Raw genomic sequence first — 56,403 nt, 5'->3', positions numbered from 1 at the left:
TCGCCGTGGCCTGCGCCAGCGCGGGCTGGTCGGCAAGCCGGAGATCGTCGCGAAACCAGACGATGGCGGGCGCTTGATTGGCACTACCGCGGGAAGAAACGGAAGAAGAAAGCAGACCGGACCTCGACCGGGAAACATTCGCGCGGCACTGCGCACGGGCCGTGCCGCAAAGGTCACGGAGCGTACCACGGTGCACGGCGGCGATTAATCCGTATCAATGCCCGTATCGGCGCGTACGTCGACGCGACGAGGCCCCACGCCCTCGGTAATGAGCGCGACCGCATGGCGCGCGATCGCCTCGACACCCACGTGCGGCTGCTGCGCGTCGCCGCGCCACATCTGGCTGGTGGCGAGCGGCAGCAGCGTGAGGCCCATCAGCGACTGGAACAGCAGCGAAGGCTCCAGCGCCGCGTTGAGTCGGCCCTCGCGCTGCCAGCGCGCAATTGCCGTGTGGGCCGTTTCCTGGTGCTCGCGGCCGAGGCGCTCGAGCATGCGCTGGCGCAGCACGCCGCCCTCGCTAATGACGTCGCGCACCCACAGCGGCGGAAACCACGGATTGCGCTGCCCCAACGCCACGAAGCGCTGCGCGAGCGCGGTGAGCGCCGCCACAGGATCGTCGGGATGCTCCGCGAAGATGTCGCCAAGCGCCTCGCGCAGCGGCACGAAACGCTCGTCGATCAGCACGTCGATCAGTTGATCGCGCGTCTTGAAGTAGTAGTGGACCATCGCGGGCGTCACGCCTGCCTCGCGGGCGATGGCGGCAAGCGACGTGTCGAGAATGCCCTGGCGCGCAAACAACGCAAGCGCCGCATCGATCAGGCGCGCGCGCTGCTCCGCCCCGCCCACGCCGCCACTCGGCCGGCCGGGACGGCGCGCGGCGGGCCGGCCTGATGTGCCGCCTGCGCTGTCGAGGGTGGGTTCTGGCACTTTCATGGATGTTTTATCGGGTAACGAATTGAATTTTGACCAACTGGAACAATTGTCCTAATATTAACCTCCGAATTAATTAATTTCAAGGCAGATGGACACGATGGAACCCAGCACGAACCACCCTGTTCCCGCTACGGCGGGGGTTGGCGCTCACGCGAAAGCGGCGGCGCTGGCGTCGGGCCCGGCGGCTGCCGATGCCGGTGGCCACCCGCGGGACGGCCACCCGCCGATCCGGCTGCTGTTTCCGGCGCTCCTGCTCGTCATGCTGCTGGCCGCGCTCGACCAGACCATCGTTTCGACGGCGCTGCCGACCATCGTCGGCGAGCTGGGCGGGCTCGACCGGCTCTCGTGGGTCGTCACGGCCTACCTGCTCACCTCGACGATCGTCGTGCCGCTCTACGGCAAGTTCGGCGACCTGTTCGGGCGCAAGATCGTGCTGCAGGCCGCCATCGTGATCTTCCTGATCGGTTCGGCGCTTTGCGGCGTGGCGCAGAACATGGAACAGCTCATCGTGCTGCGCGCCCTCCAGGGCATCGGCGGCGGGGGCCTGATGGTCGTGACGATGGCCGCCATCGGCGACGTGATCCCGCCCGCGCAGCGCGGCAAGTATCAGGGCATGTTCGGTGGCGTGTTCGGCATCGCCACGGTGATCGGGCCGCTGCTTGGCGGCTTTCTCGTCGAGCATCTGTCGTGGCGCTGGATTTTCTACATCAACCTGCCGCTCGGCGCGATCGCGCTCGTGGTGATCGGCGCGGTGTTCAAACCGCGCGCCGCACACGTGAAGCACGTGATCGACTACATGGGCGCGGGCTGGCTCGCCGCCGCCCTCACCTGCCTGATCCTCTTCACGAGCGAGGGCGGCTCGCTGCTGCCGTGGACTTCGCCCACGCTCTGGCTCACGCTGCTGCTCGGCATCGTCGCCGTGGCGGGCTTCATCCACGAGGAAAAGCACGCTGCCGAGCCCATCATCCCGCTCGAACTCTTTCGCGAGCGCACCTTCGTGCTCGCGAGCCTGATCGGCTTCATCGTGGGCGTATCGCTGTTCGGCTCGGTGACGTTCCTGCCGCTCTATCTGCAGGTGGTGAAGGGCTCGACGCCCTCGCAGGCCGGTATGCAGATGCTGCCGATGATGGGCGGCGTGCTCGTGATGTCGATCATCACAGGCCGCATCATCAGCAAGATCGGCAAGTACCGCATGTTCCCGATTGCGGGCACGGCGCTCGTGGCCGTGGCGATGATGCTGCTCGCGCGCCTGCGGATCGACACCCCCATTCACCTCATGTATCTCTACATGGGCCTGCTCGGCTGCGGCCTCGGCATGGTGATGCAGGTGCTGGTCCTCGCCGTGCAGAACGCTGTGGAGTTTCGCCACATGGGCGTGGCCACGTCGGGCGCGACGCTGTTCCGCTCGATTGGCGGCTCGGTGGGGGTGGCCGCGTTCGGCGCCGTGTTCTCGCATGGGCTGAACGCGCGGCTCGAAAAGGTGCTTACCGCCGGCGTGGAACTGCCGCAGCCGCTTACGCCCGACGTGATCCACCATCTGCCGCCCACGCTGCACGCGCAGTATCTCGCCGCGTTCGCCGGCGCGCTGCACACGGTCTATCTCTCGGCTGCGGTCGTGGTGGTGTTCTCGTTCGCGCTGTCCTGGCTGCTGCGCGATGTGCCGCTGCGCAAGCAGCATTGAGCGCGTTTCCATCGCTTTTTCCCTTCCAGCCAGCGAGTTCCCGCTGGCTTTTTTTTGCCTTGCGAACCGGCATCACGTTGGCCTAATGGGGCCCGTTCGCATCATCATTACATTTTCCACACATTTAATTACAGTTAGCTAAAATCGCGGGCATCGCGCGCCGGACCCGACGGCGCGCGTTCCAACTCTCGCGACGGCTGCATGACGGCCGCTCGCCAAAAAACACACAACTCAGGAGAAGACCCGCCCATGGACGTCCAGACCGACCGAACCACGCTATCCGCGCAAGACACGAGGCGACGCGTATTCGCCATCGTCGGCGCCTCGTCGGGCAATCTCGTCGAGTGGTTCGACTTCTATATTTACTCGTTCTGCGCGCTGTATTTCGCGCCCGCTTTCTTCCCGAGCGGCAACACCACCACGCAGTTGCTCAACACCGCCGGCGTGTTCGCCGCGGGCTTCCTCATGCGCCCCATCGGCGGCTGGCTGTTCGGCCGCATCGCCGACCGCCACGGCCGCCGAACCGCGATGATGATCTCGGTGCTCATGATGTGCGGCGGCTCGCTCGTGATCGCCATGCTGCCCACCTACGCGCAGATCGGCGCGTTCGCCCCGTTCCTGCTCCTGCTCGCGCGGCTCTTCCAGGGGCTGTCGGTGGGCGGCGAGTACGGCACGAGCGCGACCTACATGAGCGAGGTCGCGCTCAAGGGCCGGCGCGGCTTCTTCGCGTCGTTCCAGTACGTCACGCTGATCGGCGGCCAGCTTTGCGCGCTCCTCGTGCTCGTGATCCTGCAGCAAACGCTTTCCACCGAAGAACTGAAGGCCTGGGGCTGGCGCATTCCGTTCGTGGTCGGCGCATTCGCCGCGCTGATCTCGCTCTACCTTCGCAAGTCGCTCAACGAAACCTCGACGAGCGAGTCGCGCCACAAACGCGACGCGGGCACGATCCGCGGCGTGTGGCAGCACAAGGGCGCGTTCTTCACGGTGGTGGGCTTCACGGCAGGCGGCTCGCTGATCTTCTACACGTTCACGACCTACATGCAGAAGTACCTCGTGAACACGGCCGGCATGCACGCGAAAACCGCCAGCAGCGTGATGACCTGCGCGCTCTTCGTCTACATGCTGATGCAGCCGGTGTTCGGCGCGCTGTCCGACAAGATCGGCCGCCGCACGTCGATGATCCTGTTCGGCGCATTCGCGGTGATCGGCACGGTGCCGCTCATGCATGCGCTCAAGGACGTGTCGAGCCCGGTGGCCGCGTTCGCGCTGATCACGGTGGCGCTGGCGATCGTCAGCTTCTACACGTCGATCAGCGGCCTCATCAAGGCCGAGATGTTCCCGCCCGAAGTGCGTGCAATGGGCGTGGGCCTCTCGTACGCGGTGGCCAACGCGCTGTTCGGCGGCTCGGCCGAATACGTCGCGCTGTGGTTCAAGTCGGTCGGCAGCGAGTCGACGTTCTACTGGTACGTGACCGCGCTATGTGCGATTTCGCTGATCGTCTCGTGGCGCATGCGTGATCCGTCGAAGCACGGCTATCTGCGTCACGAACCGTGATGCGCGGGCGCGGCCGCTTCATGCAGGCTGCGCCACCCGCTCCATCGCACGCTGCAATGTTTCGTAGACCTTCGGACGATTGCACTGCGAAACGTTGAAACGCAGAAAATCGCCCGCGCTGCGCGACACGCTGAACACGTTGCCCGGTGCGAGCACCACGCCTTCCACCAGCGCCTCGCGCGCGATCTGCGCGGCGTCGAGTCCGTCCGGCAATTCCGCCCACACGAATAGCCCCGCCTGCGGACGCGTCCATGCGGTCAGGCCCAAAGCCGAAAGCCGCTGCAGCGTGTCGCCCATGGCGTCGGCGAGCTTCGCGCGCAAGCCGTCCAGGTGCCGCCGATACGTGCCGTCCACGAGCAAACGGTGCACCAGCTCGGCCACCATCTCCCCATTGCCGAACGAGACCGCAAGCTTGAGATCCACGAGCGGCTCGATCCAGTCGGTGCGCGCCGCGATGAAACCGCAGCGCGCCGCCGCCGACATCGTCTTCGAGAAGCTGCCGATCGTCACAACGCGCGCGAGCCCGTCGAAGGCCGCGAGGCGCGGCGCGGGCTCGATCTCGAAGTCAGCGAAGATGTCGTCCTCGACGATCAGGAGGTCGTGTTCCTCCGCGAGCTTGAGCAGACGATGCGCGACGGCGGGCGCGAGCGTCGCGCCAGTGGGGTTGTGGACCGCCGAGTTCGTCACGTAGAGGCGCGGGCGCGATTCGGCCAGCGTGCGCTCGAACGCGGCGAGATCCGGGCCCGTCGGCGTGTACGGCACGCCGACCACGCGCACGCGATGCGCGCGCAGCAGCGCCTGGAAATTGAAGTAGCACGGGTCGTCCACGAGCACGGTGTCGCCCGGTTCCAGCAGAAAGCGGCACAGCAGGTCGAGCGCCTGGGTGCCGCCGTCGGTCAGCACGATCTGTCCGGGCGCCGCCTCCACGCCGTGCTGGCCGAGCCGCCATGCCAGCTGCTGGCGCAGCGCCGGCAGGCCGAGCGGTGAAGCGTAATCGGTGAGCGGCGCGCGCGGGTCGCGTGCGAGGGCGCGCAGCGCGCGCCGCACGGCGTCCTGCGGCAGCCACGAGGCGGGCAGCCAGCCGCAGCCGGGCCGCAGCGCGTCGGCCTCGGTCTGCAGCGACTGGCGCGTGAGCCAGAGCGGATCGATCTCGCGGTCGAGCTGCGGCCCGAGCGCGGCGAGCGCGAGCGGCGGCGCATGCCCGGCCACGAAAAATCCGGCGCCGCGCCGCGCGACGAGCACGCCTTCGGCGACGAGGCGCTCGTAGGCCTCCACCACCGTCGAGTTCGACACGCCAAGCTGCTCGCTCATCGCCCGGATGGACGGCACGCGCGCGCCCGCAGCCAGCGAGCGCGCGGCAATGCGCTCGCGCAGCGCCTGCATCACCTGCTCGACGCGCGTCATCGGCAGGGCTTGCGCCCTCGCTCTGTCTTTCATCTGTACTGCTCCGTGTTCAATACAGTTTGAACAAATTGTACTGATCTGTAGCTTACCTTCGCGCGGCGCGGCGCGCATCATCGGGGATCGATCTCCGATCTTTCCTCTTGCCCAAGCCCATGCGCAAAACGCTCGATTCCACCACCGACGGCTGGCTCTGCGGCCTCGCAGGCGTCCTCATCTTCAGCGGCTCGCTGCCCGCCACGCGGCTCGCCGTGCTCGGCTTTGCCCCCGTGTTCCTCACCAGCGTGCGCGCGACCATCGCGGGCATCCTCAGCGTGCTGCTGCTTGTTGCGCTGCGCGCGGCGCGGCCCGCGCGCGCCGAGGTCTGGCCGCTCGTCATCGTCGCGCTCGGCGTCGTGGTGGGCTTCCCGCTCCTCACGGCGCTCGCGCTCCAGCACGTGAGTTCGGCGCACGCCATCGTGTTCGTCGGCTTGCTGCCGCTCGCCACGGCCGGGTTCGGGGTGCTGCGTGGGGGCGAGCGTCCGCAGCCGGCCTTCTGGATCTTTTCCGCGGCGGGCAGCGCCGCAGTGGTGGCGTTCGCGCTGCGCCACGGCATCGACGCCTCGCCGCTCGGCGACGCGCTCATGCTCGGCGCGATCGTCGTGTGCGGGCTCGGCTATGCGGAAGGCGCGCGGCTCTCGCGGCGTCTGGGCGGCTGGCAGGTGATCTGCTGGGCGCTCGTAATCTCGCTGCCCGTGATGGCGCCGCTCGCGTGGTGGCTGCGGCCCGCGTCGCTCGTCGCAGTGAGCGCGGCCTCGTGGTGGGGGCTTGGCTATGTGTCGCTCTTCAGCATGCTGATTGGCTTCGTCTTCTGGTATCGCGGGCTCGCGCTCGGCGGCATTGCGGGTGTTGGGCAGTTGCAGTTGCTGCAGCCGTTCTTCGGCTTCGTGCTCGCGGCGCTGCTGCTGCACGAGTCCGTGCCGCCCGCGATGATCGCCGTCACCGCCGTGGTGATCGCGTGCGTGGCAGGCGCGCGGCGCTTCGGGCGCGCGAGCGGCGCTTCCGCTGTCGCGAATCGCGCGGGCACGCAGCGCGTCTAGGACGGGCTTTTTTGGCGCGCTTCAAAAGCGCGCCCGCGCGAGGCATAGTGAGGAACGCAAACCTCCTTCGCGCCTCGCTCCAACCGATGAACCCACACTCCGACGCGCTCGTGCGCGACGCCACCGCCGACGACTTTCCCGCCATCGCCGCGATCTACGCGCACCACGTGCTGCACGGCACGGCGTCGTTCGAGGAGACGCCACCCTCGCTCGACGAACTCCTGCGCCGCCACGCCGCCGTGCGCGAACAGGGCCTGCCCTGGCTCGTCGCCGAGATCGACGGCCGCGTGGCGGGCTACTGCTACGCCACGCCCTACCGGCCGCGTCCGGCGTATCGCTTCACAGTCGAAGACTCGATCTATATCGACGAGGCGTTTCGCGGCCGCGGACTCGGCCACACGCTGCTTGATGCGCTGATCGAACGCTGCGAGGCAGGCCCGTGGCGGCAGATGATCGCCGTGGTCGCCGACCCGCGCGGCGGCTCGCTCAAGCTGCACGAGCGCCTGGGCTTCGCACTGACTGGCACGCTGCACGGCGTAGGCTTCAAGCACGGCGAGTGGCGTGACACCGCGCTCATGCAGCGCACGCTCGGGCCGGGCGCGGATACGCCGCCCAAGGGCTGACGCGCGACGCTCAACAGCATCGCGGCACGCCATACGCGCGCCGCAAGCGAAACGCCGCTCGTACAATACGTCCTTTCGCAACGGAGCCAGACCCAAGGCTCCGCAGACAAGGACTGATTCGCCATGCAACCCCTCCTCGAACACCTGCACCCGGCCAACTGGAGCTTCCTGTGGGACGCGCTCTCCGCGCTCGCGCTGCGCTTGTGCGCGGCAGCGGCAATCCTCTGGTTCGGCTGGTGGTTCTCCCGGCGCGTAGCCAACTGGATCGCACGGCGCGGCGGCGGCATCGACCCCACGCTGCGCCCCATCGTGCGCGACACCGCCGTATGGGGCGTGCGCCTCGTCGCCGTCATCGGCGCGCTCTCGCAAATCGGCATCCAGACCGCCAGCATCGTCGCGGTGCTCGGCGCGGCCGGTCTCGCGATCGGTCTCGCGCTGCAGGGCACGCTGCAGAACATCGCGGCCGGCATCATGCTGTTGCTGCTGCGGCCGTTCAAGGTGGGCGACTATATCGACGGCGGCGGGGGGAGCGTCGCGGGCACCGTGGAGGCCGTGAACCTCTTCACCACGCGCCTCACGAAACCCGACGGCATCTGCGAATACGTGCCGAACGGCGCGCTGTGGAGCAATTCGATCCGCAATTTCAGCCGCAATCCCACGCGCCGGCTCGACCTCGAAGTGGAAGTGTCGGTGCGCGACGACGTGAATCGCGCCATCGACGCGTTGCGCACGCTCGCCGCCGCCGACTCGCGCGTGCTGGCCTCGCCCGCGCCTCAAGTGATGGTGGCGCGCTTCGACGACAGCACCGCCGTGCTCAACATTCGTGTGTGGTCGAACATCGACACCTTCTGGGACATGCGCTGGGAGCTTTCGCGCAAGGTGCGCCAGGCGCTCAATGACGCGCAGTGCTCGCTACCCCTGCGCACGCGCGAGCTGCACATCGTGCAGACGCAACCGGCGGAACCTGAGCACCCGACGCAATCGGCGCAATCGACGCAACAAGCGCAGCAATGAACGCGTACGCGCGCCGCCTGCGCAGCTACGCCAGAGGGCTCGTGCCGCACGGCTACCTGGCCTTGCTGCTGGTGATCGACGGCCTGCTGCTGGTGCGCCCGGTCGCGCAGAAAGCGCTCGAACACGCGCGCGGCAGCTGGTTCGACGACTGGATCACGCTCATCAACGCGTTTGGCGTGCTCGCGCTGCCCCAGGCGCTCGTTGCGACCGGCCTCACGATGATGTCGTTCGGCATCGCGCTGCGGGCGCGCGTGGCGTGGGTGCTTTCACTGGTGCTGCTCGCCGGCGCAGCCAGCATCTGCCTGTGGGGCGACTATCGCAGCCACGCGCTCGCCGGCTTCTCGCTCGCACTGGCCTGCGCGCTCATCTACTACTGGCGCCACTTCGATCGCGCGAGCGTCGCCGTGGGCTCGTTGTTCGCATTCCTGAGCATTGGCTCGTTGGTCGTCTATGCGGTGTTCGGCTCGCTATACCTCGGCGACGACTTTGCGCCACCTATCCGCAATCTCGTCACGGCGTTCTATTTCTCGATCGTGTCGATGTCCACGGTCGGCTACGGCGATATCGTGCCGCGCACGGACACCGCCCGGCTTTTCACGGCTTCGATCGTCGTGCTCGGCATCACCGTGTTCGCGACTTCGATCAGCGCCGTGATCGGGCCCGTGATCGGCGGCCATTTGAAACGCATCGTGAAGGGAGGCATTTCCAACGTGACCCGCAAGAACCACTATCTGATCGTCGGCGCGTCGCCGCTCGCGCACAGCGTGTACGCGGGGCTCCTCAAGCGCGGCTACACGGCGACCGTGATCGTCGCGCCGAATACGCCGCACAACTATCCGCCAGAGGCCGATCTCATCGTCGGCGATGCAAGCGACACCGCCACGCTGCACAACGCGGGCGCCGAAACCGCGCTCGCCGCGCTCGCGCTGCGCTCGGACGACGCCGAGAACGCCTTCGTGATTCTCGCGATCAAGGAGATCGCGCCGAAGGTGCGCACCGTGGCGCTAGTCAACGACAGCCGCAACCTGCAGCGGCTGCGCCTGTTGCAGCCGGACATGGTGTTTTCGCCGCAACTGCTCGCGGGCGAACTGCTCGCGCGCACGCTCAACAACGAAACCATCGACAACACGCTGGTCGAACAGTTGCTGTTCGGCAAGAGCGCGGGCGGAGCGGCGTAAGCGTCTGGTCGCCGCCTGCTATCGGTCCGGCAGCGGCAGGCGCCGGAACAGCGTGGGATAGTCGATCACGAGCCCGTCTTCGTCCACGCGCAGGTTCGCCGTGAAGTCGCGAAAGATCCCCTCGTAGCGATACTCGCGGTCGCGCTCGATGCACACATAGGCCTGCTCGACGGGCTTGGGCTCCAGCTCGGGCGCGGCGATGTACGCCACGCGGATCGGCTGGCGCTCGCCGCGCGCGAGGCCCAGACGCCGGATCGGCAGTGTGTTCGTGTACGGCGTCGCGGCGATGTCGATGTCGATGCAGCCGTTGAGCGCTTCCAGTGCGCGCCCCTCGCCGTCGGTCCAGTGGCCCTTGCCGTCGCTGTGGAGCACGAGCGAGCCGCCGCCCATCACGCGAAACGCCGCCCAGCGCACGCGCCAGTGCGCGTCGCACTCGATGGCGTAGCACAGGCCATACGACTTGCCGTAGCGCTCGCCGATGACCACGCTTTCCGCACGGATCGTGTCGCCTTTTTCGCCAAATTTCGGGCCGCAATGCGCATCGAACGCCAGATGCTCAATACCCTCGCCCGTCTCGGATGCCCAACGCACTTCACGCATCGTTCGCCTCCCAATAACGCTGTCGACCAGAGTTAGTGCTTTAGCACTTACTCTGGTCCCGTGCAAAGCTGTCGACCAGAGTTAGTGCTTTAGCACTTACTCTGGTCCCATGCAGAGCTGTCTCTGGATGACCTCGATAACCACCTTGCGCATATCGTAACCCGGCGACAAATAGCGACTATCAACACGCGCGCATGCGCGAGGCGGTCTGCATCGCCTATGCTCGCACTCTGGCCGCCGTGCGCCTCGCACCGGGGGCCGCACCCGCCCGCACCCGCACGTCACGCCTTCGCCATGTCCGCCCGATTTTCCGCCGCTGCCGGCGCCACTGCCGGCGCCACTGCCGATACCGCCGCCGTTGGCGCACTGTTGCCAGCCTCGGCCAGATCGTGCTGCAGGCGCATGCGGGAACGGGCGCGTGCCTGCTCGCGGCGCTCGCGCTCACCGACTGGCGGCTGGCGTTCGCCGCCCTGCTTGGCGCCGCGGCGGCCAACGTCTGCGCGGTCGTGGCAGGCCACGCAGAAGCGGCGATCCGCGACGGCCTTGCCGGCTACAACGGTGCGCTCGCCGCGCTCGCGGCGTTCACCTAAGTGCGCGCCTCGAACCTCGTGAAGATCGACACCGAAGGCCGTATCGTAGGCGCAAGCGAGCATCCCGTGAACGCCACCGGCTTCGCGCTGCACGCGGCTGTCCATCTCGCGCGGCCCGTACGCCGTGTGCGTGATGCATCTGCACAATACGGCGGGCATCGCCGTGTCGATCCAGCGCGACGGCCTCCTGCCCGCCTCGCAGCACGCACTGCGTTTTTACGGCCAGCTCGCGTGGCACGACTACGAAGGCCTCGCCTTCACGCCCGCCGAAGGCACGCGCCTCACGGCAAGCCTGGGCGCGCAACCGGCCATGCTGCTGCGCAATCACGGCACGCTCACCACCGGCCGCACGGTGGCCGAGGCTTATGTGCTGATGGCGACGCTCATCAAGGCCTGCGAAATCCAGCTGCAGGCGCAGGCCGGTGGCGTGCCGCTCGTCGTGCCGCCGCCCGAGGTGGCCGAACGCACGGCCGAGCAATTGCGCGACGGCGGCGCGATCGAAGGCGTGCTCGAATGGCCGGCGCTGCTGCGCAAGCTCGATCGCATCGATTCGTCATACCGCGACTGATCGCGCCCATTCCATCGCTTCGCTAACTTTTCAAGGAGACCCGCATGCCGACATTCCACATCGAAATGTTCGAAGGCCGCAGCGTCGAACAAAAACGCCAGCTCGCCGCCGCCCTGACCGAGACCACGTGCAAGGTGCTCGGCGTCGAACCGCAATCCGTCGACATCATTTTTCACGACGTGAAGCCGGAAAACTGGGCGACGGGCGGCAAGCTGTGGAGCGATCCACGCTAAAGCCGCCATTTCCATCGCATTCCTGATCTTTTTCGCCTGACTTTTCCCCCGCACGAGTCCTGACGCCGCTCGCCGAGGCACATTGCCGCACCCCATGCGGCTGCGCGGTGTATTGACGCAGCGCGACACCCTTCGCACCTCCCCTCCGCACAACGAGTGTTTAATCTAAATTGATCTGTATCAATGCGTTAGCGCATGTTTTCGTCTCATTGATATTGACGACTGCGACACGCTGGCGCACGTCGCAGTGCAGCAAAACTGCCGCCGTTCCCCTACGCTTACGTCCATTGCACGAGAAGCGCAGCGCCCCCACTGCCTCGCCGTGCGACGTTTCTTCCGCGCTTTTCCCGGTAAGCAAGCAACAGGCACGCACATGCACACGTCACTATCCGCCTTCGACCTGGCCCGGCTGCAGTTCGCCTTCACCGTCTCGTTTCACATCGTCTTTCCGGCGCTTTCCATCGGCCTCGCGAGCTTCATCGCCGTACTCGAAGCCTGCTGGCTCAAAACGCGTCAACCGTTCTACAAGGACCTCTGCCTGTTCTGGTCGAAGGTCTTCGCCGTGGCGTTCGGCATGGGCGTCGTGTCCGGCGTCGTCATGAGCTATGAGTTCGGCACCAACTGGTCGGGCTTTTCGTCGTTCGCGGGCCCCATCACCGGACCGCTGCTGATGTACGAAGTCATGACCGCGTTCTTTCTCGAAGCGGGCTTCCTCGGCATCATGCTGTTCGGCTGGAACCGCGTGAGCCCGCGCGCCCACTTCGGCGCAACGCTGATGGTCGCCATCGGCACGCTCATTTCCACGTTCTGGATCCTCGCCTCGAATAGCTGGATGCAGACGCCGCAAGGCTTCAAGATCGTCGATGGCCACGTCGTGCCGGTGGACTGGTTCAAGATCATCTTCAATCCGTCGTTCCCGTACCGTCTCGCGCACATGGCGATCGCCGCGTTCATCGTGGCCGCGCTCGTGGTGGCCGCGAGCGGCGCGTGGCATCTGCTCAAGGGGCGGCGCGACCCCGCCATCAAGAAGATGTTCTCGATGGCGCTCGGCCTGCTGCTCGTGCTCGCGCCGGTGCAAGCCTTCGTGGGCGATGCGCACGGCCTGAATACGCGCGAATATCAGCCCGCCAAGATCGCCGCGATCGAAGGCATCTGGGACACCGAACAAGGCGGCACCGCGCTCAATCTGTTCGGCATTCCCGACATGCAGGCCGAGACGACGCGCTACGCCGTTTCCATTCCGCACCTGGGCAGCCTGATCCTCACGCATAGCTGGGACGGCGAGATCAAGGGCCTCAAGTCCTTCCCCGCCGACGAGCGGCCCAATTCGCCGCTGCTGTTCTGGAGCTTCCGCGTCATGGTCGGCTTAGGGCTCCTGATGATTCTGCTTGGCGTGACCGGCTGGGTGCTGCGCCGGCGCGGCACGCTCTACGAATCGCGCGGATTCCAGCGCTTCGTGCTCGCCATGGGACCGACGGGCTTCATCACGCTGCTCGCGGGCTGGGTCACGACCGAGGCCGGCCGTCAGCCCTGGGTGGTCTACGGCGTGATGCGCACGGCGCAAGCGGTGTCGCCGCTCACGGCGCAACAGGTGGGCGTTTCGCTGATGGCGTTCGTGGCGGTGTACTTCCTCGTGTTCGGCACGGGCGTCTACTACCTGCTCAAGCTTCTGCGCAAAGGTCCTGCGTTGCCCGACACCCGGCCACATTCGCCCCACGAACCACGTGAGCCGCGCGTGGCCCACCCTGCGCTCACCGTGGGTCAGACCGCGCGCCGTCCCATGTCCGCCGCCGATCAGCTGATCGACGCCTGAGGCTCCCCCGCATTCATCGTTACGAGGCTAGCAAGCAAATGGATGTCACCGTCATCTGGGCCGCGATCATCGCGCTCGGCCTTCTCCTCTACGTGGTGCTGGACGGCTTCGATCTCGGCATCGGCATTGTGTTTCCGCTCTTTCCCGACGAGGATGAGCGCGATCTCATGATGAACACGGTCGCCCCCGTATGGGATGGCAACGAGACCTGGCTCGTGCTCGGCGGCGCGGGACTCTTTGCCGTGTTCCCCGTGGTGTACTCGACCGTGCTTTCCGCGCTCTACCTGCCGCTCGTGTTCATGCTCGAGTGCCTGATCTTCCGCGGCGTATCGTTCGAGATCCGCGCCAAAGCCAATCGTACCAAGCATTTGTGGGACCTCGCGTTCATCGGCGGCTCGACGGGCGCAGCGTTTTTCCAGGGCATCGCGCTCGGCGCATTCCTGCAAGGCATTCCGATGGACGGCGGCCAGTTCGCCGGCGACGCCTTCGGCTGGCTCACGCCCTTCAGCCTGCTCTCGGGTTTCGGGCTCGTCGCGACCTACGCGTTGCTCGGCTGCTGCTGGCTCGTCGCGAAGACCGAGGGCGACCTGCAGCGCCGCCTGCGCAAGCTCGTCTGGCCGCTCACGGTGATGCTGCTCGGCTTCATCGCGCTCGTGAGCCTGTGGACGCCGCTGCAGGACCCGGCCATCGCCGAACGCTGGTTCCGTTCAGGCCTCTTCTGGCGTCTCGCGCCGGTGCCGCTGCTCGTGCTCGCCTGCGCCGCGTGGATGCGCTGGGCCGTGCATGCGCGCCATCACAAGACGCCCTTCATCGCGGCCATCGGGCTCGTGCTGCTCGGCTATGCGGGCCTGCTCGTGAGCCTGTGGCCCTACGCGATTCCGCAGGGCCTCACGCTGTGGGAAGCGGCGGCGCCGCGCGAGAGCCAGATGTTCACGCTCGCGGGCGCAGCGTTCATTCTGCCGGTCATCCTTGCGTACACGATGCTCGGTTACTGGGTCTTTAGAGGCAAGGTGCGTCATGGCGACACCCATCACTACCACTAACACGGCGCGCCGGGCGCTGCCCGGCTGGCTGTGGTTCGCACTCCTCTGGTGTGCGGGCGCGGCCGCGGCCGTGTCGCTCGGGTTCGCGTTCAAGGTCTTCATGAACCTCACGCTGTTTGCCGTGAAGTGATTTGCACGAGTGCACTCGATTTGACCACGCCGCGTTAGACTATAGGCTCCCTGTCACCCGTGCGAAAACTTCATGCAACAGATGACCTTCATGGAATGCGTCAAGCGCGCATGGGCGAGCGCCTGGCAGGCTGCCGTGCAAATGCCGGTTCTCGTCGCGGGGACCTTTGCGATCTACGCGGCGCTGGGCTGGTTCGGGCTCGCCGGGCGGCCCGTGCCGGCCGAAGGCGCGACGCCCTCCGCCGGACTCATTGCGCTCGGCAATCTCGCCTCGCTCCTGAATTCGCTTGTCTACCTCTGGTTCACGCTCAAGATTTCGCGCTTCGTGCTGCTAGGCGAGCGCAGCGCGCCGCTCATGCCGGCCGGAGCCAAGCCGTTCCTGCGCATTTTCGCGGTCGGACTCATTCTGGCGGTCTCGCTCGGCGCATTCGCGCTCTTGCTGTGGGTCGTGCTGCGCCCGCAATACCAGGGCGGCGCGGCGTTCCTCTTTCTGGTGGTCATTGCGATCTGGATGTTCGTGGCGGTGCGTCTCTCGCTGCTCTTTCCGGCGCTCGCAGTCGGCAGCCCGATCGCCTTCGGCGCCGCATGGCGCGACAGCCGTGGGCACTTCTGGAGCCTCTTTGGCGTCACCTTCGTCGCCGCGCTACCCATTGCCGTATGCGGCCTGCTCGTGCTGGTCGGCATGGGCCTCGCGGGCGTCACGCCTGAAACCGTACGGCAGCCGGGCTGGCTCACCGCTCTCGCCATTGGCCAGAGCATCGGCAACATCGTGTTCGCGCTGCTCACCACCACGGCGCTCGCCTGGCTCTATCGCCGTTACGCGCAAGCTCTGCCTTCGCCCGCCACGCGCTAATCTCGCACTACCATATGCCCGGCACGAAGCGATAACGCACACGCGCCAGATACTCGCGGTAGCCGGGCAGATTCTCCGCCAGCGTCTGTTCTTCGCGCACCGCGCGATAGCCGATCCCCACGACCATGACGGGCACGCACGCAAGCCCCCACCACGAACCGAGCATGAGCGGCGTGCCGACGAGAAAGAGCAGCGCGAAGCCATACATCGGATGACGCACGTACGCATACGGGCCGGTGTCGCTGACCGTATGGCCGCGTTCGCTCTGAATCTTCACCACGGGCGCCGCAAAGCGGTTCGCGGCGAAGACGGCGCGCGTCGCATAGATATCGACGAAGATGAAGATGGCGCCGAGCACGCTGAGCCACAGCGGCACGCGCGACCAGCCCATGCGCACGGCGTCGATTCCTATCAGGCACAGCCACGCGCAAAAACCCACGGAAACGCACAGCATGAACACGCGGTCCCACGGCTGCTGCGTGCGTTGCGCGAACGGCGCGAGCCGCTCGACGAGGAGGCCCGGATCTTCGCGCCCGAGCCACAGGCCGATCCACACGCCGCACAACGCCCACTCGATGAGCCACAGCCACGCCGCCGTCCACGCCAGCGTGCCCGCCGAAACAAACAACAGTACGCCCATCAATCCGAACCAGACCACGACTTGCACGAACAGCTTCGCCATCAGCGCTTTCGTCATTTTCAGCTCAGTCATGATGCCCTCCTTGCATGCGGGCGCGGCGTCGCGTCGGACGCCGACTCGCGCCTACTGTTGCACGCTGTGCGACATCATGCGCGCATATAGCGTGTCGGCGTCGATACGCTGCCCCGCTTCGCCGCGTGCGAGATCGATGCCGAAGCGTTCACGCAGACACTGCGCGAGTTCCGCTCCATTTGCGATCGTACGCTCCTCGCTCACCTGACCTCGTGCGTCGCGCTCGGTAAAGCGCTCGTTGAACAGGATCGCGCGGCCGCCTTCGCGCGCGATGCACGCCATCAGGCTGAACGTGAAGAACGAATCGGGCGAAGCCGACGTGTACCAGTTGGCTACTTCGTAATCGACCCACTCCGCGGGCGTCAATTCGAAGCGATAGAGATCGATCCACTTCTCGCCATCGTGCAATTGCAGCTTGCGCTCGTTCGCCGACAACGTCACGAGCCGCGCCGGTTCATGAGGCGTCGGCTGTTCCGCATCTGTCGAAAACGAGAGCGGCGCGAGCAGCGTCGCCGCACCGAAGCCGCCGTCGACAAGCCACGTGTCGCCTTCCGCCTCCACCCGAAGCAGCATATGCGTGCGCGGCGTGCGCGCGTCGGGTTCACGCCCGTACAGCACACGTGCGGCGAGCGGGGTCACCGTAAAGCCCAGTTGCATGAGCACGTGCGCGAGCAAGGTGTTGTGCTCGAAGCAGTAGCCGCCGCGGCGCTGCGTCACGAGCTTTGCAACGATGTCTGGCAGCTTGATCGACACGCGCCGCCCCGCCAGCGAATCGATATTCTCGAACGGAATGGCACGCGGGTGCAGACGATGCAGTTCGTGCAGCACGGCGAGGGTCGCGGCGCGCGGACCGTCGTATCCGATGCGGGCGAAGTACATGTCGAGATCGAGTTCGTAGCCGGTCATGGAGCCAGTTTGTTTTGAAGTTTGAGCGTCGAGCCTGCGTTCACACCTGTGATGATAAGCGACTTCATTCACCTGACGATTTCGTCGAAAACTAACGATCTGTAATGCACAAACACACGAACGACAGCATTTAGTAAGGATATCGATGACTCAGCGTAAAGCAGGCGTAAAACAGTTGCGAATCATTCTCGTTTTTGTTGACGCTCGCATTCACTATTAGTACGATGGCGCCGTCTGGAGATGTCGGGTATCCAGCGGCTTGCGAATAACAAACGCGATCAATCAAGCAATCATTTCAATAAATAAGGAATACGATGGAATCGACCCGAACCGTCCGCGTGTTTGCGCTGGCCTGCTCGCGCAGCGCAGCGCCGGGCCGCCCGGCGCGTCGGCGAGCACCGGCGTTGCGCGCCATTGCCGTGCTTGCCGCGAGCGCCACTTTCGCGTGCGGAGCAGCCCGCGCACAAAGCAACGCGAACCCCGATGCCGCCCCTGAAGCACCGGAAGCCGATCTCGCCATTCAGGCGCAGCCGTCGAATTTCTGGACCGGCTTCTGGTCGCGCCAGACCATGCTCGGCGACATGGGCGGCCTGAGGCCGTGGCTCGGTAAATACGGTGTCACATTCCAGCTCACGGAGACGAGCGAGTACCTCGCGAACCTGCGCGGCGGTCTCAAGACCGGTGGCGCGTACGACGGCCTCACGACGGCGACGGTCCAGGTCGACACGAGCAAGGCGCTCGGCATTCCGGGCGGCCTCTTCAATGTGAGCGCCCTGCAGATCCACGGCACCAACCTGAGCACGTCGAACCTCGGCACGCTGAACACGGCAAGCGGCATTGAAGCGACGCCGACCACGCGCCTGTGGGAGCTGTGGTATCAGCAATCGTTCTTCAACAAGCGCCTCGACGTGAAGATCGGTCAGCAGAGTCTCGACCAGGAATTCATCGTGAGCCAGTACGGGGCGCTCTTCATCAACACGATGTTCGGCTGGCCGGCACTGCCTTCGTACGACATGCCCTCGGGCGGCCCCGCCTATCCGCTCGCGGGTCTCGGCGTGCGCGTGCGCGGACAGATCACGCCTTCGTTGACGGCGCTCGCCGGCGTGTTCTCCGGTGACCCGCTCGGCAACGATCCTAACAACCTTAGTGGTACGAACTTTAATCTGCATAACGGCACGTTGTGGATCGGCGAGTTGCAGTACGCCATCAACCAGCCGTCCGAAGGCGAGCTGGTCAGTGCGGAAAGTCACGGCCTGCCCGGTACCTACAAGCTTGGCTTCTGGTACAACAACAACTCATTCGCCGACCAGCGTTTCGACAACACGGGCCTTTCGCTCGCGAATCCGGCTTCGACCGGCATCCCGGCGCAGCACCAGGGCAACTACAGCTTCTATGCGGTGGCCGACCAGATGATCTGGCGTCCCGACCCGGACGAGCCGCGCAGCATCGGCGTGTTCGCGCGCGTGATGGGCGCGCCCGGCGACCGCAATCTCGTGAGCCTCGCGGCCAACCTCGGCATTGTGATGAAGGCGCCGTTCAAGGGCCGCGATAACGACAGCGTGGGCCTCGCCGCCACGTACATCAAGGTCGGCAACAACGTGCACAACCTCGACCTCGACCAGCAGATGTTCACCGGCGGTCCTTACGGCGTGCGCACGCAGGAAACGGCGCTCGAAGCCACCTATCAGTACCAGGTCACGCCATGGTGGATTCTCCAGGCCGACGCGCAATACACGTTCAACGCGGGCGCCGGCCAGAATCCGCAGGATCCGACCGCGCCGCTGCGCAATACGTTCGTGATCGGCGTGCGGACGAACATCACGTTCTAAGCCTCGCAATCGAAACCATGTCCAACACCAGGTCCTCGCGTTTTGCTACCGGCGTGTGCGCCGGCCGCGCGAGGCACGGAGATTCAGTATGAAACACGCTACGCGCACGCTCCTGCAATGCACGGCCCACGCGGTCCGCTCCGCGCTCGCGCTTGCCGCCGCGGCGGCGCTCGCCGGCGCGCCGCTCGCCGCTCACGCCGACCCGCAGGGCCTGCTCGAGACCGTCAAGCACCACACCACGCTCATCAACACCGTGCCCGACAACGGCGACCAGAACCCGTATGCGATCTTCGTCGCGCCGGTCTCCTCCGGCACCGTGAAAGAAGGCGACGTGCTGGTCGACAACTTCAACAACGCGGCCAACCTGCAGGGCACGGGCAGCACGATCGTCGACTATCGCCCCGACACGAAGCAGATGGCGCTGTTCGCGACGATTCCGCGCGATCTCAAGGAATGCCCGGGCGGCGTCGGGCTTTCGACCGCGATGACGATGCTCAAGTCGGGCTGGGTCATCGTGGGCAGCACGCCAAGCAACGACGGCACGACCGGCACCAAGGGCGCGGGCTGCATGATCGTGCTCGACAGCGGCGGCAAGATCGCCAAGGTCATCAGCAGTCCGAACATCAATGACCCGTGGGGCAACATGGCCGTGGTCGACAACGGCGACCACGCCACGCTGTTCGTAAGCAACGCGGGCTTCGGCGTGGGCGGCGCGGACGGCAGTCCGCCCGTGTTCAAGCAGGCCACGGTGCTGCGCCTCGATCTCGACATCCCGAGCGGCCAGGCGCCGGTCCTGAAAAGCGAAACCGTGGTGGCGAGCGGCTTCGGCGCGCAGGCGGACAAGGGCGTGTTCCTCGTCGGCCCGACCGGCCTCGCGCTTTCAGCGGACAACAAGCTGCTCTACGTGTCCGACGCGATCGGCAACCGCATCAACGTGATCGAAGATCCGCTCACGCGCGACACGAGCGCGGGCGTGGGCCGCCAGCTGACCGCCGACGGCCTGCTGCACCGTCCGCTCGCCATGATCGTCACGCCGCAGGGCCACCTGCTCGTGACGAATGCCCTGAACGGCCAGGTCGTCGAGATCGATCCGGCCGCGGCAAAACAGCTGTATGCGCGCTGGATCGATACCGACAAGGCGCAGACGCCTCCGGGCAACGGCGACCTGTTCGGCATCGCGCTGACCCCGGCAGGCGACGGCTTCTACTACGTGGAAGACGACGTAAACACTCTCGTGCTGGCTAAATAATCATGTCCTCCGACGATACCCCCAACCAACCCTCGCGCCCCGCGCGGCGCGGCTTCCTGAAGGCGGGTGCCGCGCTCGGTGCGAGCCTTGGCGCAGGCGCGGCCACGAGCGGCCTCGCCCAGGCCGCCGAGGCAAAGCACCACGCGATGCCCGCCGACCCGATGCTCGCCGTCGAACCGTTCTACGGCGAGCACCAGGGCGGCATCGTGACGCCGCAGCAGGCGCACACGTATGTCGCGGCCTTCGACCTCACGACGACCTCGCGCGACGACGTCATCAACCTGCTGCGCAAGTGGACCGAGTCCGCGGCGCACATGAGCCAGGCGCAGCCGGCGGCCTCGCTGGACGGCACGGGCGACGACCACCCCGCGCCCGACTCCGGCGACGTGCTCGGCCTCGGCCCGGCGGGCCTCACGGTCACCTTCGGGTTCGGCCCCGGCCTCTTCACGTCGCAGGACAAGGACCGCTACGGTCTCGCGCACAGGCGCCCTGCCGCGCTCGTCGACCTGCCGCGCTTCAACGGCGACCAGCTGATCGCGCAAAAGACCGGCGGCGATCTCTTCGTGCAGGCGTGCGCCAACGACGCGCAAGTCGCTTTCCACGCGGTGCGCCAGCTCGCGCGCCAGGGCTATGGAATCCTGACGATGCGCTGGGGCCAGGCGGGCTTTCTCTCGGGCCCGCGCGCGCAAACGCCGCGCAACCTCATGGGCTTCAAGGACGGCACGAACAACCCGCCGACCGCGGACCCGAAGGCGATGAACCAGTTCGTCTGGGCCACCGCCGCCGACGCGCCGTGGATGCAGGGCGGCACCTATACGGTGGTGCGCCGCATCCGCATCACGCTGGAGCACTGGGACCAGATGGAACTGGGCTTCCAGGAGCAGGTGTTCGGCCGCCACAAGTACAGCGGCGCGCCTATCGGCCAGAAGAAGGAATTCGACAATGTCGATCTCGACGCGCAAGATAAGGACGGCAATCCGCTGATTCCCGAGAACTCGCACGTGCGTCTGTCGAACCGCGCGTCGAACAACGGCGCGCAGATCCTGCGCCGGTCGTACTCGTACAACGACAGCACGGACTTCTATATCGAGCGCTGGCCGCCGTGGCGCCAGGAAACCGAATATGACGCGGGCCTCATCTTCGTCGCCCACCAGGGCGACCCGCGCACGGGCTTCATTCCGATCAACGAAAAGCTCGCGAAGTTCGACATGATGAACCAGTTCACGACGCACGTGGGCAGCGCGATTTTCGCTTGCCCGCCCGGTGCGAAAGCGGGCTCGTTCATCGGCGCGGAGCTGTTCAGCGCCTGAGATTCATCGATAACACGGACAACGAAACAATATGAAATTTTCCATGATGCGCGCGCCGCTGCGCGCCGCCGCCCTCTCGCTCGCGCTTGCCGGCATGCTGCCGCTCGCCGCGCACGCGGCCTCGATCACGCTCTACAACGCGCAGCACGAGCAGGTCGTGAACCAGCTTGCGAAGGACTTTCAGCAGCAGACCGGCATCGACGTGAAGATCCGCAGCGGCGAAGGCCCGGCGCTCGCGGCGCAGCTCGTCGCCGAAGGCGAAAAGACGCCCGCCGACGTCTACTTCACGGAGAACTCGCCTGAACTGATGCTGCTGGAAGAAAAGGGCCTGCTCGCCCCCGTGCAGCAAGCGACGCTCGCGACCGTGCCCGCGCGCTTCAACTCGCCGCAAGGACAATGGGTCGGCGTGACCGCGCGCGAGAACGTGCTCGCGTACAACACGGCCAAGGTGCAGCCTGCGCAATTGCCGAAGTCGATTTTCGATCTCGCCAAACCCGAATGGAAGGGCAAGGTCGGCATCGCGCCGAGCGACGCCGACTTCCTGCCGCTCGTCGACGCCGTGCTCGCCGTGAAGGGCGAAGCCGCCACGCTCGAATGGCTCAAGGGTCTGAAGACCAACTCGCAGATCTTCGACGACGACGAAGGCGTGGTCGCTGCCGTGAACCGCGGCGCGGTCGCCACCGGCATCATCAACAACTACTACTGGGACCGCCTGCACGCCGAGATGGGCGACAAGAAGACGCAAAGCGCCGTCGCGCATTTCGCCGATGGCGACGTGGGCGCGCTCGTCAACGTTTCGGGTGCCGCCGTGATGAAGTCCGCGCACAATGTGGACGGTGCGCAGAAGTTCCTCGCCTACCTCGTGAGCGAGCGCGCGCAGAAGCTGATGGCGCAGGACCACATCAGCTACGAGTACCCGCTGCGTCCCGGCGTGGCGAGCGACCCCATCAACAAGCCGTTCGACCAGCTGAAGCCGCCCGCGCTGACCATCCAGCAGCTCGGCGACGACAGCCAGGCGGGCAAGCTGCTGCGTCAGGCTGGCCTGCTGTAATCGGCATGGAGTACGAAGCAAGATCGTGAGCGAAGCAGTTACGACGGCGCAAGCCGTGCCAGAGTCTCATCAAGTCGATGTCGCGGGGGTCCCGCCCCTGGGCGCGCGGCGGCGTGCGCCGCGCGCGCTCTTCGCCGCCGCCGCGCTCGGCCCGCTGCTGGTGCTGCTGCCGCTCGCGCTGACGTTCTGGCGCGCGCTGTCCTTTGGTCTGGCCGACGCCGCCGAGCTGATCTTCCGGCCGCTGGTTGGCGAGTTGCTCGTCAACACGCTCTCGATTACCGTTTCGGCCACGCTCGCCTGCGCCGTGCTCGGCACCGCGGTGGCATGGCTCGTCGAGCGCACCGACGTGCCGGGGCGGCGCGCCTGGGCGCTCCTCGCCGCCGCGCCGCTTGCCATGCCCGCGTTCGTCACGAGCTACGCGTGGGTCTCGCTGAGCCTCGATTTGCAGGACTTTCTCGGCGCGTTCATCGTCATCACGACGGCCTACTTCCCGCTCGTCTACCTGCCCGTGGCCGCCGCGCTGCGCGGCCTCGACCCCGCGCTCGAAGAATCGGCGCGCGCGCTCGGCTGCAACCGCTGGGCCGTTTTCGTGCGCGTCGTGCTGCCGCAATTGCGTCCCGCATTGTTCGGCTCGATGCTGCTCGTCGCGCTTGGCGTGCTCTCCGAATTCGGCGCATTTACGCTGCTGCGCTTTCGCACGTTCACCACCGAGATCTACGCGGAATACCGCACGAGCTTCGATGGCGGCGGTGCCTCGCTGCTGGCCTGCGTGCTGATCCTGCTCTGCCTCGTATGCCTCGTGCTCGAATTTCGCGTGCGCGGGCGCGCGCACTACGAGCGCGTGGATCGCGGCGCGCGCCGCGCGAGCGCGCGCCATGCGCTCGGCCGCTGGCGCTGGCCTACGGCGGCGGGTTTCGTCGCGCTCAATGTGGCGACGCTCGGCGTGCCGCTCGCGATGATCGGCTACTGGCTCACGCAGCCCGGCGCGGCGGCGATCACGCCCGCCGATGTCTCGCCGGAGTTGCTGGTTTCGACCACATTCGCCTCGCTGCGTCTCGGCCTCACGGCCGCGTTTTTCACCACGCTGCTCGCGCTGCCGCTCGCGTACCTGCTTGCGCGCTATCCCGGCCGCGCCGCCACCTTTCTCGAACGCACGGCCTTTATCGCGCAGGGCGTGCCCAGTCTCGTCATCGCGCTTGCCATCGTCTCGCTCGCGGTGCGCGCGCTCGAACCGCTCTATCAGGGCACCACGCTGCTGATCACGGCCTACGCGATCCTCTGTCTGCCCCTGGCGCTCGTGAGCGTGCGCGCGGCGCTCATGCAAGCACAGCAGCGCCTCGAAGATACCGCGCGCGCGCTCGGCCTGGGATGGTTCGCAACACTGCGCCGCGTCGTGCTGCCGCTCGCGGGTCCCGGCCTCGGCGCAGCGGCCTCGATGGTGTTCATCTCGGTGGTCACCGAACTCAACGCCACGCTGCTGCTCGCCCCCATCGGCACGCACACGCTCGCCACGCAGGTCTGGACCGACACCTCGACGCTCGCCTTCGCGGCCGCCGCGCCCTATGCCGCACTGCTCACCGCGCTTTCGCTCGCAGCGTCGGGCCTGCTGTTCGCGTTTGCGGGCCGTTCCGCGCTCGCGGGCCATGCGTCCGTGAATATGTCCGTCGATACGACCAACCCACCGCCCGACGACGCCTGAGCCTCACTAAGCCCCATGAGCACACTTCGCATTTCCGGCCTCCAGAAGGCCTTCGACGGTCATCCGGTCCTGCACGGCATCGATCTTTCCGTGCGCTCAGGCTCGCTCGTCGCGCTGCTCGGGCCTTCGGGCAGCGGCAAGACCACGCTGCTGCGCGTGCTGTGCGGCTTCGAGCGCGCCGACGCCGGCACGATCGAGATCGACGGCCGCCGCGTCGCAGGCGACCGGCTGCATCGGCCGACCGAGCAACGTCATATCGGCTACGTGCCGCAAGAGGGTGCGCTCTTTCCGCACCTCACGGTCGCCGAGAACATCGTGTTCGGCCTGCCGCGTGCGCAGCGGCGCGCGCACCATCGCGTGGCCGAATTGCTCGAACTCGTCGGTCTTCCGGAATCCTATGCATCGCGCGCGCCGCAACAGCTTTCGGGCGGCCAGCAGCAGCGGGTAGCGCTCGCCCGTGCGCTCGCGCCCTCGCCCGGCCTCGTGATGCTCGACGAGCCGTTCTCGTCGCTCGACGCCGCGCTGCGCGTGGAAACGCGCGAAGCCGTGGCGCGCGCGCTCGCCGCGGCCGGCGCGACCGCCGTACTCGTCACGCACGACCAGGCCGAGGCGCTCTCGCTCGGCCACGAAGTCGCCGTGCTGTGGCGCGGCAAGTTGTTGCAGAGCGGGCCGCCGCAAACGCTGTATCGCCGCCCGGCCACGCGCGAACTCGCGGCCTTCATCGGCGAGGCGGTGCTGCTGCCGGGTACGGTTGCCAACGGGCGAGCGCATTGCGTGCTCGGCGCGCTGCCGATCCAGCAGGACCAGCATGCCGCAGAAGGCGCCGTGGACGTGATGCTGCGCCCCGAGCAGATCGACGTGCTGCCCGAAACCGCCCTGCGCGACGGCGCAATGGAAGCCGTGGTGCGCGCCATCACCTTCCAGGGTCAGGACGCCGCGCTCACGCTGCAACTGATCGATGCGCACGCAACGGTCCGCGCGCGCGTGCCCGGTTATCGCACGCCGCGCGAAGGCGAGCGCGTGCGGCTTGCGGTAGGCGGCGAAGTGAGCGTCTACCCGCGCTGACGCGGCACTGAAAGGTCCTGCACCATCTGCTGCGCGAGGTAGTCGCAAGTCGGCCGGTTCGACTTGACGCTGCGCGCCACCACGATTTCCAGCGGTTCGATCTTTGGCAGGCCCTGCGCCTCGCCGAGGATCGCGAAGCGCGCCGGCACGCTGCAACGCGTGAGCGCGACGATCGCAATGCCCGCCTCCACCGTCGCCGTCAAACCCATCAAACTCGCGCTGCTGTACGCGGCGCGGTAGCGGATGTGCGCGGCGTCGAGCGCCGCCACGGTATGCGCGCGCGCCACGCTGCCATGCTCGTAGAGCCCCACCGGTAACGGCGACATGGCGAGCGGCGCGGGGTCGGTGGCGGACCCCACCCAGACCATCTCCTCGGCCCGCACGAACTCGCCGCGCATCTTGCGGTCGCGCGTGACGAAGGCGATGTCGATCTTGTTGTCGGCCAGCATCGGCCCGAGCGCTACGCTCTGCGCACAGACGATCTCGATCTCCACATGCGGATAGAGGGTAGAAAAGCGCCGCAATACCGGCGAAAGCAGCGACGCCATGTAGTCGTCGGGCGCGCCGAGCACCACGCGCCCCGTCACCTCGGGCCGCACCAGCGCCGCCCACGCCTCCTCCTGCAGGTCGAGCGCGCGCCGCGCATATTCGAGCAGCGTGTTGCCCGGGCGCGTGAGCGCGAGATTGCGCGTGTCGCGCGTGAATAACGTGGTGCCGAGCATCTGCTCGAGCCGCTTGATCTGCATGCTCACGGCCGCCTGCGATCGATGCACAGAGACGGCGGCCTTCGTGAAGCTGCCCGCGTCCGCCACGGCGGCGAAGGTGCGCAACAAATCGACATCGAATTCGGGGTTCATAAGCCGGCCGTGTTGCAGCCAATTCATAAGCTGCGCTGATGGAATTCTTCAATTTAATTCGTTTGCCCGCGGCCCGCAACTGGCGAATACTTAAGCTGTCTCCAACCCGCTTTCGATTCCCCAGCTCCGGCCATGCAATCCGAACATCACGGCAAGCGCCAGCAAGGCGTCCTCATGCTCGCGGGCGGCGGCCTCCTGATGGGCACGATCGGCGTGTTCGTCGAGGAGGCGCGTCTCGGCGCCCTCACGCTCGTGTTCTTCCGCTGCTTTTTCGGCATGCTCGCGCTCGCCGGGTATTGCGCGTTCAAGGGCTGGCTTTCGCCGCGGCAGTTCACGCGCCGCACGCTCACGCTCGCGCTGATTTCAGGCGTGCTGATGGTCACGCAGTGGGTCGCCTTCTTCGACGCGATCCATCGCACGAGCATTGCCGTTTCGACAGTCGTGTTCCATGTGCAGCCGTTCTGGGTCGTGCTGATGGGCGCAGCGCTCTTTCACGAGCGGCTCGGCGCCGACCGGCTGGGCTGGATCGGCATTGCCTTCGTGGGACTCGTGCTCGCTTCCGGCGTACTCGCTGAAACCCACGTGGCCGATCGCACGAGCTACATGATCGGCATTGGCGAGTCGCTGGGCGGCTCGGTGCTCTATGCGAGCGTCACGCTGATCGCCAAGAGCCTGCGCAACTTTCGCCCGCATCTGCTCACGCTGACGCAATGCGTGGTGGGCTCCGTGTGCCTGCCGCTCATCGCGCCGTTTCTCGCGCCGCTAGAACTCGCGCATATTTCGGCAACGCAATGGGGCTGGCTCGTGGGCATGGGCGTGCTGCACACGGGGCTTTCGTACGTGCTGATCTACGGCGCGCTGCCGATGTTGACGACACCCGTGATCGCCGTGCTGCTGTTCGTGTATCCGCTCACCGCGATCGCCGTCGATGCGATCGTCTACGGTCGGGCGCTGAGCGTGCCCCAGCTTGCGGGCATGGCACTGATCGTGGCGGCGAGCCTCGGGGTCAATCTCGGCTGGCGCCTGTTGCCGCCGAGGCTCGTGAAGGCGCGGCGCTAACCAACGCGCCGCATAGGGGGATCAGGAAGGCAGCGTTTGACCCTTCGTTTCCGGCGCAAACGGAATGATCAGGAGCCCGAGAACGAAGGCCAGCGCCGTGAGCGCCACCGGCACGCCGAGTGTGTGCATACGCAGCACGGCCGCGCCCAGCAGGAAGTTCACGCCCGCACCCACGAAGCGGCCAAATGACGTGCAGAACGCGAACGCCGTTGCGCGCACACGCGTTTCGAACTGTTCAGGCAACCAGAGGCTGAAGAGCGCGAAGTTGCCGCCAAAGAAGCCCAGCACGAAGAGCAGCGCGATGAACGGCACAAGTCCGTTCTCCAGGTAGAACGCCCAGCCGAAGCTCGCCGCGATCGTCACGGCCATGCCCGTGAAATAGACGGCGAGCGTCCACTTGCGGCCGATGCGCTCGGCCATGGGTTGCAGTGCGAGGCAACCAAGGATCGTGCCGATCGACAGGATGCCCGTGGCGATGGACGCCGTGCGGATCGCCTCGGCCTTGTTCGCACCCGCCTTCGTCGCCAGCTGGATCACGGCGGACGGTTCATAAACCGCACCTGCCCACAACCCGATGATTGCGATGGTCAGCAACGCGCACGCCACCACGGTGCGCAGGCGGTAGACGTCGCCAAAGATTTCACGCAGCGGGCGGCCGCGATGCACATGGCTTGCCTCCGACTTCTGCCACGTGGCTGGTTCCTCCACACGCGTGAGCACGAGGATGGCCACCACCACCGGCACCGCGCCCGTGAGGAACATGGCACGCCAGCCGAAGTGCACGCCGACCGTGTAATTGAGCGCGGCCGCAATGAAGAAGCCCGCGTAATAACCGGTCTGCAGATAGCCCGCACCCATCTTGCGGCGGTCTTCGGGCCACGATTCGGCCACGTAGGTGCCCGCGAGCGCCCACTCCCCGCCTATGCCCACGCCCGCGAGAAAGCGGTAGATGGCGAGCGCCCACACGCTCTGCGCGGTGGCCGAAAGTCCCGTGAAGATCGCAAACATGAAGATGGTGCCGGCCAGCACGCGCGTGCGGCCGAAACGGTCCGCGAGCGGCCCCCAGATGAACGACAGCCCCCAGCCCACGAGGAAGAGCGCGAACAGGATCGAGCCGGCAAGCCCGATGTTCGCCGCACTCGCCTCATACCCCGAGCGCGGCAACAACTCCGTGAGCGCGGGGGTGAGCACGAGGGCGTAGATGAACGAGTCCATCCCGTCGAGCGTCCAGCCTGCCCAGGCGCCCCAGAAACCGGCGATCTGCGACCGGTTGAGCGGTGTCTTGGTGCGGGTTCGCCGCGCGGACTCGGTGATCGAATTCATGATGCTCCTCTCTCCTTTGATGCCTCGCCAGCCCGCGCGGCCGGATGCGCACGCGCGCCGCGAAACGCGGAAATGCAGGCCGCGGCAGTGCCGGCCCCCTTCAGGAACTCCCTGTAAGCCCCCCGTTCTTCTTACCCGTCTATAGTGAAACTGGTGTTTCTGTGTTGCGGGTTTTCGAGGCTTTCGCCTTGGTCGTTTTATATATAATATTTGATCTCATGAGCGACGCAACGAATGGTTTTCCCCTGGAAGGCGCTGCCGCGCCTCGCACCAGCACCTCGCGCATGATCGCCGACGCCCTGCGCAGCGCGATCGTCGAGGGCAAGCTCGCGCCCAATGCGCCGCTGCGCCAGGACGCGATCGCGCGGCATTTTTCGGTCAGCGCCATCCCCGTGCGCGAGGCGCTGCGCCAGCTCGCGAGCGAAGGCTGGGCGAAGATCGAGGTGAACAAGGGCGCGAGCGTGGCCTCCCTCTCCGCCGACGAAGCGCGCGAAATCTACGAGATCCGCTCCGCGCTCGAAAGCCTCGCGCTCGGCCTCGCCATTCCGAATCACACGAGTGCCACGCTGCGCGAAGTGACCGCGCTGGCCGCCGCCGCGAAGCGCGAGCGCGATCCGTCGCTCTATGTCGCGCGCAACGAGGCCTTTCATATGAGCCTCTATGCGCCCGCCGGCCGCCCGCAGTTGATGGAGATGCTCACCGCGCTCCATCGGCGCGGCGAACGTTATCTGCGCCTGAAATTTGGCTTCCCCGAATACAAGGGCGATTCCGATAGTGAGCACACCGAAATTCTCAACGCCGTGAAGCGCGGCGACATGCCCACTGCGCAAAAGCTCGTGGCCGAGCACCTGCTCGGCACCGGCGAACTTATCTACCGTTTCCTGACCGAGCGCGCCGCGCTGCCGGCTGTGCCGCCTTCAGGACACACCGCCGCCGCAAAGCCACGCGCCGCCTCTTCCCGCTCACGGAGCCGAACTGCCGATGAAGCCTCAAGCTGATACGCCAACCTCGCGTGACCTCGCGCCGCGTTCGTGGACCACGCGCCGCGACGAAAAGGCCCGCCGCCTCGCCGCCGTTTCGGGCTGGCTCGAAGACGGCGTCCTGCCCGCCTCGCGCATGACCGATGCGCTCGAACTGCTGATCCGCCCCGGCGATCGCGTCGCACTGGAAGGCGACAACCAGAAGCAGGCCGACTTCCTCTCGCGCTCGCTGGCCAAGGCCGATCCGGCCAAGGTCAACAACGTTCACCTGCTGATCTCGAGCATCAGCCGCCCTGAGCATCTCACGCTGTTCGAGCGCGGCATTGCGCGCCGCGTGGACTTCGCGTTCGCTGGGCCGCAGAGCCTGCGCGTGGCGCAGTTGCTCGAAGACGGCCAGCTCGAAGTGGGCGCGATCCATACCTATGTCGAGCTGTACGCGCGCATGTTCGTCGACCTGATTCCCCAGGTCGCGCTGCTGTGCGCCGAAAAAGCCGACCGCCACGGCAATCTCTACACCGGCCCGAATACCGAGGACACACCGACCATCGCCGAAGCCGCCGCGTTCAGTCAGGGCATCGTGATCGTTCAGGTCAACGAAATCGTCGATGAACTGCCGCGCGTGGACATTCCCGGCTCGTGGGTCGACGTGGTCGTGCAGGCCGACCGGCCGTTCGCGGTCGAGCCGCTCTTTACGCGCGATCCGCGCCACATCGGCGACTTGCAGGTGCTCACCGCGATGATGGTCATCAAGGGCATTTATGCGCCCTATGGCATCGCCGCGCTCAATCACGGGATTGGTTTCGACACCGCCGCGATCGAATTGCTGCTCCCCACCTACGGTGATTCACTCGGCCTGAAGGGCAAGATCTGCCGCAACTGGACGCTCAATCCGCACCCCACGCTGATTCCCGCCATCGAATCGGGCTGGGTGGAAAGCGTGCATTGCTTCGGCAGCGAAGTGGGCATGGAAGACTATATCGCCGCGCGGCCCGATGTGTTCTTCACCGGCAGCGACGGCAGCTTGCGCTCGAACCGTGTGCTGTGCCAGCTCGCAGGGCAATATGCCGTGGATCTCTTCATCGGCTCGACGCTGCAGATCGACGCGGACGCGAATTCGTCCACCGTCACGCGCGGCCGGCTCGCGGGCTTTGGCGGCGCGCCGAACATGGGCCACGATCCGCGCGGACGGCGCCATGCGAGCAAAGCGTGGCTCAAGCTGCTCAAGGACAACGGCCCGGTTTCGCGCGGCCACAAGCTGGTGGTGCAACTGGCGGAAACCTGGAAGAAAGGCGGCGAACCGACCTTCGTGGATGAACTCGACGCCATCGCCGTGGGCCAGAAGAGCGGCATGCCCGTTGCGCCCGTGATGATCTACGGCGATGACGTGAGCCATGTCGTGACCGAAGAGGGCATTGCGCACCTGCATCGCGCAGAGGGCATCGACGAGCGCCGCGCCGCGCTCGCGGCCGTGGCGGGCGTGACGCCCATCGGCCTGCGCGCGCAGCAGCAAAAAACCGACGAACTGCGCCGCCGCGGCATCGTGCAATTCCCCGAGGATCTCGGCATTTTGCGCGGCGAGGCCAAGCGCTCGCTGCTCGCGGCGCGCAGCATCGACGACCTGGTGACGTGGTCCGGCGGGCTTTACACACCGCCCGCCCGCTTCCGTAGCTGGTAAGCGCGATGCGCACGCTTCCTTTTACGGTGCTTGCCGAAGGCTCGGCGGGTCTCGTGCGGCGCGTGTCGTCCGCTGGCGACTCGCGGCTGCCCTCTTCCGACGCGCAGCTCGCACGCTTCGCCCGCGACGCGCTGATCGAAGAAGCGCGCCTCACGCCCAAGCCCGCGCTTGTGGACGCGCGCGGTAGTGGCGCGCACAACGATCTCGATCTCGCGACGATGCAGCGCTCCGCGCACGCGCTCGAACCCACGTTCGAAGCGCTCGCGCGCGCTTCGCGCGGCGCCGCGCCCGGCACGGCGCTGCGCACCGATCTCGCGCGCATCGGCCGCGCCGGCGAAGCCGCGATGATGCGCGTGACGCAAGGCAGCAACGCGCATCGCGGCGCGATCTGGATTGTCGGGCTGCTGGTGGCGGGCGCGGCGATCGTGCATACGCCCGAAAGCCGCGACAGCGAGTGTGCCCACGCGGCGCACATCTGCGAAACGGCCGCGCGGATCGCGCGCTTCGACGACCTGCTCGCGCAGCCCGCGCAAAGCAACGGCGAGCGCGTGCGTCAGCGCTACAACGTGGGCGGCGCGCGCAGCGAAGCGCAAGACGGCTTTCCGCACGTCGTGCGCGTGGGCCTGCCCGCACTGCACGCCGCACGCGCGCAAGGCCATGACGAAGCCCACGCGCGCGTGGACGCCCTGCTCGCGATCATGGCCTCGCTCGACGACACCTGCCTGCTGCATCGCGCGGGGTTCGCCGGGCGCGAGGCCGCGCAAACGGGCGCGCAGCGCGTGCGCGAGGCGGGCGGCCTTGCCACGCAAGCCGGCCGCGCCGCGTTCGATGCGCTCGAACGCGCGCTGCTCGCACTCAATGCATCGCCGGGTGGCGCGGCCGATCTGCTCGCCGCGACGCTCTTCATCGACAGACTGGTTCAGCACCGCATGGGCGGGAGGACGGTTTCATGGAACAACTGACATTCGACTATCCGGCGCAACGCGCTGTGACGACGCGCGCCCACGTGGGTGTGGTGGGCTCGGGCGATCTCGAAGTGCTGCTGCAGCCCGCGAGCGACATGCAGGCGCGCGTGGTCGTGCATACGAGCGTGGACGGCTATAGCCACATCTGGAAGAGCGTGCTCGACCGCTTCTTCACGCGCTACGACGGCGCGGCGCTCATCGAGATCAACGACTTCGGCGCCACGCCCGGCGTGGTGGCGCTACGGCTCGCGGAAGCCGTGGAAGCCGCGCAGGAGGCGCAGTCATGAGCAGCACTCGTCAACTGACACCCGCCACGCTGCTGCGCGAGAGCTTCATTGAATTGAGCGCGCGCGAACGCGCAGCCGCCGTGCTGGACGCGGGCACGTTTCGCGAACTGCTCGGGCCGTTCGACCGTATCGAATCGCCGTGGCTGCCGTTGCAGGGCATCGTCTGCCAAGCCGACGACGGCGCGGTGATCGCGCGCGGCACCATCGACGGCGAGCCCGCCGTCGTCGCCGCGATCGAATCGGCATTCCAGGGCGGCAGCATCGGCGAAGTGTCGGGCAGCAAGATCGCCGCCGCACTCGAACTGGCGCTCGCCGACTGCGAGCGCGGCAAGATCGTGCGGCCCGTCATCCTGTTCGAAACCGGTGGCGTGCGCTTGCAGGAGGCCAATCTCGGCCTCGCCGTGATTGCGGAGATCCAGTCCGCCATCGTCGCGTTGCGCGCACACGTGAACGTGGTCGGCGTGATCGCGGGCATGGTGGGTTGTTTTGGCGGCATGTCGCTCGCGGCGGCCCTGTGTTCGACGCTCGTGATGACCAAGCAAGGCCGCCTCGGCATGAATGGTCCGGAGGTGATCGAGCAGGAAGCCGGCATCGAGGAACTCGATTCGAGCGACCGCCGCCAGGTGTGGCAATTGATCGGCGGCGAGCAGCGCGCGCAAACCGGTTTCGCCGATGCGCTCGTCGAAGACGCCGTGGACGACGTGCGCGCCGCCGTGCGCGCGGCGTTCGCACAAGGCGCACCGCTCACGCCGCGCTCGGCGGATGTGGATGCCACACTCGCGAAACTCGCGCAGATCGATCCCGCCAGCGTCACCCCCGAAACGATGCGTGCGGTGTTCACCGCTTCGCCCCTGAACCTGCGCGGAGAAAACGCATGAACGACACGACGACGAGCCGCGGCGCACACTGGCTGCGCGCCCTCACGGGCGGAGAAACGCAGGGCGCGTGCGTGCAATACGCCGACGCGCCGCTCGACAACGAGACCGCGCGCTTCATCACCGTCGCGCCCGATCCCGCGAACCGCTTTCCGCGCGCGCGCGACAACGTGGTGGGCCTCGAACAAGGCTGGCGTCTCGCGAAGGCCGTGCGCGAGGCGATTGCCGAAGACGCCGCAAGCGGCAAGCGCCGCCCCATCATCGCGATCGTCGACGTGAAGAGCCAGGCTTACGGCTATCGCGAGGAGATGCTCGGCATTCACCTCGCCTGCGCCTCGGCCGTGGACGCCTACGCAAGCGCGCGGCTCGCGGGGCATCCCGTGGTGGCGCTGATCGTCGGGCCCGCCATGTCAGGCGCGTTTCTCGCGCATGGCTATCAGGCCAATCGCATCGTCGCGCTCGACGCGCCCGGCACGATGGTCCACGCCATGGGCAAGGAAGCAGCGGCACGCGTCACGCGGCGCAGCGTCGACGACCTCGACGAGCTGGGCGAAAAGATCGTGCCGATGTCGTATTCGATGGCTTCGTTCGCGAAGCTCGGTCTGCTCGACGAGCTGATCGAAGGCGTCGATGCGGACGCGCCGAGCGTTGCGCAGATCGCCCGCGTGCGCGATGTGCTCGCACAGAAGGTGCGGGAGGCACGCGGCAACACGAGCGGGCTCGCGCATCGTCTGCAAGGCGAGTCGGCGCAGCGTACGCGTGCGGCGTCGATCGAGGTGCGCAAGCGCCTGGCGCAACAGTGGGACGCTAGCTGATGCGCGTCTGCGCGGCCCCGCCGTTTGCCGTTGACACGCCGCGTGTGGACGACGCGCGCTGGCGCGCGCACGACCTGCTGCGCGTCGCGCGCCATACACCGTCACGCGACGAGCCGGATTGGGTACGCGCCGCGCTTGCTCGCGCGCCCTGGGTGGTCGTGCGACGCACGCGCGCGGCGGCGGGTTTCGTGGCGGTAGGCGTGCGCGGCAGCGTACGTTCGGAGCGGTTCGGCATCTGGCTCAATACTGAGGATATCGAATCATCTTCCGCTCCGGAGGATCTGCTCGGCGTTGATCCGCTTCGCGCACGCCGCGCACTGCCAGCGTTCATCGCGCTCGCCACCCTGCGCACAAGCGCCGCGCCGTTGCGCCATTACGTCTGGGGCCCCACGGGCAGCGCCGGTTTCGAACTCGCCACGGGCGTTCCCACCCTCACGGCATCGAGCGATCTCGACATCCTGATTCGCCTGCCGCAGCGCGTCTCACGCGCGGCGATCGACGCGCTGGCGCAGACGTTCGCGCAAGCCGCCAGCCGCTCCGGCACACGCATCGACGCGCAACTCGAAACGCCCGCAGGCGGAGTCGCGCTCGCCGAACTCGCGGCGCACACGCCGCGCGTGCTGGCGCGCGCTTCCAGCGGCGCACTGCTTGTCGCCGACCCGTGGCAAGCGCCATGACGCTCGCCCTGCTCTTTCCCGGCCAGGGCGCGCAAAACGCTGGCTTCCTCCACAAACTGCCGCAGCACGACCCCGTGCGGGCGACGCTCGACGAGGCGTCGGCGGTACTCGGCTTCGACGTCCTCACGCTCGATAGCGACGACGCCTTGCGCTCCACGGTTGCCGTTCAGATCGGCCTCACGGTCGCGGGCGTAGCCGTTGCGCGAGCATTGGCGCACGAAGGACTCGCGCCGCAATTCAGCGCCGGGCTTTCCGTGGGCGCTTATGCGGCCGCGGTAAACTGCGAGGCCCTGGGGTTTGGCGACGCGCTGCACATGGTGCGCAAACGCGCCGAGCTGATGGAAAACGCGTGGCCATCGGGCTATGGCCTCACGGCCGTCGCGGGGCTGAGCGAGACGCAAGTGGAAACGCTCGCGGATGCGCATGCAGGTGAAGGCGGCGAGCGAGTGTACGTGGCGAACGTCAACGCGCCGCGCCAGATCGTCGTAGCCGGCGCCGATGGCGCGCTCGAAGCCTTTGCGGCCCGTGCGCTCTCCGCTGGCGCGCGCAAGGCGCAACGGCTCGCAGTGGCCGTTCCTTCGCATTGCGAACTATTGGCCGATGCCGCCGATACGCTCACCGAGTGGGCACGCGACATCCCGTTTCGTACGCCGCGTAGCGTGTATGTCGACAATCGCGGCGGCCGGCCGCTCTACGACGCCGACGCCATCCGCGCCGATCTCGCCACCAACATGCGCTTCACAGTGCGCTGGTACGACGCGCTTACGGTCATGATCGAATCGGGCGCAAGCGTGCTGGTCGAAGCGCCGCCCGGCCAGGTGCTCACGGACATCGCGCGCGAGCAGTATCCCGAGGTGACCGCGCTCGCGGGCTCGGGTTTGCCGCTGGAGCGTCTCGTCGCGATCGTGCGGCGCCGGCTCGGCGAGGACGTCTGATCGCCGCGCCAATGCCGACTTTGGCGTTTATGCGCATAAATTCTTATTCGCTTTTTAGCGAAAAGCCGCTCGTGCGCGCGTAGACTTCGCGTCGAAGATCGGCGATTTATCACCCATCTACAGCGTTCTCGACGCCTATTTCCGCAAACCCGGCGTTACCAGACGAAACGTGAGATTCACCCGCTCGCCGCTCACGGCAGGCTCCTTCGGCACGCGATGGCGCCATTGCGCCTGGGTCTTTCCCTGCATCACGAGCAGGCTGCCGCTCGTCAGCGGGAAAGAACGCACCACGCCCGTCGCGTTGTGGCGCAAGTCGAAGCGCCGCGTCGCGCCGAGACTCAGCGAGGCGATCACCGGCTCGGGGCCGAGTTCGGGTTCGTGGTCCGCGTGCCAGCCCATGCTGTCCGTGCCCGTGCGGTAACGGTTGAGCAGCACGCTGTTGAAGCGCACGCCGCAAAGCGCCGAGACGGCGTCGCGTAGCTCGGCGACCTGGCGGGTCCACTGCTGCGGGATGTTTCGGATGCCTGAATAGACGTACACCGCGCCTTGGTCGCCCTGCCAGGCCGTGAGGCGCGGCTGGTCCACCCAGCCGCCAGGCGTACGGATGCGTTCCTGGCGCCAGTCGGCCTCGGCGATGATGCGCGCGAGCGCCTCGGCGGCCGCCTCTGGCGCGAGCCATGACGGATGCCATGCCACGTCGGGGGCAGGCGAATCGTCGAAAAGATCAAACATCGAGCGTGCTTCAATCGAGCGGGAAAACACGCAGTTTCGCATGGCGCGGACCTGGCCGCCGCGCGCCCTCGCTTCCCGCAGGATAGCGAATCAACCGACACTGCAAGCAAACGACTCAGGTGAGCAGCGCGATGTAGAACACCGCCGCGCCGATGAGCGCGCCGATGAAGCAGAAGCCTTCGGCGGGTTCGTCGGTGGTGCGGGATCGCAGCCAGGCGCCCAGCACGCCGAACATGCCCGCGATACCGAGCGCGACGAACACCATTACGACATCGAATAACGCGCTTCGGCCAATTTCGAGAATATCGATGCGCTTGACCGCGATATACAGCGCGATGGCCATGATCGAGAGCCCGACCATCGGCAGCATGACATGGCTGCCCTCGCGCCCGACGTGACGACCATGCAGACCCTCATGCAGCCCATGTGCGACCGGCCGGATACCTTTCATGATCCGTCTCCCCAGAGCGCCCGGAACCGCGCGGGCCTCATTTTGAGCATAGTCCATCGCAGGAGCCGATTCAATGGACGTTTAATAGAGTGTGCCCGGCCCCACGAGAACATAATGCGACGAGTGAGATCGCGCTGGCAATCCAGGGAAATGCCGCACTGCCACACGCGCAGGCGATAAAGCATCAAGGCGCATGCATACACGCATGCATGTATGTTCTAGCGTGAACGATCAACCCCTTCATGCTGCGTTGCAGCATACCCATCCGAAAACCGCCGCCACCGAGCGGCACGAAGTCTGCTGCGCCGGTAAAATGCAACGCAGCCTACCTGTGCTGCCCCGTCCACCGGGTTTCCGAGCGGGCCTCGACGACTGGGCTTTGCTGCAGCGCGCCGTGCCCGGCGCGCCAACCCGCGTCGGTCCGCTCCCATCCGTTTGCGCCGCCATGCCCCGACTCTCGTTTCTGGTCCGCTTCATTGCCATCGGCGTGCTGCTGCATGCTTATGTCGGCTTTCGCCTGATTCCCGACCTGCCCGTGGCCGCCGCCGGCAAATGGCTCGCCGTGCTGTGGCTCGTGCTCTCGGTGCTGTTCATTCCGCCCGGCATGCTTGCGCGGCGCTTCAAGCGCCAGCCGCTCGGCGACCGCCTCGCCTGGATCGGCATGCTCGCCATGGGCTTCTTCTCGTCGCTGCTCATGCTGACGATCGCGCGCGACATCGTGCTCGCCTCGGCCATGACAGTGGAGGCGCTCTGGCCCAAGGCCATCGATCTCGCCGGCTGGCGCACCGTGAGCGCCGCCGCGGTGATCGTGCTTGCGTTCCTCTCCTCCGGGTTCGGCTTCTTCAACGCGCGGCGGCGTGCGCGCGTGCGCAACGTCGAGGTGCCGATTCGCGGCCTGCCCGCCGCGCTCGACGGCTTCACCATCGTGCAACTGAGCGACATCCACGTCGGGCCGACGATCAAGCACGGCTACGTCGATGCCATCGTGCGCGCCGTGAACCAGCTCGACGCCGACGTGGTCGCCATCACGGGCGACGTGGTGGACGGCAGCGTGGCGCATCTCGCCGACCACACGGCGCCGCTCGGCAAGCTCAACGCGCATCACGGCGTGTATCTCGTGACCGGCAACCATGAGTACTATTCGGGCGCAGACGCCTGGATTGCCGAGTTCCGCCGCATCGGCCTCACGGTGCTGATGAACCAGCATGTGGTGATCGAGCATGGCGGCGCGCGGCTCGTGCTGGCCGGCGTGACCGACTACACGGGCGGCCAGTTCGATCCCGCGCACCGCAGCGATCCGGCGGAAGCGCTGCGCGGCGCGCCCGCCGACGTCAACACGCGCGTGCTGCTCGCGCACCAGCCGCGCACGGCCCACGCCGCCGTCGACGCGGGCTTCACGCTGCAACTCTCCGGCCACACGCACGGCGGCCAGATTTTCCCGTGGAATTTTCTCGTGCGGCTGCAGCAGCCGTTCACGGCGGGCCTCGAAAAGCTCGGCAGCCTCTGGGTCTACACGAGCCGCGGCACGGGCTACTGGGGGCCGCCCAAGCGCCTTGGCGCGCCTTCGGAAATCACGCGCGTGCGGCTCGTGGGCGCACAGTGATCCCCTGGGCGCGCTGCGCCCGACGGCCCGCGCGGCCTTGCCGGTATCATCGGACGATGCCGCCGTTCGTCCGCCTGGCCGCTTTAACTGGAATTCATCGCACATGGAAGGCAACAAGCACCTTCACCAGACATCGTTCTATTTGCTGCTGTTCACGGTGTCCATTGCGCTTTGCTTCATCCTCGCGCCGTTCTTCAGCACGGTGCTCTGGGGCGCCATACTCGCATTGATCTTCCAGCCCGTGCAGCGCCGGCTCGTCGCGCGGCTCGGGCGGCGGCGCAATGTCGCCGCGCTCATTACGCTCACCATCTGCCTCGTCATCGTGATCTTTCCGCTCACGCTGGTGACGGCCACGCTGGTGCAGCAGGTCGCCTCGGCGTATCAGCAGGTGCGCAGCGGCAGCCTCGACTTCGGCGCGTACTTCACGCAGATCGTCCATGCCATGCCCGAGTCGATTCAGAACCTGCTCGCGGGCTACAACCTCATGGATCTGCCGGGGCTGCAGCAGCGCCTTTCTGCGGGCGCCGCGCAGATCAGCCAGTTCGTGGCCACGCGTGCACTCTCCGTCGGGCAGAACACGCTGCAATTTCTGGTGAGCTTTGGCGTGATGCTCTATCTGTTCTTCTTCCTCGTGCGCGACGGCCGCGAAATTTCGCGGCTCGTGCGCGACGCCATTCCGCTCGACGAGCAGCACAAACTGCATCTCATGCGCAAGTTCACGACGGTGATCCGCGCGACGGTGAAGGGCAATGTGGCGGTGGCGGTCGTGCAGGGCGGGCTGGGCGGTATCGCGCTCTGGGTGCTCGGCATTCAGGGCGCGCTCCTGTGGGGCTTCGTGATGATGCTGCTCTCGCTGTTGCCCGCCGTGGGCGCGGCGCTCGTGTGGGGGCCCATTGCGATCTACTTCCTCTCCACTGGCGCGGTGGCGAAGGGGGTCGGGCTGATCATCTTCGGCTCCGTCGTGATCGGCACTGTGGACAACGTGCTGCGCCCCCTGCTCGTGGGCAAGGACACGCGCCTGCCCGACTGGGTCGTGCTGATCTCGACGCTCGGCGGCATTTCGCTCATGGGCATCAACGGCTTCGTGATCGGGCCGCTCGTCGCCGCGCTTTTCATCAGTTGCTGGGACTTGCTGCGCAAGGACCAGCACTACATCGAAAACGAAAGCACGCCCGTGGAAGACGAGCCCGTGTAAGCGCAGCTTCCGGGCCGCATTAGTTCAGCGCTAGGGCGAAACGTGCAGCGGCACGCCGGCGCGGCCCTGGCGTGCAATACCGGCAACGGGCGCTTCGGGTGCTTCGGCGCCGTCCACGGCCACCGAAAACCCGAACGTGTTGACGCCGTCTGCGCTGCGCACGAACACCGTGCCGCCGTGCATTTCCGCCACGGCCTTGACGATCGACAGCCCGAGCCCGTGATTTTCGTGGCTGTTCGAGCGCGCCTCCTGAATGCGGTAGAAGCGGTCGAAAATATGCTCGCGCGTCACCGGATCGAGCGGCTCGCCGGGATTCGAAACGGCGATCTCAACGTGACCGTTCTGCGGCGCGACCGTGGCGCGCAGCGTCGTGCCGGACTGCGAATGCTGGATCGCGTTGACGAACAGGTTGCTCACGGCGCGCCCGATCAGCGACGTATTCACCCATGCACGCGCGTCGCCTTGCACTTCAACGCGCAGTTGCGCCTCTTCCAGCGGCATTTCCAGAAAATCGAGCATGCGTTCGATCTCCGAGCGCAACGACACTTCCGTGAGGTCCGTCGCGCGTTCGCCGCGATCGCTGCGCGAGAGGAACAGCATGTCGTTCACGATCACACGCAATCGTTCGAATTCCTCAAGATTCGATTGCAGCGTCTGTTGCAGCTGCTCGACCGAACGGTCGCGCGTGAGCGCCACCTGGGTCTGGCCAATCAGGATGCTCACCGGTGTGCGCAACTCGTGCGCCACGTCGGCGTTGAACGACTCGAGGCGCTCGTAAGCCTTGTCGAGACGCTCCAGCGCGCCATTGAACGACGTGGCGAGTTCGTGCAGTTCCTCGGGCAGCTCGTCCGCATGCAGCCGCTGGCGCCGGTTCGAGGGGCTCAACTGCGAGGCTTCGCGCGAGAGGCGCGTGAGCGGCGCAAGTCCGAAGCGCGTCACCGCGCGGCTCAGCAGCGCGACCGCGATGGTGGACAGCGCGATCAGCACGCCGAGCGCAATGCCAAAGCGCCGCAGCATGCCTTCGGTGCGCACACAGTCGCTGCCGACCACGAGTTTCACCTGGGGCCGGTCACCGCTCGCGGGCACGATAAAGGTCGTCGTGATGATGTCGTAGCTGCAACCCGGCGGGCGCACGAGCACATGATTCGGGCCCACGTCACCGGTGACCTTGCCGACGATGGGCGTGCCGAAACGAAAGCGCGGATCCGGGCCTTCGACGTAGTAATGCATGCGGCTATCCGCGGGCGAGAGGTCGCGCAGCTTTTCCTGCACGAAGGCCCACTTCTGCACGTCCGGTGCGTGCGAAATGATCAGGCTCGCAATGCGCGCGCGCGTGTCGAGCGTTTCGCGCAGCTCGTTGAAGAGCTGACGCTGCATCAGGAAGAAGAGGCCCGCGCCCGTGAGCGTGAACACGATGAGCGACACCGCTGCGAACATCGCCGAAAGCCGCAGCGAGATCGAGCGTTTCATGACGTCTGGCCTCCTTCCTCGCGCATTTCGAGCACGTAGCCCATGCCGCGTATGGTGTGCAGCAGTTTCGCCGCGTGCGGGCCGTCGAGCTTGGCGCGCAGCCGCTTGATCGCCGTTTCCACCACGTTCGCGTTGCTTTCGAAATTCACGTCCCAGACCAGCTCGGTGATGAGCGTCTTGGAGAGAATCTCGCCGCGCCGCCGCGCGAGCACCGAAAGCAACTGGAATTCCTTCGCCGTGAGATCGAGGCGTACGCCGTCGCGCGTCGCGCGGCGGCTGATGAGGTCCACCTGCAGATCGCCCACCGAAATCAGCGTGGACTCCTGCGTGCGCGCGCGCCGCGTGAGCGCGCGCAGCCGCTCGACGAGTTCGAGGAACGAGAACGGCTTCGTGAGATAGTCGTCGGCGCCGTCGCGCAGGCCGTGCACACGGTCGTCCACACGGTCGCGCGCCGTCAGCATGATGACCGGCGTGTCCTTCTTCGTGCGCACGGCGCGCAGCACGCCGAAGCCGTCGAGCTTCGGCAGCATGACGTCGAGCACGATCACGTCGAAGTCGTACTCCGTGGCCATCCACGCGCCTTCCTCGCCGTCCATGGCAACGTCCACGACCCAGCCCTGCTCCGTGAGTCCGCTGCGCAAATAGTCCACGACCTTGCGCTCGTCTTCGATTACCAATACTTTCATGCCCGCCCTCCTCTTTGCGCGCTGCCCTGGCGTTGCCGGCCGACGCGGCGCGTGACCGCCGTTGCGCGCTTTTATATACCCTGGTGCCGGGCCCGCTCAAGCCCTCTTGTATGCCCCGCTTTCAGTCCTTGCATGCGACTCAGCTTCTGCCCTCTGCCTTCGGCACTGCGCGGCAGGTGCCCGCGCTGCAGGCCATCTCGCGGTCGTCGGCGCTCCAGCCGCCGCCCAGCGCCTTCGCGAGAAAGACCACCGTGGCGACCTGCTGGCCGTGAATCTGCACTTCCTGGCGCTCGCTGGCAAGCAACTGCTGCTCCGCGTTTAGCACGTCGATGAACGCGACGAGCCCGCCCTGATAGCGGTCGTTGGCGAGATCGAAGGACTTGCGTGCGTCGTCCACGGCCGCCTGGCCATCGGTCGAGGCGCGTTCCAGCACCGAAAGGCCCGTTACCGCATTTTGCACCTCCTGGAACGCGGTGAGCACGGTCTGACGATAAGACGCCTGGGCTGACTCGTAGCCGGCCTGCGCGAAATCCACGCCCGCCGCACGCTTGCCGCCGTCGAACACCACCTCGCTGGCCGTCGCGCCCACCGACCACATGAGGCTCGGCACGGAAAAAAGACCGCCAAAACGCGTCGATTCCCAGCCGAAAGTGGGCGAAAGCGTGATGTCCGGAAAGTACGCGGAGCGCGCCACGCCGATCTGCGCATTGGCCGCAGCCATCGCGCGCTCGGCCGAGGCCACGTCGGGCCGCCGCTGCAACAGCTCGCTCGGCAGCCCGGTGGGAAGCGCGGGCATCGGCAGCGGCGTGAGCTTCTGCGCAATCGTGAATTCGGGCGCGGGCTTGCCGACTAGCACGGCAATGGCGTTCTGCTCCTGCTGCCGCTGGTTTTCGAGCAGATGCACCTGGGTTTGCGTCGCCGCCAGCTGGGCTTTTTGCTGCAGCAGTTCCAGACCGGAAACCGCGCCGAGATCGTGCTGCGCGGTCACGAAATCGAGAGCCTTTTGCTGCAGTTGCGCCGAGCGGTTCACCACGTCGATCTCGTTGTCGAGTTCGCGCATGGCGAAATAGTCGGTGGCGAGTTCGGCGGTGAGCACGAGGCGCGCGTTGGCGAGATCGTCGCCGGCCTGTTGCGTCGACGCCTGCGCCGACTCCACCATGCGCCGGATGCGCCCGAACAGGTCCAGCTCGTAGCTCACGGTCGCGCCGACGCTCACCTGGTTCTGCACGGTCGACGTGTTGGGCGTCGCGTAGTTCGTGAGCGGCCGGTTCGCGGAAATGCGCTCGCGCGCGAGGCCCGCGTCGAGCCCGACCTGCGGGCTTTGCTGCGACGACACCGAAGCGAGCGTCGCGCGAGCCTGCGCATAGTGCGCGGCGGCCACGCGCAGCGTCTGGTTCTCGGCGAGCGCCGCGGTTTCCAGACTGTCTAGCTCGGCGTTCTCGAATGCCTTCCACCACAGCGGGTCGAGCGGCGCATGCGAAGGCTGCGCCGCGTGCCAGTATGAATCGGCGGAATCGACACGCCAGGCCTCGGGGCTTTGCGTTTGCGGTGCGTGATAGTCGGGGCCCACGGTGCAAGCCGCGAGACCAAGCGCGCCTAGCGCCGTCACGTAAGCGAGCGGCCGTTGCCGCGTGTTTTGCCGCATCGTCACGTCGCGCTCCGCCTGGCGGCCTCGCGCGCCGATTCGGTCTTGTTCGGCGCGACCACGACCACGCTGTCGCCATCCGCGATCGAGTCGCTCGGGTTGAGCACGACGCGATCGGTTGGCGCCAGCCCGCCGCTGATTTCGAGCGTCTGCCCGAGGTCCTGCGCGATTTCCACCGCCTTGAGCTTGATCTTGCCATTCGCATCGACGACTGCAAGACGCGGGCCTTCCGAGCGGAACAGCAGCGTGTTGCCCGGCACCGTGAGCAAGCCCTTCGCGTCAGTCTGCAGGGCGGCCTGCACGTAGGCGCCGGGCAGCAGCTTGCCGTCGTGATTGGGCAGCGAGATTTCGGCCTCCAGCGTGCGCGTGGCCACGTTGATGGCCTGCGCCGTGCGCGTGACGGTGCCGTCGAAGGTGACGCCCGGCAGCTCCTGCTCGGTCACGCTCACGTGCTGGCCGACCGCTACCTGCTGCGCGTAGGTCTGCGGCACGTCGAGGTAGAGTCGCAGCGGGTCGGACTGCGCGATCGAAAAGAGCGCATGACCCGCCCCGCCGTTGCCCGCGTTCACGAGGTCGCCGATATCGACGTTGCGCTGCGTGATGATGCCCGTGATCGGCGCGACGATGCGCTGGAACGACTTCATCTCCGTGAGGCGGCGCACGTTCGCGGCGGCGGCGGCGAGATTGGCCTGGTCCGTGTTGAAGGCGCCCTGGCGGTCGTCGAGTTCCTGCTGCGAGACCGCATCGCGCTGACGCAATTGCTGTGCGCGATCGAACGAGGTCTTCGCGAGCGCGAGCGTCGAGGCGGCCTGATCGCGCTGTGCCTGCGCCTGGGCGAGTTCCTGATCGATCTCGGGCGTATCGATCTCGGCGAGCAACTGCCCTTGTTGCACATGCGCCCCGATATCGGCGTACCAGCGCCGCACGTAGCCGTTTGCGCGCGAGTAGATCGGCGCTTCGACAAAGCCGCGCAGCGTGCCCGGCAGCACGATGCGGCCGTCCGTGCCCGCGGCCACCGGTTGCACGACGCTCACGTACTGCTTCGCGTTCTGCTTCGTGACGTCGGCGAGATGGTGGGCGTTCATGAGGTTCGACACGATCGTGCGCGTGGCGCCCGCAGCCAGCAGCAGCGCGACCACGATCAACGCAAAGCGCGCACGCTTGCCCGCCTGGCCGCGCGCCGGCAGGTCCATGCCCTGCTCGCCGCCCACGGCGATGTCGAGCGATGAATGGTGGTGAGGTTCGTTCATGTCTTCGGCCATAATGACTTAACGGGTATCGCCTCGTGCACCGCGGCGCTGCGCCGCGCGCTCGCGTTTCGCGGCGGCGCGGTGGGCGAGCCGGGTATGCACGGTCGCAAACATCAGGGGTACAAACAATAGCGTGGAGACCGTAGCGAACAGCAGGCCGCCGATCACCGCGCGCCCGAGGGGCGCATTCTGCTCCGCGCCTTCGCCGAGGCCGAGCGCCATCGGCACCATGCCGATCATCATGGCGAACGCCGTCATCAGCACGGGGCGTATGCGGGTGGCGCCCGCTTCGAGCGCGGCGGCAAGCGGCGACGCGCCAGCGGCAAGACGCTGCCGCGCGAACGAGACCACGAGAATACTGTTCGCGGTCGCGACGCCCACGGTCATGATCGCGCCGGTGAGCGCTGGCACGCTCAGGTGCGTGCCGGTGATGAACAGCATCCACGCAATGCCCGCGAGCGCAGCGGGCAGCGCGCTGATGATGATGAGCGGATCGGCCCACGACTGGAAGTTCACGACGATCAGCAGATACACGAGCACCACCGCCATCGCAATGCCGACGCCCAGACCCACGTACGACGAACGCATCGTGCCGATCTGCCCGCGCATGGTGATGGTCGTGCCGCGCGGCGCGTGCGCCTGCACATGCCGGATGATGTCGTTGATGTTCACGCCCACGGAACCCAGATCGCTGCCCTCTACGCTCACGAGCAGGTCGATCACGGGACGGATGTTGTAGTGCGTGACGATGGCCGGCCCCCCGTGCGGCTCGAGCTGCACGAGGTTGCTCACGAGTTGCAGCGGCGCATTGGGATTCGTCGCACGCGCGGAAACGGGCGTGCCCATCACTTCGTTCATGGAGGTTTCGCGATACTGCGGCGTTTGCACCGTGAGCGGATATTCCACGCCGTTTTGCGGGCTCACCCAGAACGCGGGCGAAGTCTGCGTGCTGCCCGAGAGCGCGATCAGCACGTCCTGCGCTACGTTTTGCGGACTCAGGTTCAACTGCTGCATGCGCGTGCGGTCCATGGCGAGCGTGAGCGCGGGTTCGTCGTTGCGCTGCTCGATGTGCGCATCGACGGCGCCCGGCAGTTGCCGTACCTGCTTGAGCAGCGTGCTCGCCAGCGCCATGTCCTGGTTCAGGTTTGCGCCCACCACCTGCACGTCGATCGCCGCGGGCTGACCGAAGTTGAGAATCTGCGTGATGATGTCGGCGGGCTGGAAGAAGAACTCGACGCCCGGAAAACGTTGCGGCAGCAAGGTCCGCAGCTTGTCGATATAAATGCGCGAGGGATCGTGATCGGGCTTCAGCGCGATCTGGATTTCGCCGTCGAGCGTGCCCATGGTCCCCGCGTTGCTGTACGAGAGGTTGATGCCGCTATACGGCAGGCCGAGGTTGTCGACGATCGTTTCGAGTTGACCGGGCGGCACGACTTCGCGAACCACCTGCTCCACCTGGTCGGCCAGGCGCGCGGTTTCCTCGATGCGAAAGCCCGTTGGCGCACGCATATGCAAACGAATATTGCCCGCATCGACCGAAGGAAAGAAGTCGCGGCCAAGGAAGAATACGAGGACGAGCGAAAGCAGGCAAAACGCGAGGAAGGTGCCCCCGAAAAGCTTGCGGCGCGAGAGCAGTAAGCTCAATAGCGCAATGTAATTGGCGCGCACGCGCTCGAACGCATGATTGAAGCGCCAGTGTATGCGCGCGAAGAGCGAGCGCTGGGCGCGCTGCGCATGCGCGGTGGGATCGTGGCCCTCGAAGAGCAGCATGGCGAGCGTCGGTACCAGCGTGCGCGAAAGGATGTACGACGCGATCATCGCGAACACCACGGCTTCCGCGAGCGGCACGAACAGAAAGCGCGCCACGCCGGTGAGGAAGAACATCGGCACGAACACGATACAGATGCACAGCGTCGAGACGAGTGCGGGCACCGCGATTTCGCCCGCGCCTTCGAGAATGCCGTCGTGCAGTTTCGCGCCCAGATGCAGGTGCCGCTCGATGTTTTCGATCGTGACCGTGGCGTCGTCGACCAGGATGCCGACCGCGAGCGCGAGGCCCCCAAGCGTCATGATGTTGATAGTCTCCCCAAGCGCATAGAGGGCGATGATCGAGGAGAGAATCGACAGCGGAATCGACACCGCGATGATGAGCGTGCTGCGCCAGTTGCCGAGAAAGAGCAGGATCATCGCCGCCGTGAGCACGGCCGCGATGAGCGCTTCGCGCACCACGCCCTGCACGGCGGCGGAAACGAAGACGGACTGGTCGAACAGCGGCTTGACGACCAGGTCGGCCGGCAGCGTGTCGCGCGCCTTCGGCAGCAGGTCCTTCAGTGCGCCCACCACCTGCAGCGTCGATGCGTCGCCGGTCTTGAGGATCGACATCAGCACGCCGCGCTGGCCGTCCTGGCGCACGACGTTGGTCTGCGGCGTGAAGCCGTCGCGCACGTGCGCCACGTCGCCGAGATAGGTGGTCGCGCCGTTCACCGTCTGCACGGGAATGCGGTTCAACCCGGCCAGCGTTTCGGGCGATGCATTGGTGTCGACACGATATTCGGTCTGCCCGAGCTTGGCCGTGCCCGTCGGCAAAATCAGGTTCTGCGCGTTGACGGCATTGACGATATCGGCAGGCGTGAGGCCCTTCGAAATGAGCGCGCGCGTGTCGAGGTCCACGGAGATCACGCGCGTCTTGCCGCCATACGGGTAAGGCACCTGCGCGCCCGGAATCGTAATGAGCTGCGGGCGCAGGAAGTTCATCGCGACGTCGGCGAGCGCCTGCTCGCTCATCGACTTGCTGGAGAGGCCGAGCTGGATCACCGGAATGCTCGAGGCCGAATAGCTGATGACGAGCGGGGGCGTCGCGCCGGGCGGCATCTGCTTCACCTGCGCCTGCTCCGATGCAACGGCCTGCGCGATCGCGGTTTGCAGGCTCGCACCCGGCTGCAGGAACAGCTTGATGATGGCGATGCCGGGCAGCGACTGCGACTCGATGTGCCCGATATTGCTCACCGTGGTCGTGAGGCTGCGCTCGTTGACCGAGGTGATGCGATCGGCCATGTCCTTCGCGGAAAAGCCGTTGTACGACCAGATGATGCTGATGACCGGGATATTGATGTTCGGCAGCACGTCGGTGGCCATCGACATGAGCACGAACGGCGTGGCCAGCACGATCAGGATGGCCATCACGATGAACGTGTACGGTCGCTTCAGCGCGAGATTGACAATCCACATGTCAGTGTTTCGGACAACTCAGGCGAGGGTTGAGACGGGGACGCATTCATCCAGCGGGTGCCGCATCATAGGCAATGGCGGTGGCAGGTCGCTGTCGCCAATATGGCGAAACTGACAGGCAACGCGCGAGACGCGCGAAAGCGCACGGGAACGCAGATAGATCGGCGCTGTAGCGTCGCGAAGCACCGGAAATCCGCAGTCGCGAAACGCGCCGTAACGAACACGCGCTTCGCGAAGACTTCTTTAACTGCTTCAGTTCACAAGACGCAGGCGCTCCAGGTCGTGCGTGTTGTGACTGCGGCCGCGGCCGCTGCGCGCACGCGTCCCTCGTGGGCCCGCGTGTGCATCCACGTCGCGAAGCGGCTCGTCGCAGGTGGCGAGCGCAGCTTCCTGCTCGGCAAGGACGAGCGGCACCTTCTCGCGCAGAAACTCGACGAAGGTGCGGATCTTCGCGTCCAGATACCGGCGCGAAGCGTACAGCGCGTAGATGTTGAGCTTTTGCAGGGTGTGCGTGGGCAGCACGCGCACCAGCGTGCCGTCGGCGAGACCGGGCAGCGCCACCGGCACCGGCAGCGGGCCGATGCCCATGCCTTCGCGTATGGCGAGCGCAAGCGCTTCGGGATTGTTCACCTGGAACGGCGTCACGCCCGTATGCCGGAAGGTCTCGCCAAGCGGCCCCTCCGAAACCCATTGGCCGGCGGGCAGGCTCGCATCGGTCAGGTGCAGACAGGTATGCGCCTCGAGGTCGTCGAACGATTGCGGCTCGCCGCGCGTGCGCAAATACGCAGGCGAGGCGCAGAGAATGGCAGCGGTGCTGCCCAGATGCTGGGAGATCAGCGCGGAGTCCTCGAGTTCGGCGGCCACCACGACCGCCACATCGAAGCCCTCCTCGATGATGTCGGGCATCTGCTGCGCGATGGTGAGATCGACCGAGACCTCCGGCAAATGCTGCTGATAACGCGCGATGAGCGGCATCACATAGTGCTGCCCGAAACTCGTGCCGCCGTACACGCGCAGCTTGCCCGCTGGATTCGCGTGCGCAGCGGCGGCTTCGGCCTCGGCCTGCTCGATGTCGGCAAGAATGCGCTTGCAGCTCTGGAAGTAGCGCTCGCCCGCTTCGGTCAGCGACATGCGCCGCGTGGTCCGGTTCAGAAGCCGCGTGCGCAGCCGCGACTCCAGGTCGGTGACCGCGCGCGAGACCTGCGCGGTCGTCATCGTTTCGCTCGCCGCAGCGCGCGTGAAACTGCCGGACTCCACCACTCGCACGAAGACCCGCATATTGCGCAGCGTATCCATCAGAAACTCCCGTTCATTCGGCCTGCCTTCCCATCTCCATACGAATGAAACTAGTTTCGCTCACGAGCCGTGGCCTGATCCTGACTCGAACATGACAGCGCGGACAGCTTGGCGCAAAGCCCCGTCCCGCGTATGATCCACGAGCCCCCGGGGCCTACTGCAATGCACCCCGCCACGCCTTGCGCGAGAGCCGCATGGCGTGCGGCCGCCCTGCGCTTTCATGACAAAACGATGACTCTCGAATTCGCCCTGCGCCTTCTCGCGGCGTTCGCCTGCGGCGTCGCCATCGGCCTCGAACGCCAGATTCGCCAACGCACGGCCGGTCTGCGCACGATCACGCTCGTGGCAAGCGGCGCATGCCTGTTCGTCACGCTCGGCGTACTGACCGGCAATGGCTCGACCGGCGTGACGCAAATCGCGGCCTATGTCGTCTCTGGCGTGGGCTTTCTCGGCGGCGGCGTGATCATGCGCGAGAAGGGCTCGATTCAGGGCATCAATACTGCGGCGACGCTTTGGTGTTCGGCGGCCGTGGGCGTGCTGTGCGGAGCGGGCCATTACGGCCCGGCGGTGGCCGGCACCGCTGTCGTACTGCTTACGAATACCGTGCTGCGCGAGGTGAGCCGCATCATCAACGCGTCGCCCATTTCGAATGCGGATCTTGTGCGCGCCTATGTGCTTACGGTGGTTTGCCGCGAAGAGGACGAAGTCCATATCCGCACGTTGCTTTCAAATTCTTTATACTCCACACCGCTTTCATTCCAGAGCCTCACGAGCGAGGACCTGGCCGGCGATCCGCCGCGCCTGCGCGTGACGGCAACGATGCGCCTGCATCCGAAGTACCAGTCGAAGCTGGAACTCATGGCGAGCCGCCTGAGCATGGAGAAAGGCGTCTCCAGCGTAAGCTGGACCGCCGCGGAACCCGAAATCGCGCCCGAGTGAGGCTTGCGCATGGCGTCCGCCGGCATTCCTTACGAATACATTTCCGATTCGTTGCGTTTTTTAAAACTATCGGCGGCAGTTTTTAAGAACTGTCAATTCTGGCCGCGTTTCATGGACGCGTATTCGCCCTTGGACTAAGCTGCACTCACCGTGATTCTTTCACGCCAACAAGGGGAGTCTATTCATATGCAACACGGCATCATTGCCTGGCTCATCATCGGCGCTATTGCAGGCTGGCTCGCTGGCGTTCTCGTCAAAGGCGGCGGCTTCGGATTGTTCGTCGATATCATCGTCGGCATTGTCGGCGCGTTCATCGGCGGTTGGCTTGCCGGGGTGCTCGGCATTCATATCGGCGCCGGCATCATCAGCTCGATCATTACCGCCATTGTCGGCGCGGTCATTCTGCTCTTCATCATCCGCCTCGTGCGACGAGCGTAGCGAATTCGCGCTTTCCATGAAGAACGGGAGCACCGTTTCCGGTGCTCCCGTTTTGTTTCGTGTGCTTCTGAATGGCGAGCGCCCTGGGCCTTATGCGTTTGCGACGAGTCCGCCCATCGCTTCGGGCAGCATCGAACCCGTTTGATTGAAGCGCAGATGCATTTCATACGCGCGCGCGAGATCGTGCGGCGTCTGGCCGCCGATCTTGAGTGCGTCGCGATAGTAGTCGCGCAACAGGTCGCGATAGAGCGGATGCGCGCAACGCTCGATCACGAGGTTTGCACGCTCGCGCGGCGCGAGTCCGCGCAGATCGGCCAGACCCTGCTCGGTGACGATCACGTCCACGTCGTGCTCGTTGTGATCGACGTGCGGCACCATCGGCACGATGCTGGAAATGCGGCCGTCCTTCGCAATCGCCTTGGTCGCGAAGATCGCGCACGACGCGTTGCGCGCGAAATCGCCCGAGCCGCCAATGCCATTCATCATGTGCGTGCCGCCCACGTGCGTGGAATTGACGTTGCCGTAAATGTCGCATTCGAGCGCGGTGTTCAGCGCAATCAAGCCGAGGCGGCGAATCACTTCGGGATGGTTGCTCACTTCCTGCGGACGCAGCACGAGCCTGTCGCGATAGCGGTCGAGTTCGGCGAGCACCTGAGCCTGGCGCTGCGCGGAAAGCGTCATCGAGGCGCCCGATGCGAATACCATCTTGCCGGAATCGATCAGATCGAACGTCGAGTCCTGCAATACTTCGGAGTACATCATAAGTGCTTCGAACGGTGAATCCACGAAGCCCGAAAGCACGGCGTTCGCGATCGTGCCGATGCCGGCCTGCAGCGGCGGCAGTTGCGCGCTCATGCGGCCGTGCTTCACTTCGTGCTGCAGGAATTCGATGAGGTGGCCGGCAATGCGCGCGGTTTCTTCGTCGGCGGGCAGCACGGTCGACGGGCTGTCCGCCTCGTTCGTGATGACGATGGCGGCGATCTTCTCGGGCGGAATCTCGATGGCGGTCGTACCCACGCGGTCTTGCGGGCGTACGATCGGCAGCGGATCGCGATGCGGGCGGCGGCCGGGAATCCACACGTCGTGCAGACCTTCGAGCGCGAGCGGCTGTGCGAGATTGATCTCGACGATCACCTTCTCCGCGAGAATCGCAAAGCTCGCCGAATTACCGACCGACGTGGTGGGCACGATCGCACCGGTTTCCGTGATTGCGGCGGCTTCGATGATCGCGAGATCGAGTTTGCCGAGCAGATTCGCGCGCAACATCTCCACGGTTTCCGAAAGATGCTGGTCGACGAACATCACTTCGCCGCGGTTGATCGCCTTGCGCAGCGTCGCGTCCACCTGGAACGGCAGACGGCGCTCGAGCACACCCGCTTCGGTCAGCATGCGATCGACGTCGTGGCCGAGCGAGGCGCCCGTCATCAGCGTAATGCGCAGCGGCTCTTTCTCTTCGCGCGCACGACGCGCCAGTTCGAGCGGCACGGCTTTCGTGTCGCCCGCGCGCGTAAAGCCGCTCGCGCCGACGCGCATGCCGTTGCGCACGAGTTGGGCCGCCTCGGCAGCCGAAGTGATTTTCCCGCGCAAGGCGGCACAACGAATACGGTCTTCGTACATCAAAGTCTCCACAAACTCTCTGATCGCCTCGTGCCTATTTTCAGGTCTTGCATCGGCGGTCGTGCACTGCGCGTTTCACAAAACACTGTTGCAGTGTTTTGTGCAGCCGCAATGCGCAAAGCCGCGGCACCCATTTGAAGGCGTCGCGGCACAAGTTTTCAGCGTGCGCCTGCACATGGCTGGCGTGCTCTCGATCTCAGCTACCGAAATAGATATTGCAGAAGCTGACCGGGCCGACGCATTCATCCTTCTTTGCCGGCTTCACGATTTCGCGGTGGGCGGGCGCTTGCGCTACTTGCGGGGCAGCGGACTGCGCGACCTGCTGGGGGACGCTCGCTGCCGGTGCTTCGTTCTGTGCATAAGCAGCGGCGGCGGCAAACAGCGAACAGGCAAGAACAGCGATCTTCAGGGACTTCATTTTACTCTCCAGTGCTAACGGGTACTGCGAAGCAGTGATGTGACTATATGACTCAGGGTCGAATTGATTAAGCGGGCGGGGTGGAAGGCATATTTCCAGCCTGCAGCAAGATCGCACAAGCCTGCTTTTTCATTGTGTTTTCAACGAACTGTGCGGCGCACGCGTGCGGCGTGCGCGGCGCGCGAGCGGTCCGAGCGGCGCGTCGCGGTCGAGCAGCGCGCTGCGGATGAAGTGCAGATGACTCAGCAGCCGTTGCACCTCGTGCCGCCTTTCCCGCTCGTGATGCACGGTGTCGAGCGCCTCCTGGGCGATCCAGGTCGAGGCGCGCACGGCGCTGAGCGCGCGGTCGAGCGCGATCCCGTCCGGGCTCTCGAAAAGATGCGCGATGTCCTCCTGTACGCGCGCGAGAGCCATAGGCCAGCGCGCGTCATGAAGGTCGAGCCAGGCTGCCGCGTGCGCCTCGTTGCGCAGATCGACCACGGCGTGCCCGACTTCGAGCGTCACGAGCATCCACCGCAGCGCGCGCCGGTGCGCCTGGCGGCGCCCGTTCAGCAAGAGCCTCAACTGGTGCATCAGATCGTGCGTACCGGACTGGAAGCGCTGCCCAAGGCCATCCCGTTGCCCGTGGCAAGCCAGCACGACCTGGCCGCGCAACGACACGCACATGCGCTCGACGAGCCAGTTCATGTGCGGCGGAAACACCACCGCGAAAGCGAGCGAAGCGACCAGCATCGCGGCAACGACGGCGATGCCGTTGTTGACCAGCAGATCCGGCGTGTAGGCGATCACGTTGTCCGGACCAGCCAGCAGGCAGAAGAACACCGAGAAGCCGACGCCATAGCCCGCTATGCGCGAGCGCGTGGCGAGAAAAGCGCCGACGGCGAGCACCGGAACGAGTGTCGCGCAGAGCAGCGGAAAGCCATCGACATTGGGATAGACGTAGCAGGTGAAGAGATAGCCCGTCACGGCGGCAAAGCCCGCGCCGACCGCCATCTGCACGGCCATGCGCGACGCGTTCGGCGACGACGAGGTGAGCGCGCACGTGAGCGCGGCCGCGATCATCGCAAGGCCGCCGCTCGGCCAGTCGGTCTCGACCCAGAACCAGCCCAGCGCCGCCACCACTACGGCCGTGCGCACGAAGGTGAACGCCACCACGTACCAGCTCGTGCGGGGCACGTAGCGCGCGGCGCGCGGCTCCTGCGCGGGACGCGCCTCCATGAGCGATGCCCACGTGCGGCTGTAGCGCACGACCTCAGTCGTAAAGCGATAGATGAGTTCGGCCGAGGTGTCGAAGTCGGGCAGCGCGTCGGGCAACGCGTGTTCGAGCGGCCGCCGCGTCTCGCGCACATGACGCGGCAGCGTGCGCTGGAAGGCTTCGAGCCCGTCGGCGAGTCGCCGCGCATAGGCGCGATCGCTTTCGTTGCGGCTCGGCCGTTGTGCGAGCAGCGCCGCTAGCTCGCCGAAGTATGGCGCGAGCGGTGCGATCGCCGCGTCGCTCCAGCGCAGCCTTTTGAGCAACTGGCGCAACGCGTGCAGCCGCGCGCAGGCATCCATGAATTCGGAATTCAGGCGCGAAAGCAGGCCGCTGCGCGAGCGCATCGTCGGATCTTCGAAAGATGAGAAAGCACGCGTGGCCTCGAAGCCGACGACATCGTCGACGAGACTCGCAAATCGCCCTTCGAATGCGCCCCTTTCGAGCCGCCCAGCCAACACCGCCGCAGCGAACGCAGTAAAATTAAGATAGCGTGAGCGCAGGGTGCGACCGAGCAGCGAGCCCGATTGCCGGGGCACGATCACCGCGCTGACCATGCCCGAGCAGAGTATGCCAACGGCCACTTCGGCGCCGCGGCCCAGTGCGGCGAGAAAGAGACCGTTGGGCTGCATCACGAGCGGAATGCCGATCAGCGCTGCCGTATAGCCGGCGAGCACGAAACCGTACCAGCGAAAATGGCGATTCCTCATGGCGGCGGCCGTACATGCGGCCACCCATCCCGTCATCCCGAGTATGTAGAGCTCGGGCTGCTGGACGAATACGGCGCCCAGCACCACCGCCGCGACCATTCCCACCGCAGTGCCGACGATGCGATAAAAGCTCTTGGCGAACACCATGCCCGAGAGCGGCTGCATCAGGACGAACACCGTCGTCATCGCGATGCGCGGCTGCGGCAGGTCCAGCAGCATGGAGATGCCCATGGCAAGCAAGCCGGCCGCGACCGTTTTCAGCAGATGAATCCAGATCGCGCCGTCGCTGGCCTGCCAGTCACGCAGCGCCCGTCTGGCGGCGCGCCATATGATCTCCGCGCGCCGACGCGAGTCGAACGCTCGATGTATCGCAGGCTGGCGGCTCATGACAAACGCTCGGGCTGTTTCGAAGACAGGGGCCGATTGTAGGAGCGTCATTGCGCCGCATTAATAGGACGTGCGGGGAACCTCCGTTCCAGATCACTCAACAATGGCACGCCCCGACAGGCGGACAATATCGTTTCTGTACCGAACAAGAAGGTCAAGAAGGTCTGATGGATACGTTACAAAACATGCGGGTGTTCGTTCGCGTCGTGGAAGCGGGCAGCTTCACCGCCGCGGCTCAGTCACTGGATTCGACCACCGGCGCGATGTCGCGCGCGGTATCCGAACTCGAAGCGCATTTGCGCACCCGTCTGCTCAACCGCTCGACACGCCGGCTTGCGCTCACGCCCGCTGGCGAGCGCTATCTCAAGCGCTGCTCGCAGATTCTCGCGGACGTCGGTAGCGCGGAAGAAGAAGCGAGCTGCGCGCATGAACGCCCGGCCGGGGCGCTGCGCATGCACAGCTTTGCGAGTATTGGTCAGCAGTACGTGCTGCCGGCGATCTCGCGCTATCGCGCGCTGCATCCCGAAGTCACCGTCGAACTGACGCTCTCGCAACGCATGCCGGATCTCTTCGAGGGCAGCAGCGATGTTTCGGTGGTCACGGCGTCATCGCTGCCGAACTCCGATCTCGTTTCGCACCAGCTGGGTTCGACGTACAGCATTCTGTGCGCGTCGCCTGGGTATGTGCATACGCACGGTGCGCCGCGTACACCCGCCGATCTCTCACATCACGACTGTCTGATTCTCAAATCGCCGGCGTTCCCGGCGCATGAGTGGATACTCGAGGGGCCCGAGGGCAGCGTCGAGATGCAAGTGGACGGACCGGTGCAGGTGAATATCGCGGAATCGCTCGCAGTGGCGATACGCGAGGGGATGGGGATCGGGATGTTGCCGGTCTACTCGGCAATAGAAGGATTGCGTAACGGTACGCTCGTGCGCGTACTGCCGCAGCACAAGCTGCAAAAAACGAACGTGTACGCGCTTTATCCATCGCGCAAGTTCGTCGACGCGAAAACCAAGACGTGGGTGGAATTCTTGCGCGCGCATCTTCCGCAAGTCATCGAGCGCGACCTGGCGCTGCTTGAAGAATTGACTCAGGAGCAGCTTGCGGACGTCGCAGATGAGGTTGCTTTGGTGAAGGACGCCTCGGTCGCAGCAGTTGCGCAGAAGGCGACGCAATAAGCCTGCGCTTGCGCAAGCGGGTTAATGCAAAAAGCCGTCCATTGGACGGCTTTCTTGTTTTCCGCCCCCGAAGCCCAAACGCCAGAACCCCGGTGCTCTTTGGGAGACACCGGGGTTCTGGACGTTACAGCATAAGGAGCCTGACGATTACCTACTTTCACACGGGCAATCCGCACTATCATCGGCGTGGAGCTGTTTCACGGTCCTGTTCGGGATGGGAAGGGGTGGGACCAGCTCGCTATGGTCATCAGGCATGACGGGTTGCTGCGTCGCGGTGTTATCGCGCCACAGCCAATCGGGAAGAAGCGTAAAGAGGTGTTGCTCAATTGGGGTTGTGTTGTTTC

50 protein-coding genes, 1 rRNA gene and 2 pseudogenes (1 of these 53 only partly in view) are annotated in these 56,403 nt (G+C 66.1%); 33 read left to right on the top strand and 20 right to left on the bottom strand.

Going from position 1 to position 56,403, the window contains the following annotated elements:
* Together M3I56_RS30270 and M3I56_RS30265 are read right to left on the bottom strand one after the other, a co-directional pair.
* Positions 1-115, bottom strand: partial view of a deoxyribodipyrimidine photo-lyase gene (locus tag M3I56_RS30270; RefSeq protein WP_254357085.1) — the beginning only. 1,454 nt of this gene lie to the left of the window's left edge; only the first 115 of its 1,569 coding nucleotides appear in the window; it begins with the start codon at positions 113-115; its stop codon lies beyond the left edge, outside the window.
* An 89-nt stretch (positions 116-204) separates the two neighbouring features.
* Entirely contained in the window at positions 205-933 is a 729-nt protein-coding gene (locus M3I56_RS30265; RefSeq protein WP_051481642.1) for a TetR/AcrR family transcriptional regulator, read from the bottom strand.
* A 97-nt stretch (positions 934-1,030) separates the two neighbouring features.
* Here M3I56_RS30265 and M3I56_RS30260 point away from each other — a divergent pair, with 97 nt between their 5' ends.
* Entirely contained in the window at positions 1,031-2,614 is a 1,584-nt protein-coding gene (locus M3I56_RS30260; RefSeq protein ID WP_254357072.1) for an MDR family MFS transporter, read from the top strand.
* A 249-nt stretch (positions 2,615-2,863) separates the two neighbouring features.
* The gene (locus M3I56_RS30255) at positions 2,864-4,168 is read left to right on the top strand and encodes an MFS family transporter (protein WP_254357071.1); all 1,305 of its coding nucleotides are present in this window, start codon (positions 2,864-2,866) and stop codon (positions 4,166-4,168) included.
* An 18-nt stretch (positions 4,169-4,186) separates the two neighbouring features.
* Here the strand turns inward: M3I56_RS30255 and M3I56_RS30250 are convergent, their stop codons facing one another.
* Complete coding sequence (locus tag M3I56_RS30250) at positions 4,187-5,605, bottom strand: PLP-dependent aminotransferase family protein (RefSeq protein ID WP_254357070.1); 1,419 nt, start codon at positions 5,603-5,605, stop codon at positions 4,187-4,189.
* A 119-nt stretch (positions 5,606-5,724) separates the two neighbouring features.
* Here M3I56_RS30250 and M3I56_RS30245 point away from each other — a divergent pair, with 119 nt between their 5' ends.
* The 4 genes from M3I56_RS30245 to kch all read left to right on the top strand — a co-directional run bounded on the left by M3I56_RS30245 (position 5,725) and on the right by kch (position 9,463).
* The gene (locus M3I56_RS30245; RefSeq protein WP_254357084.1) at positions 5,725-6,648 is read left to right on the top strand and encodes a DMT family transporter; all 924 of its coding nucleotides are present in this window, start codon (positions 5,725-5,727) and stop codon (positions 6,646-6,648) included.
* An 86-nt stretch (positions 6,649-6,734) separates the two neighbouring features.
* Entirely contained in the window at positions 6,735-7,271 is a 537-nt protein-coding gene (locus M3I56_RS30240) for a GNAT family N-acetyltransferase (protein WP_254357069.1), read from the top strand.
* Positions 7,272-7,394: 123 nt separating this feature from the next.
* Entirely contained in the window at positions 7,395-8,285 is an 891-nt protein-coding gene (locus M3I56_RS30235) for a mechanosensitive ion channel family protein (protein WP_254357068.1), read from the top strand.
* Complete coding sequence (gene kch / locus M3I56_RS30230; RefSeq protein WP_254357067.1) at positions 8,282-9,463, top strand: voltage-gated potassium channel protein; 1,182 nt, start codon at positions 8,282-8,284, stop codon at positions 9,461-9,463. Before M3I56_RS30235 ends, kch begins: the two co-directional genes overlap by 4 nt.
* Positions 9,464-9,481: 18 nt before the next feature.
* Here kch and M3I56_RS30225 read toward each other — a convergent pair whose 3' ends face one another.
* The gene (locus tag M3I56_RS30225; protein ID WP_254357066.1) at positions 9,482-10,063 is read right to left on the bottom strand and encodes a putative glycolipid-binding domain-containing protein; all 582 of its coding nucleotides are present in this window, start codon (positions 10,061-10,063) and stop codon (positions 9,482-9,484) included.
* A gap of 374 nt (positions 10,064-10,437) precedes the next feature.
* Here M3I56_RS30225 and M3I56_RS41740 point away from each other — a divergent pair.
* The 7 genes and pseudogenes from M3I56_RS41740 to M3I56_RS30195 form a co-directional block, all read left to right on the top strand.
* Positions 10,438-10,644 (top strand): annotated as a pseudogene (locus M3I56_RS41740) (urea transporter); the annotation flags it as partial.
* Between the two features lie 9 nt (positions 10,645-10,653).
* Positions 10,654-11,221, top strand: a pseudogene (locus M3I56_RS30220) (class II aldolase/adducin family protein); the annotation flags it as partial.
* 44 nt (positions 11,222-11,265) lie between these two features.
* A complete protein-coding gene (locus M3I56_RS30215; RefSeq protein ID WP_254357065.1) occupies positions 11,266-11,454 on the top strand; it encodes a 4-oxalocrotonate tautomerase in 189 nt (62 codons plus the stop codon).
* Positions 11,455-11,827: 373 nt separating this feature from the next.
* Entirely contained in the window at positions 11,828-13,267 is a 1,440-nt protein-coding gene (locus M3I56_RS30210; protein ID WP_254357064.1) for a cytochrome ubiquinol oxidase subunit I, read from the top strand.
* Positions 13,268-13,305: 38 nt separating this feature from the next.
* A complete protein-coding gene (gene cydB, locus M3I56_RS30205; protein ID WP_254357063.1) occupies positions 13,306-14,310 on the top strand; it encodes a cytochrome d ubiquinol oxidase subunit II in 1,005 nt (334 codons plus the stop codon).
* Entirely contained in the window at positions 14,285-14,440 is a 156-nt protein-coding gene (locus M3I56_RS30200; protein WP_254357062.1) for a hypothetical protein, read from the top strand. The genes cydB and M3I56_RS30200 overlap by 26 nt, the downstream gene beginning before the upstream one ends.
* 72 nt (positions 14,441-14,512) lie before the next feature.
* The gene (locus tag M3I56_RS30195) at positions 14,513-15,292 is read left to right on the top strand and encodes a hypothetical protein (RefSeq protein WP_254357061.1); all 780 of its coding nucleotides are present in this window, start codon (positions 14,513-14,515) and stop codon (positions 15,290-15,292) included.
* A gap of 7 nt (positions 15,293-15,299) precedes the next feature.
* Here the strand turns inward: M3I56_RS30195 and M3I56_RS30190 are convergent, their stop codons facing one another.
* The gene (locus M3I56_RS30190) at positions 15,300-15,977 is read right to left on the bottom strand and encodes an isoprenylcysteine carboxylmethyltransferase family protein (protein WP_254357083.1); all 678 of its coding nucleotides are present in this window, start codon (positions 15,975-15,977) and stop codon (positions 15,300-15,302) included.
* Between the two features lie 78 nt (positions 15,978-16,055).
* Positions 16,056-16,910, bottom strand: coding sequence for an arylamine N-acetyltransferase (locus M3I56_RS30185; RefSeq protein WP_254357060.1), 855 nt, complete (start codon positions 16,908-16,910; stop codon positions 16,056-16,058).
* A gap of 314 nt (positions 16,911-17,224) precedes the next feature.
* On the opposite strand from M3I56_RS30185, the gene M3I56_RS30180 reads away from it, so the two are divergent.
* From M3I56_RS30180 to M3I56_RS30155, 6 genes are all read left to right on the top strand, one after another.
* Complete coding sequence (locus M3I56_RS30180) at positions 17,225-18,739, top strand: carbohydrate porin (protein WP_254357059.1); 1,515 nt, start codon at positions 17,225-17,227, stop codon at positions 18,737-18,739.
* A gap of 88 nt (positions 18,740-18,827) precedes the next feature.
* Entirely contained in the window at positions 18,828-19,988 is a 1,161-nt protein-coding gene (locus M3I56_RS30175) for a hypothetical protein (protein ID WP_254357058.1), read from the top strand.
* Positions 19,989-19,990: 2 nt separating this feature from the next.
* Complete coding sequence (efeB, locus tag M3I56_RS30170) at positions 19,991-21,298, top strand: iron uptake transporter deferrochelatase/peroxidase subunit (protein ID WP_254357057.1); 1,308 nt, start codon at positions 19,991-19,993, stop codon at positions 21,296-21,298.
* A gap of 31 nt (positions 21,299-21,329) precedes the next feature.
* Positions 21,330-22,349 carry an iron ABC transporter substrate-binding protein gene (locus M3I56_RS30165; protein ID WP_254357056.1) on the top strand — a complete coding sequence of 340 codons (1,020 nt, stop codon included), beginning with the start codon at positions 21,330-21,332 and terminating at the stop codon, positions 22,347-22,349.
* Between the two features lie 55 nt (positions 22,350-22,404).
* Positions 22,405-24,048, top strand: a complete 1,644-nt coding sequence (locus tag M3I56_RS30160) for an iron ABC transporter permease (protein ID WP_254357082.1) — start codon at positions 22,405-22,407, stop codon at positions 24,046-24,048.
* A 15-nt stretch (positions 24,049-24,063) separates the two neighbouring features.
* Entirely contained in the window at positions 24,064-25,113 is a 1,050-nt protein-coding gene (locus M3I56_RS30155) for an ABC transporter ATP-binding protein (RefSeq protein WP_254357055.1), read from the top strand.
* Here the strand turns inward: M3I56_RS30155 and M3I56_RS30150 are convergent.
* Positions 25,101-25,970 (bottom strand): LysR family transcriptional regulator, encoded by an 870-nt coding sequence (locus M3I56_RS30150; RefSeq protein WP_254357081.1) that lies wholly within the window; start codon positions 25,968-25,970, stop codon positions 25,101-25,103. The two genes, M3I56_RS30155 and M3I56_RS30150, sit on opposite strands and share 13 nt — an antisense overlap.
* A 132-nt stretch (positions 25,971-26,102) precedes the next feature.
* Between M3I56_RS30150 and M3I56_RS30145 the strand changes: the two genes are divergently transcribed.
* The gene (locus M3I56_RS30145) at positions 26,103-27,029 is read left to right on the top strand and encodes a DMT family transporter (protein ID WP_254357054.1); all 927 of its coding nucleotides are present in this window, start codon (positions 26,103-26,105) and stop codon (positions 27,027-27,029) included.
* Between the two features lie 21 nt (positions 27,030-27,050).
* On the opposite strand, the gene M3I56_RS30140 is transcribed toward M3I56_RS30145, so the two are convergent.
* Positions 27,051-28,352, bottom strand: coding sequence for an MFS transporter (locus tag M3I56_RS30140; protein ID WP_254357053.1), 1,302 nt, complete (start codon positions 28,350-28,352; stop codon positions 27,051-27,053).
* A 218-nt stretch (positions 28,353-28,570) separates the two neighbouring features.
* Between M3I56_RS30140 and M3I56_RS30135 the strand changes: the two genes are divergently transcribed.
* The 8 genes from M3I56_RS30135 to mdcH are packed head-to-tail and all read left to right on the top strand — an operon-like array spanning position 28,571 to position 35,561.
* Positions 28,571-29,350 (top strand): GntR family transcriptional regulator, encoded by a 780-nt coding sequence (locus tag M3I56_RS30135; protein ID WP_254357052.1) that lies wholly within the window; start codon positions 28,571-28,573, stop codon positions 29,348-29,350.
* The gene (gene mdcA / locus M3I56_RS30130; RefSeq protein WP_254357051.1) at positions 29,334-31,007 is read left to right on the top strand and encodes a malonate decarboxylase subunit alpha; all 1,674 of its coding nucleotides are present in this window, start codon (positions 29,334-29,336) and stop codon (positions 31,005-31,007) included. Before M3I56_RS30135 ends, mdcA begins: the two co-directional genes overlap by 17 nt.
* 5 nt (positions 31,008-31,012) lie before the next feature.
* Entirely contained in the window at positions 31,013-31,969 is a 957-nt protein-coding gene (locus M3I56_RS30125; RefSeq protein ID WP_254357050.1) for a triphosphoribosyl-dephospho-CoA synthase, read from the top strand.
* Positions 31,957-32,259, top strand: a complete 303-nt coding sequence (locus M3I56_RS30120) for a malonate decarboxylase subunit delta (protein WP_042265098.1) — start codon at positions 31,957-31,959, stop codon at positions 32,257-32,259. The genes M3I56_RS30125 and M3I56_RS30120 overlap by 13 nt, the downstream gene beginning before the upstream one ends.
* Positions 32,256-33,137: a biotin-independent malonate decarboxylase subunit beta gene (locus M3I56_RS30115; RefSeq protein ID WP_254357049.1), complete on the top strand. Its 882-nt coding sequence runs from the start codon at positions 32,256-32,258 to the stop codon at positions 33,135-33,137. Before M3I56_RS30120 ends, M3I56_RS30115 begins: the two co-directional genes overlap by 4 nt.
* Positions 33,134-33,949: a biotin-independent malonate decarboxylase subunit gamma gene (gene mdcE / locus M3I56_RS30110; protein ID WP_254357048.1), complete on the top strand. Its 816-nt coding sequence runs from the start codon at positions 33,134-33,136 to the stop codon at positions 33,947-33,949. Before M3I56_RS30115 ends, mdcE begins: the two co-directional genes overlap by 4 nt.
* Complete coding sequence (locus M3I56_RS30105; RefSeq protein WP_254357047.1) at positions 33,949-34,626, top strand: malonate decarboxylase holo-ACP synthase; 678 nt, start codon at positions 33,949-33,951, stop codon at positions 34,624-34,626. The genes mdcE and M3I56_RS30105 overlap by 1 nt, the downstream gene beginning before the upstream one ends.
* Positions 34,623-35,561 (top strand): malonate decarboxylase subunit epsilon, encoded by a 939-nt coding sequence (mdcH, locus tag M3I56_RS30100; protein ID WP_254357046.1) that lies wholly within the window; start codon positions 34,623-34,625, stop codon positions 35,559-35,561. Before M3I56_RS30105 ends, mdcH begins: the two co-directional genes overlap by 4 nt.
* A gap of 135 nt (positions 35,562-35,696) precedes the next feature.
* Here mdcH and M3I56_RS30095 read toward each other — a convergent pair whose 3' ends face one another.
* Positions 35,697-36,293, bottom strand: coding sequence for an alpha-ketoglutarate-dependent dioxygenase AlkB (locus M3I56_RS30095; RefSeq protein ID WP_254357045.1), 597 nt, complete (start codon positions 36,291-36,293; stop codon positions 35,697-35,699).
* 115 nt (positions 36,294-36,408) lie between these two features.
* On the bottom strand, positions 36,409-36,744 hold the full coding sequence (locus M3I56_RS30090; protein WP_254332659.1) for a hypothetical protein: 336 nt from the start codon (positions 36,742-36,744) through the stop codon (positions 36,409-36,411).
* A gap of 445 nt (positions 36,745-37,189) precedes the next feature.
* On the opposite strand from M3I56_RS30090, the gene M3I56_RS30085 reads away from it, so the two are divergent.
* Entirely contained in the window at positions 37,190-38,347 is a 1,158-nt protein-coding gene (locus M3I56_RS30085; protein WP_254357044.1) for a metallophosphoesterase, read from the top strand.
* Positions 38,348-38,450: 103 nt separating this feature from the next.
* Positions 38,451-39,542: an AI-2E family transporter gene (locus tag M3I56_RS30080; RefSeq protein WP_254357043.1), complete on the top strand. Its 1,092-nt coding sequence runs from the start codon at positions 38,451-38,453 to the stop codon at positions 39,540-39,542.
* A gap of 30 nt (positions 39,543-39,572) precedes the next feature.
* Here M3I56_RS30080 and M3I56_RS30075 read toward each other — a convergent pair whose 3' ends face one another.
* From M3I56_RS30075 to M3I56_RS30050, 6 genes are all read right to left on the bottom strand, one after another.
* Positions 39,573-41,012, bottom strand: coding sequence for a heavy metal sensor histidine kinase (locus M3I56_RS30075; RefSeq protein ID WP_254357042.1), 1,440 nt, complete (start codon positions 41,010-41,012; stop codon positions 39,573-39,575).
* On the bottom strand, positions 41,009-41,698 hold the full coding sequence (locus M3I56_RS30070; RefSeq protein ID WP_028205637.1) for a heavy metal response regulator transcription factor: 690 nt from the start codon (positions 41,696-41,698) through the stop codon (positions 41,009-41,011). The genes M3I56_RS30075 and M3I56_RS30070 overlap by 4 nt, the downstream gene beginning before the upstream one ends.
* Before the next feature lie 139 nt (positions 41,699-41,837).
* Entirely contained in the window at positions 41,838-43,343 is a 1,506-nt protein-coding gene (locus M3I56_RS30065; RefSeq protein WP_254357080.1) for an efflux transporter outer membrane subunit, read from the bottom strand.
* Positions 43,344-43,345: 2 nt separating this feature from the next.
* Complete coding sequence (locus M3I56_RS30060; protein WP_254357041.1) at positions 43,346-44,593, bottom strand: efflux RND transporter periplasmic adaptor subunit; 1,248 nt, start codon at positions 44,591-44,593, stop codon at positions 43,346-43,348.
* 18 nt (positions 44,594-44,611) lie between these two features.
* Positions 44,612-47,821, bottom strand: a complete 3,210-nt coding sequence (locus M3I56_RS30055) for an efflux RND transporter permease subunit (protein WP_254357040.1) — start codon at positions 47,819-47,821, stop codon at positions 44,612-44,614.
* 252 nt (positions 47,822-48,073) lie between these two features.
* Positions 48,074-49,117, bottom strand: a complete 1,044-nt coding sequence (locus tag M3I56_RS30050; protein ID WP_254357039.1) for a LysR family transcriptional regulator — start codon at positions 49,115-49,117, stop codon at positions 48,074-48,076.
* A gap of 231 nt (positions 49,118-49,348) precedes the next feature.
* On the opposite strand from M3I56_RS30050, the gene M3I56_RS30045 reads away from it, so the two are divergent.
* Both M3I56_RS30045 and M3I56_RS30040 read left to right on the top strand, forming a co-directional pair.
* Positions 49,349-50,056 carry an MgtC/SapB family protein gene (locus M3I56_RS30045; protein WP_028205640.1) on the top strand — a complete coding sequence of 236 codons (708 nt, stop codon included), beginning with the start codon at positions 49,349-49,351 and terminating at the stop codon, positions 50,054-50,056.
* Positions 50,057-50,242: 186 nt separating this feature from the next.
* The gene (locus M3I56_RS30040) at positions 50,243-50,494 is read left to right on the top strand and encodes a GlsB/YeaQ/YmgE family stress response membrane protein (RefSeq protein ID WP_042265070.1); all 252 of its coding nucleotides are present in this window, start codon (positions 50,243-50,245) and stop codon (positions 50,492-50,494) included.
* Positions 50,495-50,584: 90 nt separating this feature from the next.
* Here the strand turns inward: M3I56_RS30040 and M3I56_RS30035 are convergent, their stop codons facing one another.
* The 3 genes from M3I56_RS30035 to M3I56_RS30025 all read right to left on the bottom strand — a co-directional run bounded on the left by M3I56_RS30035 (position 50,585) and on the right by M3I56_RS30025 (position 54,878).
* Positions 50,585-52,111 carry an acetyl-CoA hydrolase/transferase family protein gene (locus M3I56_RS30035; RefSeq protein ID WP_254357038.1) on the bottom strand — a complete coding sequence of 509 codons (1,527 nt, stop codon included), beginning with the start codon at positions 52,109-52,111 and terminating at the stop codon, positions 50,585-50,587.
* Positions 52,112-52,307: 196 nt separating this feature from the next.
* Positions 52,308-52,529 carry a hypothetical protein gene (locus tag M3I56_RS30030; RefSeq protein WP_254357037.1) on the bottom strand — a complete coding sequence of 74 codons (222 nt, stop codon included), beginning with the start codon at positions 52,527-52,529 and terminating at the stop codon, positions 52,308-52,310.
* Positions 52,530-52,658: 129 nt separating this feature from the next.
* Positions 52,659-54,878 (bottom strand): FUSC family protein, encoded by a 2,220-nt coding sequence (locus M3I56_RS30025; RefSeq protein ID WP_254357036.1) that lies wholly within the window; start codon positions 54,876-54,878, stop codon positions 52,659-52,661.
* A gap of 167 nt (positions 54,879-55,045) precedes the next feature.
* On the opposite strand from M3I56_RS30025, the gene M3I56_RS30020 reads away from it, so the two are divergent.
* Positions 55,046-56,059: a LysR family transcriptional regulator gene (locus tag M3I56_RS30020; protein WP_254357035.1), complete on the top strand. Its 1,014-nt coding sequence runs from the start codon at positions 55,046-55,048 to the stop codon at positions 56,057-56,059.
* 138 nt (positions 56,060-56,197) lie between these two features.
* On the opposite strand, the gene rrf is transcribed toward M3I56_RS30020, so the two are convergent.
* A 5S ribosomal RNA gene (gene rrf, locus M3I56_RS30015) occupies positions 56,198-56,311 on the bottom strand.
* Between the last annotated feature and the right edge of the window lie 92 nt (positions 56,312-56,403).

The sequence above is a fragment of the Paraburkholderia sp. CNPSo 3281 genome, from assembly GCF_024206515.1.
Classification (GTDB): domain Bacteria; phylum Pseudomonadota; class Gammaproteobacteria; order Burkholderiales; family Burkholderiaceae; genus Paraburkholderia; species Paraburkholderia nodosa.
Note: the sequence above shows the minus strand (reverse complement) of the source record. Positions and strands in the feature narration are given on the sequence as shown.

Excerpts from the sequence above, each read along its gene's own strand:
- efeB (WP_254357057.1), top strand. The coding sequence starts at position 19,991 with ATGTCCTCCGACGATACCCCCAACCAACCCTCGCGCCCCGCGCGGCGC.
- M3I56_RS30125 (WP_254357050.1), top strand. The coding sequence starts at position 31,013 with ATGCGCACGCTTCCTTTTACGGTGCTTGCCGAAGGCTCGGCGGGTCTC.
- M3I56_RS30085 (WP_254357044.1), top strand. The coding sequence starts at position 37,190 with ATGCCCCGACTCTCGTTTCTGGTCCGCTTCATTGCCATCGGCGTGCTG.
- M3I56_RS30070 (WP_028205637.1), bottom strand. The coding sequence starts at position 41,698 with ATGAAAGTATTGGTAATCGAAGACGAGCGCAAGGTCGTGGACTATTTG.
- M3I56_RS30045 (WP_028205640.1), top strand. The coding sequence starts at position 49,349 with ATGACTCTCGAATTCGCCCTGCGCCTTCTCGCGGCGTTCGCCTGCGGC.
- cydB (WP_254357063.1), top strand. The coding sequence starts at position 13,306 with ATGGATGTCACCGTCATCTGGGCCGCGATCATCGCGCTCGGCCTTCTC.
- M3I56_RS30090 (WP_254332659.1), bottom strand. The coding sequence starts at position 36,744 with ATGAAAGGTATCCGGCCGGTCGCACATGGGCTGCATGAGGGTCTGCAT.
- M3I56_RS30035 (WP_254357038.1), bottom strand. The coding sequence starts at position 52,111 with ATGTACGAAGACCGTATTCGTTGTGCCGCCTTGCGCGGGAAAATCACT.
- mdcE (WP_254357048.1), top strand. The coding sequence starts at position 33,134 with ATGAACGACACGACGACGAGCCGCGGCGCACACTGGCTGCGCGCCCTC.
- M3I56_RS30115 (WP_254357049.1), top strand. The coding sequence starts at position 32,256 with ATGAGCAGCACTCGTCAACTGACACCCGCCACGCTGCTGCGCGAGAGC.
- M3I56_RS30260 (WP_254357072.1), top strand. The coding sequence starts at position 1,031 with ATGGAACCCAGCACGAACCACCCTGTTCCCGCTACGGCGGGGGTTGGC.
- M3I56_RS30065 (WP_254357080.1), bottom strand. The coding sequence starts at position 43,343 with ATGCGGCAAAACACGCGGCAACGGCCGCTCGCTTACGTGACGGCGCTA.
- M3I56_RS30135 (WP_254357052.1), top strand. The coding sequence starts at position 28,571 with ATGAGCGACGCAACGAATGGTTTTCCCCTGGAAGGCGCTGCCGCGCCT.
- M3I56_RS30120 (WP_042265098.1), top strand. The coding sequence starts at position 31,957 with ATGGAACAACTGACATTCGACTATCCGGCGCAACGCGCTGTGACGACG.
- M3I56_RS30025 (WP_254357036.1), bottom strand. The coding sequence starts at position 54,878 with ATGAGCCGCCAGCCTGCGATACATCGAGCGTTCGACTCGCGTCGGCGC.
- kch (WP_254357067.1), top strand. The coding sequence starts at position 8,282 with ATGAACGCGTACGCGCGCCGCCTGCGCAGCTACGCCAGAGGGCTCGTG.
- mdcH (WP_254357046.1), top strand. The coding sequence starts at position 34,623 with ATGACGCTCGCCCTGCTCTTTCCCGGCCAGGGCGCGCAAAACGCTGGC.
- M3I56_RS30150 (WP_254357081.1), bottom strand. The coding sequence starts at position 25,970 with ATGAACCCCGAATTCGATGTCGATTTGTTGCGCACCTTCGCCGCCGTG.
- M3I56_RS30235 (WP_254357068.1), top strand. The coding sequence starts at position 7,395 with ATGCAACCCCTCCTCGAACACCTGCACCCGGCCAACTGGAGCTTCCTG.
- M3I56_RS30265 (WP_051481642.1), bottom strand. The coding sequence starts at position 933 with ATGAAAGTGCCAGAACCCACCCTCGACAGCGCAGGCGGCACATCAGGC.
- M3I56_RS30195 (WP_254357061.1), top strand. The coding sequence starts at position 14,513 with ATGCAACAGATGACCTTCATGGAATGCGTCAAGCGCGCATGGGCGAGC.
- M3I56_RS30200 (WP_254357062.1), top strand. The coding sequence starts at position 14,285 with ATGGCGACACCCATCACTACCACTAACACGGCGCGCCGGGCGCTGCCC.
- M3I56_RS30050 (WP_254357039.1), bottom strand. The coding sequence starts at position 49,117 with ATGGATACGCTGCGCAATATGCGGGTCTTCGTGCGAGTGGTGGAGTCC.
- M3I56_RS30105 (WP_254357047.1), top strand. The coding sequence starts at position 33,949 with ATGCGCGTCTGCGCGGCCCCGCCGTTTGCCGTTGACACGCCGCGTGTG.
- M3I56_RS30155 (WP_254357055.1), top strand. The coding sequence starts at position 24,064 with ATGAGCACACTTCGCATTTCCGGCCTCCAGAAGGCCTTCGACGGTCAT.
- M3I56_RS30240 (WP_254357069.1), top strand. The coding sequence starts at position 6,735 with ATGAACCCACACTCCGACGCGCTCGTGCGCGACGCCACCGCCGACGAC.
- M3I56_RS30095 (WP_254357045.1), bottom strand. The coding sequence starts at position 36,293 with ATGTTTGATCTTTTCGACGATTCGCCTGCCCCCGACGTGGCATGGCAT.
- M3I56_RS30140 (WP_254357053.1), bottom strand. The coding sequence starts at position 28,352 with ATGAATTCGATCACCGAGTCCGCGCGGCGAACCCGCACCAAGACACCG.
- M3I56_RS30055 (WP_254357040.1), bottom strand. The coding sequence starts at position 47,821 with ATGTGGATTGTCAATCTCGCGCTGAAGCGACCGTACACGTTCATCGTG.
- M3I56_RS30250 (WP_254357070.1), bottom strand. The coding sequence starts at position 5,605 with ATGAAAGACAGAGCGAGGGCGCAAGCCCTGCCGATGACGCGCGTCGAG.
- M3I56_RS30225 (WP_254357066.1), bottom strand. The coding sequence starts at position 10,063 with ATGCGTGAAGTGCGTTGGGCATCCGAGACGGGCGAGGGTATTGAGCAT.
- M3I56_RS30145 (WP_254357054.1), top strand. The coding sequence starts at position 26,103 with ATGCAATCCGAACATCACGGCAAGCGCCAGCAAGGCGTCCTCATGCTC.
- M3I56_RS30180 (WP_254357059.1), top strand. The coding sequence starts at position 17,225 with ATGGAATCGACCCGAACCGTCCGCGTGTTTGCGCTGGCCTGCTCGCGC.
- M3I56_RS30245 (WP_254357084.1), top strand. The coding sequence starts at position 5,725 with ATGCGCAAAACGCTCGATTCCACCACCGACGGCTGGCTCTGCGGCCTC.
- M3I56_RS30075 (WP_254357042.1), bottom strand. The coding sequence starts at position 41,012 with ATGAAACGCTCGATCTCGCTGCGGCTTTCGGCGATGTTCGCAGCGGTG.
- M3I56_RS30185 (WP_254357060.1), bottom strand. The coding sequence starts at position 16,910 with ATGACCGGCTACGAACTCGATCTCGACATGTACTTCGCCCGCATCGGA.
- M3I56_RS30165 (WP_254357056.1), top strand. The coding sequence starts at position 21,330 with ATGAAATTTTCCATGATGCGCGCGCCGCTGCGCGCCGCCGCCCTCTCG.
- M3I56_RS30030 (WP_254357037.1), bottom strand. The coding sequence starts at position 52,529 with ATGAAGTCCCTGAAGATCGCTGTTCTTGCCTGTTCGCTGTTTGCCGCC.
- mdcA (WP_254357051.1), top strand. The coding sequence starts at position 29,334 with ATGAAGCCTCAAGCTGATACGCCAACCTCGCGTGACCTCGCGCCGCGT.
- M3I56_RS30175 (WP_254357058.1), top strand. The coding sequence starts at position 18,828 with ATGAAACACGCTACGCGCACGCTCCTGCAATGCACGGCCCACGCGGTC.
- M3I56_RS30215 (WP_254357065.1), top strand. The coding sequence starts at position 11,266 with ATGCCGACATTCCACATCGAAATGTTCGAAGGCCGCAGCGTCGAACAA.
- M3I56_RS30255 (WP_254357071.1), top strand. The coding sequence starts at position 2,864 with ATGGACGTCCAGACCGACCGAACCACGCTATCCGCGCAAGACACGAGG.
- M3I56_RS30060 (WP_254357041.1), bottom strand. The coding sequence starts at position 44,593 with ATGAACGAACCTCACCACCATTCATCGCTCGACATCGCCGTGGGCGGC.
- M3I56_RS30020 (WP_254357035.1), top strand. The coding sequence starts at position 55,046 with ATGGATACGTTACAAAACATGCGGGTGTTCGTTCGCGTCGTGGAAGCG.
- M3I56_RS30080 (WP_254357043.1), top strand. The coding sequence starts at position 38,451 with ATGGAAGGCAACAAGCACCTTCACCAGACATCGTTCTATTTGCTGCTG.
- M3I56_RS30210 (WP_254357064.1), top strand. The coding sequence starts at position 11,828 with ATGCACACGTCACTATCCGCCTTCGACCTGGCCCGGCTGCAGTTCGCC.
- M3I56_RS30040 (WP_042265070.1), top strand. The coding sequence starts at position 50,243 with ATGCAACACGGCATCATTGCCTGGCTCATCATCGGCGCTATTGCAGGC.